The sequence below is a fragment of the Intestinibacter sp. genome, from assembly GCF_034113885.1.
Taxonomy (GTDB): domain Bacteria; phylum Bacillota; class Clostridia; order Peptostreptococcales; family Peptostreptococcaceae; genus Intestinibacter.
In genome coordinates, this window is sequence record NZ_JAXEWM010000024.1 from 1 (window position 1) to 57671 (window position 57671).

The 57671-nt window shown below is 32.2% G+C and carries 68 protein-coding genes, 1 rRNA gene, 1 pseudogene and 1 riboswitch (1 of these 71 running past the window's edge); of the genes and pseudogenes, 2 read left to right on the forward strand and 68 right to left on the reverse strand.

Translation table 11 applies throughout. The annotated features are described in order from the left end of the window. From SPD90_RS01255 to SPD90_RS01310, 12 genes are all read right to left on the reverse strand, one after another. A 16S ribosomal RNA gene (locus tag SPD90_RS01255) occupies nucleotides 1-143 on the reverse strand; the annotation flags it as partial. Nucleotides 144-607: 464 nt separating this feature from the next. Then, nucleotides 608-1315: an N-acetylmuramoyl-L-alanine amidase CwlD gene (gene cwlD / locus SPD90_RS01260; RefSeq protein WP_320924078.1), complete on the reverse strand. Its 708-nt coding sequence runs from the start codon at nucleotides 1313-1315 to the stop codon at nucleotides 608-610. Nucleotides 1316-1440: 125 nt separating this feature from the next. After that, complete coding sequence (locus SPD90_RS01265; RefSeq protein WP_320924079.1) at nucleotides 1441-2229, reverse strand: ABC transporter permease subunit; 789 nt, start codon at nucleotides 2227-2229, stop codon at nucleotides 1441-1443. Nucleotide 2230: 1 nt separating this feature from the next. Beyond that, nucleotides 2231-3106, reverse strand: coding sequence for an ABC transporter ATP-binding protein (locus SPD90_RS01270; RefSeq protein WP_320625736.1), 876 nt, complete (start codon nucleotides 3104-3106; stop codon nucleotides 2231-2233). Further along, nucleotides 3106-3729 (reverse strand): TetR/AcrR family transcriptional regulator, encoded by a 624-nt coding sequence (locus SPD90_RS01275; protein WP_320924080.1) that lies wholly within the window; start codon nucleotides 3727-3729, stop codon nucleotides 3106-3108. Before SPD90_RS01275 ends, SPD90_RS01270 begins: the two co-directional genes overlap by 1 nt. A gap of 210 nt (nucleotides 3730-3939) precedes the next feature. Continuing rightward, a complete protein-coding gene (locus SPD90_RS01280) occupies nucleotides 3940-4902 on the reverse strand; it encodes a carbohydrate kinase family protein (RefSeq protein WP_320625738.1) in 963 nt (320 codons plus the stop codon). 90 nt (nucleotides 4903-4992) lie between these two features. Next, complete coding sequence (locus SPD90_RS01285) at nucleotides 4993-6429, reverse strand: glycoside hydrolase family 32 protein (RefSeq protein ID WP_320924081.1); 1437 nt, start codon at nucleotides 6427-6429, stop codon at nucleotides 4993-4995. Nucleotides 6430-6445: 16 nt separating this feature from the next. Then, on the reverse strand, nucleotides 6446-8347 hold the full coding sequence (locus tag SPD90_RS01290; RefSeq protein WP_320924082.1) for a PTS beta-glucoside transporter subunit IIBCA: 1902 nt from the start codon (nucleotides 8345-8347) through the stop codon (nucleotides 6446-6448). A gap of 163 nt (nucleotides 8348-8510) precedes the next feature. Next, nucleotides 8511-9503: a LacI family DNA-binding transcriptional regulator gene (locus SPD90_RS01295; protein ID WP_320924083.1), complete on the reverse strand. Its 993-nt coding sequence runs from the start codon at nucleotides 9501-9503 to the stop codon at nucleotides 8511-8513. Between the two features lie 140 nt (nucleotides 9504-9643). Further along, nucleotides 9644-9928, reverse strand: coding sequence for a hypothetical protein (locus tag SPD90_RS01300; protein WP_320626696.1), 285 nt, complete (start codon nucleotides 9926-9928; stop codon nucleotides 9644-9646). A 23-nt stretch (nucleotides 9929-9951) separates the two neighbouring features. Then, a complete protein-coding gene (locus tag SPD90_RS01305; protein ID WP_320924084.1) occupies nucleotides 9952-10458 on the reverse strand; it encodes a DUF2812 domain-containing protein in 507 nt (168 codons plus the stop codon). Nucleotides 10459-10460: 2 nt separating this feature from the next. Next, nucleotides 10461-10772, reverse strand: a complete 312-nt coding sequence (locus tag SPD90_RS01310) for a PadR family transcriptional regulator (RefSeq protein ID WP_320626698.1) — start codon at nucleotides 10770-10772, stop codon at nucleotides 10461-10463. 226 nt (nucleotides 10773-10998) lie between these two features. Here SPD90_RS01310 and SPD90_RS01315 point away from each other — a divergent pair, with 226 nt between their 5' ends. Then, nucleotides 10999-11895, forward strand: a complete 897-nt coding sequence (locus tag SPD90_RS01315) for a LysR family transcriptional regulator (protein ID WP_320924085.1) — start codon at nucleotides 10999-11001, stop codon at nucleotides 11893-11895. Between the two features lie 118 nt (nucleotides 11896-12013). On the opposite strand, the gene SPD90_RS01320 is transcribed toward SPD90_RS01315, so the two are convergent. The 13 genes and pseudogenes from SPD90_RS01320 to SPD90_RS01380 form a co-directional block, all read right to left on the reverse strand. Further along, nucleotides 12014-13192, reverse strand: a complete 1179-nt coding sequence (locus SPD90_RS01320) for a phosphoribosylaminoimidazolecarboxamide formyltransferase (RefSeq protein WP_320924086.1) — start codon at nucleotides 13190-13192, stop codon at nucleotides 12014-12016. Between the two features lie 44 nt (nucleotides 13193-13236). After that, nucleotides 13237-13950, reverse strand: a complete 714-nt coding sequence (locus tag SPD90_RS01325; RefSeq protein ID WP_320627015.1) for an IMP cyclohydrolase — start codon at nucleotides 13948-13950, stop codon at nucleotides 13237-13239. Nucleotides 13951-14020: 70 nt separating this feature from the next. Next, nucleotides 14021-14124, reverse strand: a riboswitch (ZMP/ZTP riboswitch). Between the two features lie 70 nt (nucleotides 14125-14194). Continuing rightward, nucleotides 14195-14548, reverse strand: coding sequence for a MarR family winged helix-turn-helix transcriptional regulator (locus SPD90_RS01330; protein WP_320924087.1), 354 nt, complete (start codon nucleotides 14546-14548; stop codon nucleotides 14195-14197). A gap of 161 nt (nucleotides 14549-14709) precedes the next feature. Then, on the reverse strand, nucleotides 14710-14871 hold the full coding sequence (locus SPD90_RS01335; protein ID WP_320924088.1) for a hypothetical protein: 162 nt from the start codon (nucleotides 14869-14871) through the stop codon (nucleotides 14710-14712). Nucleotides 14872-15096: 225 nt separating this feature from the next. Further along, a complete protein-coding gene (locus SPD90_RS01340) occupies nucleotides 15097-15702 on the reverse strand; it encodes a hypothetical protein (protein ID WP_320626903.1) in 606 nt (201 codons plus the stop codon). 232 nt (nucleotides 15703-15934) lie between these two features. Then, nucleotides 15935-16114 (reverse strand): annotated as a pseudogene (locus tag SPD90_RS01345) (Rid family hydrolase); the annotation flags it as partial. Between the two features lie 128 nt (nucleotides 16115-16242). Next, nucleotides 16243-17655, reverse strand: a complete 1413-nt coding sequence (locus SPD90_RS01350) for an SLC13 family permease (protein ID WP_320924089.1) — start codon at nucleotides 17653-17655, stop codon at nucleotides 16243-16245. 192 nt (nucleotides 17656-17847) lie between these two features. After that, complete coding sequence (locus SPD90_RS01355; protein WP_320626905.1) at nucleotides 17848-19173, reverse strand: SLC13 family permease; 1326 nt, start codon at nucleotides 19171-19173, stop codon at nucleotides 17848-17850. A gap of 91 nt (nucleotides 19174-19264) precedes the next feature. Next, on the reverse strand, nucleotides 19265-20254 hold the full coding sequence (locus tag SPD90_RS01360) for a hydroxyacid dehydrogenase (RefSeq protein WP_320626906.1): 990 nt from the start codon (nucleotides 20252-20254) through the stop codon (nucleotides 19265-19267). Between the two features lie 27 nt (nucleotides 20255-20281). Beyond that, nucleotides 20282-21190: a 4-hydroxy-tetrahydrodipicolinate synthase gene (gene dapA, locus SPD90_RS01365; protein WP_320626907.1), complete on the reverse strand. Its 909-nt coding sequence runs from the start codon at nucleotides 21188-21190 to the stop codon at nucleotides 20282-20284. Between the two features lie 32 nt (nucleotides 21191-21222). Then, nucleotides 21223-22473 carry a four-carbon acid sugar kinase family protein gene (locus SPD90_RS01370; protein WP_320626908.1) on the reverse strand — a complete coding sequence of 417 codons (1251 nt, stop codon included), beginning with the start codon at nucleotides 22471-22473 and terminating at the stop codon, nucleotides 21223-21225. A gap of 13 nt (nucleotides 22474-22486) precedes the next feature. After that, a complete protein-coding gene (gene pdxA, locus SPD90_RS01375; protein WP_320626909.1) occupies nucleotides 22487-23527 on the reverse strand; it encodes a 4-hydroxythreonine-4-phosphate dehydrogenase PdxA in 1041 nt (346 codons plus the stop codon). Between the two features lie 27 nt (nucleotides 23528-23554). Next, nucleotides 23555-24709, reverse strand: coding sequence for an iron-containing alcohol dehydrogenase (locus SPD90_RS01380; RefSeq protein ID WP_320626910.1), 1155 nt, complete (start codon nucleotides 24707-24709; stop codon nucleotides 23555-23557). A 333-nt stretch (nucleotides 24710-25042) separates the two neighbouring features. Here SPD90_RS01380 and SPD90_RS01385 point away from each other — a divergent pair, with 333 nt between their 5' ends. Next, on the forward strand, nucleotides 25043-26821 hold the full coding sequence (locus tag SPD90_RS01385) for a PrpR N-terminal domain-containing protein (protein ID WP_320626911.1): 1779 nt from the start codon (nucleotides 25043-25045) through the stop codon (nucleotides 26819-26821). A 237-nt stretch (nucleotides 26822-27058) separates the two neighbouring features. Here SPD90_RS01385 and rpsI read toward each other — a convergent pair whose 3' ends face one another. The 43 genes from rpsI to rpoB all read right to left on the reverse strand — a co-directional run. Then, complete coding sequence (gene rpsI, locus SPD90_RS01390; protein WP_320626912.1) at nucleotides 27059-27451, reverse strand: 30S ribosomal protein S9; 393 nt, start codon at nucleotides 27449-27451, stop codon at nucleotides 27059-27061. Between the two features lie 26 nt (nucleotides 27452-27477). After that, nucleotides 27478-27906: a 50S ribosomal protein L13 gene (gene rplM / locus SPD90_RS01395; protein WP_290690677.1), complete on the reverse strand. Its 429-nt coding sequence runs from the start codon at nucleotides 27904-27906 to the stop codon at nucleotides 27478-27480. 122 nt (nucleotides 27907-28028) lie between these two features. Then, complete coding sequence (truA, locus tag SPD90_RS01400) at nucleotides 28029-28760, reverse strand: tRNA pseudouridine(38-40) synthase TruA (protein WP_320924090.1); 732 nt, start codon at nucleotides 28758-28760, stop codon at nucleotides 28029-28031. A gap of 20 nt (nucleotides 28761-28780) precedes the next feature. After that, the gene (locus tag SPD90_RS01405; protein WP_320924091.1) at nucleotides 28781-29608 is read right to left on the reverse strand and encodes an energy-coupling factor transporter transmembrane component T family protein; all 828 of its coding nucleotides are present in this window, start codon (nucleotides 29606-29608) and stop codon (nucleotides 28781-28783) included. Further along, nucleotides 29602-30468 (reverse strand): energy-coupling factor transporter ATPase, encoded by an 867-nt coding sequence (locus SPD90_RS01410; RefSeq protein ID WP_320924092.1) that lies wholly within the window; start codon nucleotides 30466-30468, stop codon nucleotides 29602-29604. The genes SPD90_RS01405 and SPD90_RS01410 overlap by 7 nt, the downstream gene beginning before the upstream one ends. After that, nucleotides 30456-31289 carry an energy-coupling factor transporter ATPase gene (locus SPD90_RS01415; RefSeq protein WP_320924093.1) on the reverse strand — a complete coding sequence of 278 codons (834 nt, stop codon included), beginning with the start codon at nucleotides 31287-31289 and terminating at the stop codon, nucleotides 30456-30458. Before SPD90_RS01415 ends, SPD90_RS01410 begins: the two co-directional genes overlap by 13 nt. A 215-nt stretch (nucleotides 31290-31504) precedes the next feature. Then, the gene (gene rplQ / locus SPD90_RS01420; protein WP_320924094.1) at nucleotides 31505-31846 is read right to left on the reverse strand and encodes a 50S ribosomal protein L17; all 342 of its coding nucleotides are present in this window, start codon (nucleotides 31844-31846) and stop codon (nucleotides 31505-31507) included. Nucleotides 31847-31867: 21 nt separating this feature from the next. Next, nucleotides 31868-32815, reverse strand: coding sequence for a DNA-directed RNA polymerase subunit alpha (locus SPD90_RS01425; RefSeq protein WP_320924095.1), 948 nt, complete (start codon nucleotides 32813-32815; stop codon nucleotides 31868-31870). Between the two features lie 74 nt (nucleotides 32816-32889). Continuing rightward, a complete protein-coding gene (gene rpsD / locus SPD90_RS01430; protein WP_007285312.1) occupies nucleotides 32890-33510 on the reverse strand; it encodes a 30S ribosomal protein S4 in 621 nt (206 codons plus the stop codon). 18 nt (nucleotides 33511-33528) lie between these two features. Continuing rightward, nucleotides 33529-33927, reverse strand: a complete 399-nt coding sequence (gene rpsK / locus SPD90_RS01435; protein WP_290690697.1) for a 30S ribosomal protein S11 — start codon at nucleotides 33925-33927, stop codon at nucleotides 33529-33531. Between the two features lie 27 nt (nucleotides 33928-33954). Next, on the reverse strand, nucleotides 33955-34326 hold the full coding sequence (gene rpsM, locus SPD90_RS01440) for a 30S ribosomal protein S13 (protein WP_007285310.1): 372 nt from the start codon (nucleotides 34324-34326) through the stop codon (nucleotides 33955-33957). Nucleotides 34327-34476: 150 nt separating this feature from the next. Next, nucleotides 34477-34590 (reverse strand): 50S ribosomal protein L36, encoded by a 114-nt coding sequence (gene rpmJ / locus SPD90_RS01445; protein ID WP_018590391.1) that lies wholly within the window; start codon nucleotides 34588-34590, stop codon nucleotides 34477-34479. Between the two features lie 29 nt (nucleotides 34591-34619). Next, the gene (gene infA / locus SPD90_RS01450; RefSeq protein WP_007285309.1) at nucleotides 34620-34838 is read right to left on the reverse strand and encodes a translation initiation factor IF-1; all 219 of its coding nucleotides are present in this window, start codon (nucleotides 34836-34838) and stop codon (nucleotides 34620-34622) included. A 189-nt stretch (nucleotides 34839-35027) separates the two neighbouring features. Further along, entirely contained in the window at nucleotides 35028-35774 is a 747-nt protein-coding gene (gene map / locus SPD90_RS01455) for a type I methionyl aminopeptidase (protein WP_290690719.1), read from the reverse strand. Then, nucleotides 35774-36421: an adenylate kinase gene (locus SPD90_RS01460; protein ID WP_290690722.1), complete on the reverse strand. Its 648-nt coding sequence runs from the start codon at nucleotides 36419-36421 to the stop codon at nucleotides 35774-35776. The genes map and SPD90_RS01460 overlap by 1 nt, the downstream gene beginning before the upstream one ends. A gap of 15 nt (nucleotides 36422-36436) precedes the next feature. Further along, nucleotides 36437-37705, reverse strand: a complete 1269-nt coding sequence (secY, locus tag SPD90_RS01465; RefSeq protein ID WP_290690723.1) for a preprotein translocase subunit SecY — start codon at nucleotides 37703-37705, stop codon at nucleotides 36437-36439. A 36-nt stretch (nucleotides 37706-37741) separates the two neighbouring features. Next, nucleotides 37742-38185, reverse strand: a complete 444-nt coding sequence (gene rplO, locus SPD90_RS01470) for a 50S ribosomal protein L15 (protein WP_290690726.1) — start codon at nucleotides 38183-38185, stop codon at nucleotides 37742-37744. A 34-nt stretch (nucleotides 38186-38219) separates the two neighbouring features. Next, on the reverse strand, nucleotides 38220-38405 hold the full coding sequence (rpmD, locus tag SPD90_RS01475) for a 50S ribosomal protein L30 (RefSeq protein WP_290690728.1): 186 nt from the start codon (nucleotides 38403-38405) through the stop codon (nucleotides 38220-38222). A 14-nt stretch (nucleotides 38406-38419) separates the two neighbouring features. Further along, the gene (gene rpsE, locus SPD90_RS01480; RefSeq protein WP_320627279.1) at nucleotides 38420-38926 is read right to left on the reverse strand and encodes a 30S ribosomal protein S5; all 507 of its coding nucleotides are present in this window, start codon (nucleotides 38924-38926) and stop codon (nucleotides 38420-38422) included. Nucleotides 38927-38947: 21 nt separating this feature from the next. After that, entirely contained in the window at nucleotides 38948-39316 is a 369-nt protein-coding gene (gene rplR, locus SPD90_RS01485; RefSeq protein ID WP_320627280.1) for a 50S ribosomal protein L18, read from the reverse strand. 47 nt (nucleotides 39317-39363) lie between these two features. Further along, nucleotides 39364-39906, reverse strand: a complete 543-nt coding sequence (gene rplF, locus SPD90_RS01490; RefSeq protein WP_320627281.1) for a 50S ribosomal protein L6 — start codon at nucleotides 39904-39906, stop codon at nucleotides 39364-39366. 30 nt (nucleotides 39907-39936) lie between these two features. Beyond that, the gene (rpsH, locus tag SPD90_RS01495) at nucleotides 39937-40335 is read right to left on the reverse strand and encodes a 30S ribosomal protein S8 (protein WP_320627282.1); all 399 of its coding nucleotides are present in this window, start codon (nucleotides 40333-40335) and stop codon (nucleotides 39937-39939) included. Between the two features lie 32 nt (nucleotides 40336-40367). Then, nucleotides 40368-40553 (reverse strand): type Z 30S ribosomal protein S14, encoded by a 186-nt coding sequence (locus SPD90_RS01500; protein ID WP_320627283.1) that lies wholly within the window; start codon nucleotides 40551-40553, stop codon nucleotides 40368-40370. A 19-nt stretch (nucleotides 40554-40572) separates the two neighbouring features. After that, on the reverse strand, nucleotides 40573-41115 hold the full coding sequence (gene rplE / locus SPD90_RS01505) for a 50S ribosomal protein L5 (RefSeq protein ID WP_320627284.1): 543 nt from the start codon (nucleotides 41113-41115) through the stop codon (nucleotides 40573-40575). A gap of 30 nt (nucleotides 41116-41145) precedes the next feature. Beyond that, on the reverse strand, nucleotides 41146-41451 hold the full coding sequence (rplX, locus tag SPD90_RS01510) for a 50S ribosomal protein L24 (protein WP_320627291.1): 306 nt from the start codon (nucleotides 41449-41451) through the stop codon (nucleotides 41146-41148). Between the two features lie 24 nt (nucleotides 41452-41475). After that, on the reverse strand, nucleotides 41476-41844 hold the full coding sequence (gene rplN, locus SPD90_RS01515) for a 50S ribosomal protein L14 (protein WP_320627285.1): 369 nt from the start codon (nucleotides 41842-41844) through the stop codon (nucleotides 41476-41478). A gap of 26 nt (nucleotides 41845-41870) precedes the next feature. After that, entirely contained in the window at nucleotides 41871-42125 is a 255-nt protein-coding gene (gene rpsQ, locus SPD90_RS01520; RefSeq protein WP_290690747.1) for a 30S ribosomal protein S17, read from the reverse strand. Nucleotides 42126-42147: 22 nt separating this feature from the next. Further along, the gene (rpmC, locus tag SPD90_RS01525; protein ID WP_320627286.1) at nucleotides 42148-42351 is read right to left on the reverse strand and encodes a 50S ribosomal protein L29; all 204 of its coding nucleotides are present in this window, start codon (nucleotides 42349-42351) and stop codon (nucleotides 42148-42150) included. A 1-nt stretch (nucleotide 42352) separates the two neighbouring features. Next, nucleotides 42353-42784, reverse strand: coding sequence for a 50S ribosomal protein L16 (gene rplP, locus SPD90_RS01530; RefSeq protein ID WP_290690752.1), 432 nt, complete (start codon nucleotides 42782-42784; stop codon nucleotides 42353-42355). A gap of 34 nt (nucleotides 42785-42818) precedes the next feature. Beyond that, nucleotides 42819-43625 (reverse strand): 30S ribosomal protein S3, encoded by an 807-nt coding sequence (gene rpsC, locus SPD90_RS01535; protein ID WP_320627287.1) that lies wholly within the window; start codon nucleotides 43623-43625, stop codon nucleotides 42819-42821. A 17-nt stretch (nucleotides 43626-43642) separates the two neighbouring features. Continuing rightward, nucleotides 43643-43978, reverse strand: a complete 336-nt coding sequence (rplV, locus tag SPD90_RS01540) for a 50S ribosomal protein L22 (RefSeq protein WP_007285291.1) — start codon at nucleotides 43976-43978, stop codon at nucleotides 43643-43645. A gap of 31 nt (nucleotides 43979-44009) precedes the next feature. Further along, nucleotides 44010-44291: a 30S ribosomal protein S19 gene (rpsS, locus tag SPD90_RS01545; protein WP_320627288.1), complete on the reverse strand. Its 282-nt coding sequence runs from the start codon at nucleotides 44289-44291 to the stop codon at nucleotides 44010-44012. 46 nt (nucleotides 44292-44337) lie between these two features. Continuing rightward, nucleotides 44338-45168, reverse strand: a complete 831-nt coding sequence (rplB, locus tag SPD90_RS01550; RefSeq protein WP_320627289.1) for a 50S ribosomal protein L2 — start codon at nucleotides 45166-45168, stop codon at nucleotides 44338-44340. A 29-nt stretch (nucleotides 45169-45197) separates the two neighbouring features. After that, the gene (rplW, locus tag SPD90_RS01555) at nucleotides 45198-45488 is read right to left on the reverse strand and encodes a 50S ribosomal protein L23 (protein WP_320627290.1); all 291 of its coding nucleotides are present in this window, start codon (nucleotides 45486-45488) and stop codon (nucleotides 45198-45200) included. A 1-nt stretch (nucleotide 45489) separates the two neighbouring features. Continuing rightward, the gene (rplD, locus tag SPD90_RS01560) at nucleotides 45490-46113 is read right to left on the reverse strand and encodes a 50S ribosomal protein L4 (RefSeq protein ID WP_290690767.1); all 624 of its coding nucleotides are present in this window, start codon (nucleotides 46111-46113) and stop codon (nucleotides 45490-45492) included. Between the two features lie 28 nt (nucleotides 46114-46141). Then, a complete protein-coding gene (rplC, locus tag SPD90_RS01565) occupies nucleotides 46142-46771 on the reverse strand; it encodes a 50S ribosomal protein L3 (protein WP_290690769.1) in 630 nt (209 codons plus the stop codon). 95 nt (nucleotides 46772-46866) lie between these two features. Beyond that, the gene (gene rpsJ, locus SPD90_RS01570) at nucleotides 46867-47178 is read right to left on the reverse strand and encodes a 30S ribosomal protein S10 (RefSeq protein WP_007285285.1); all 312 of its coding nucleotides are present in this window, start codon (nucleotides 47176-47178) and stop codon (nucleotides 46867-46869) included. Between the two features lie 373 nt (nucleotides 47179-47551). Next, nucleotides 47552-48745 carry an elongation factor Tu gene (gene tuf / locus SPD90_RS01575; protein ID WP_320924096.1) on the reverse strand — a complete coding sequence of 398 codons (1194 nt, stop codon included), beginning with the start codon at nucleotides 48743-48745 and terminating at the stop codon, nucleotides 47552-47554. Nucleotides 48746-48843: 98 nt separating this feature from the next. Continuing rightward, nucleotides 48844-50910, reverse strand: coding sequence for an elongation factor G (fusA, locus tag SPD90_RS01580; RefSeq protein WP_320924097.1), 2067 nt, complete (start codon nucleotides 50908-50910; stop codon nucleotides 48844-48846). A 67-nt stretch (nucleotides 50911-50977) separates the two neighbouring features. Continuing rightward, nucleotides 50978-51448 (reverse strand): 30S ribosomal protein S7, encoded by a 471-nt coding sequence (rpsG, locus tag SPD90_RS01585; RefSeq protein WP_320626769.1) that lies wholly within the window; start codon nucleotides 51446-51448, stop codon nucleotides 50978-50980. Between the two features lie 129 nt (nucleotides 51449-51577). Continuing rightward, nucleotides 51578-52000, reverse strand: a complete 423-nt coding sequence (gene rpsL, locus SPD90_RS01590) for a 30S ribosomal protein S12 (RefSeq protein WP_290691228.1) — start codon at nucleotides 51998-52000, stop codon at nucleotides 51578-51580. Nucleotides 52001-52256: 256 nt separating this feature from the next. Continuing rightward, nucleotides 52257-55751 (reverse strand): DNA-directed RNA polymerase subunit beta', encoded by a 3495-nt coding sequence (gene rpoC / locus SPD90_RS01595; protein ID WP_320626768.1) that lies wholly within the window; start codon nucleotides 55749-55751, stop codon nucleotides 52257-52259. A 42-nt stretch (nucleotides 55752-55793) separates the two neighbouring features. Next, nucleotides 55794-57671 carry the 3' portion of a DNA-directed RNA polymerase subunit beta gene (gene rpoB / locus SPD90_RS01600; protein WP_320626767.1) on the reverse strand. 1848 nt of this gene lie beyond the right edge of the window, so only the last 1878 of its 3726 coding nucleotides appear in the window; its start codon lies beyond the right edge, outside the window; the stop codon is at nucleotides 55794-55796.

Consider the following 57671-nt stretch of genomic DNA (forward strand, 5'->3'; position numbering starts at 1 on the left):
GGTATGTTATCCGTGTGTACAGGGTAGGTTACCCACGCGTTACTCACCCGTCCGCCGCTCTCTTCCGAAGAAGATCGCTCAACTTGCATGTGTTAGGCACGCCGCCAGCGTTCATCCTGAGCCAGGATCAAACTCTCAAAATAAAGCTTCATCTTGCTCAGACTAATCATTATCGAATATCTGGCTTGGTTTGTTGGTTTTAATTCGTGTGAATTAAAGTTTATTATTTAACCTACTGTTTAATTTTCAAAGTTCTTAAATCAACTTCTTCATTATATCAAAGCTGTTTTTCTTTGTCAACAACTTTTTTTAAGAAGTTTAATTTTGCATCTTAGCTGTTCAGCTATCGACTGCATATCTTTTTCTTAAAGACAAGTAATACTTTATCATCATTATTTTAATTGGTCAATACTTTTTTTGAATTTTTTTTAAGTTTTTTTATTCTTGCAACCAATAATTCTTTATTAAATAATTTCATTCGATATATAACGAATAAAATCTCTTATATCTTATTTTTCAATCACATACCCGATTTTTCTAAACTTTGATTAAGAACCTTTAATATTTATTAAATACAACTATTTTTTCAATTTATATACTAATTTTTTTACTCATATTCAATAAAATATTTTTGTATTCCGACATATATAGCCCAAGCTATTTTATCCTGATATTCTTCTTCAGCTAAAAGCTCAGCTTCCTTCTGATTAGATAAAAAACCACATTCAATCAAAACCGATGGCATTTTATTATCTTTTAAAAGATACAAATCTTCTCTAGGTTTAATTTTTCTATTATTAGTATTATCAACTACTCGTTTTAATTCAGCTTGAATCATTTCAGCTAAAAACTTACTATCCTCCTTACCAGCTGGATAAAATGTCTGTGCTCCATAATACTTAGAATCTTCAAATGAATTTAAATGAATAGATACAAACATATCGGCTTGTGAGTTTTCAACTATTTTCTTTCTATTTTTCAAATTTTCGTTGTACTTTTGTCTTGTAGTTTTATTTGCCCCTTCTTCATACAAGCTAATATCAGAGTCTCTAGTCAAAACAACATTTCCTCCACTAGCTTCAATCAACTCTTTTATTTTCATAGTTATTTGCAAATTAATGTCCTTTTCTAAAACCGTCTTGTCCTTATTCATAGCACCTGGATCTATCCCCCCATGACCAGCATCTAAGACTATAGTTTTATCCGTAACCGGCATATATTGCATGACATCCTCTGAAGTATTTTTAATTTTAACTATAAACAATATAGTTATCATCACGGCTACGGCAATTATTATGTACTTTAAGTTTTTCATATTTATCACCCTTTATATTTATATTTTTGCTATAAATAATATATTCCTCAAAAATCACACTCAATAAATAAAAAAGTGTGGTCGATTTTCATTTTCGAATCATCAACCACACTGTTTATAACTACCTATGCTGAAATATCTTTTCTTCCATAATATAAAAACGCTAAAATTACACCAACTAAAGCATATATTCCCCCTACCAAAACAAGCTTCTGATCTATAGAGCAAGAAGATATAACATCAGCTGCATCTGCATATTTAAAAGGAGTTATATATTTAAAAAATTCTGCCTTATCACTTATATTTCCTACAATATTTAAAAAATACAACAAAGCCGCAACGCCTATACCAATTCCCATAGCACTATGCTTTAGAAACGCTGATATACCAAAGCAAATAAAAGCCACCTCCAATTGCATAAGTAATTGTGCTACATGAAACAGTTTAAATTCATCCCAAAGAATTTCCTCTCCTATTATATTAAACGATATTATAGCCAATACTACGCAAACCAAATTAAGCACTACTATTTGAATAATAACAGCTAAAAGCTTTTCAAATACTACTTTCTGTCTACTAATTGGATGAGTTAATAAAAATTCAGCAGTATGAGAGTGCTCCTCCTTTGACAATATATTAGCGCCTAACATAGCAGCGAAAAATGAACAACCTATCGCCATAACACTACCACATTCTATCCCGTAAAATCCCATCGGTGTTCCCATACTGATTTTATCCATACCAAAGGCAGCCGTAAATCCTCCCATGTTAGAATAAACATCCTCTACCTGACTTATTTGATCTCCCATTTCTGGATAAAGCAATAAACATAGCACTATCATAAATCCTATACATAATGTCCATATAGCTAATATTTTTCTACCAGTTTTTAATTCATGTGCCAATACAATCATCCTATTCACCATCCTTTTCATAATAATGCATAAACATCTCTTCTAAGTCAGGCTCTGTAATCGTCATATCTGTAATATTCAAATTATTTATATAAGAAACTAAATTCTTAATGTCCCCTTGATATAAGAAACTAACTGAATCCCCATGATTAACTACATCTCTAACGCCTTCAAGTCCGCAAATCTCATTTACTCCATGTAGGTTAACTCTTCTTGCAGAAGTTTTCGAAAGAGCTGAAACAGAATCAGACACAATCATCTTACCACCCCTTATTATACCTGCATTTTTACAGTGTCTCTGTACCTCTGACAATACATGAGATGATAAAAATATAGTCGCGCCCTCTTGATTTCTTTCTTTTAATATACTCCAAAACTCTTTTTGCATAAGTGGATCCAATCCACTAGTCGGTTCATCTAATATGTAAAGCTTCGGCTTATGCTGCATTGCACACACTATACCTACTTTTTTTCTATTACCTAGAGATAAATCTTCTATTTTCTTTTTAACATCTAATTCCAATCTATCACAAAGTATCTTAGCTTCTTCTGAACAATCCTTCTTTTGCAATTTTGCTGATAATTTAATTAATTCCCCAACCTTCATATTTTGATAAAACCACATTTCAGATGGCATATATCCTATGTCCTTCAGAATCTCCTTATTTCCTCTTGAGCATTCCCTTCCAAATATTTTTGCACTTCCAGAGGTAGGTGTTATAAGCCCTAGCAAAGTACGAATAGTCGTACTCTTGCCAGCCCCATTTGGGCCTATAAATCCAAATACATCTCCTTCTTCTACTTTTAAATTAATTCCTTCTATACCCCTTGCCTTTCCATAATTCTTAGTAAGATTATTTGTTTCAATAATATTCATTATAAATACTCCTCCTTATAAAAAGCCTTTCTCAAAATTTTTAGATATTTTACATATTCATCATTCAATTTTAATAAATCCACAGTCTTATTTGCTTCTAATCTTTTATCCTTCATAAACCCTTCTGCCATCCAAAATACTATATTTAACACCTCCTTAGGTGAAATATCATCTTTAAATTTAGTCAAATCAACATCCTTGAAGAAATCAGTTTTAGCTTCAACAGCTGAATTTTTAAATGCTTCCTTTACGACTCCTTTTACCTCTTCATTTTCTTCAAAATAAACTTTAGTCAAAAACATCATTATATCTGGATGCTCTAATAAAATTTTAACCTTACAATTTTGTGCATCTATTATTTTATTAAAAAAATCATTATCCTTTTTATTTTTCAATTCTTTCTTTTGCTCATATGATTTTTGAATAGCATAATCATATAAAAATAGATACAATTCTTTTTTGTTTCCAAAGTAATGGAACAAAAGAGCCTTAGAAACTCCAGCTTCTTTGGCTATTTCCTCTGTCGTCGCCTTTTTATATTCGTATTTAGCAAAAACATGCATAGCTCCATTTATTATTGCATTTTGCTTTTCTTTAGGTAAATCAAAAAACTTTTCATTCATATTAATACTTCCTCTTCATTACGTAATTTATATCGAATCAATATATCCGTTGACCAATTTGGTTAATTAAAGTATAGTTCTATTGACCAATTTAGTCAACAATTTTTCATAAAAAAATCCCTATAGATTACTATAATAAAAATCTATAGGTACAAAAATCATTTTGGGTTATATTTTTACTTTAAATATATGAAATTGTATTAAATTTAGTTATCTTATTTTACAAAACTCTTCAAAAGTAGGGTAAGATGCTATAGCGCCTTTTTTAGTTACACTGATAGCACAGTAATTATTAGAAAAATCTAAATATCTCTCTAAGTCATCTGCCTGTAATGAATCTAATTTATCTTCAGTTACATCATCTCTATATAATTGATATAAGAAAGAACCTATAAATCCATCTCCTGCTCCAGTTGTATCCTCTACTTGAGCCTTTATACCTGATATAGATGCTTTTGTTTGTTTAGTGTAAACCTCTGCACCATCTCCACCTTTTGTGAATACTATCATTTTTACATTTCCAACGAATAATTTATCTAATTCTTCTTCTATATTTGTTCCACCTGTGACAAATTCTAATTCTTCATCAGAAATTTTTAAAATATGAGCCTTTGGCATCATTTCGAATATAGCTTCTCTCAATTTATCTGGACTATTCCATAAAGGAAGTCTAACATTTAAATCAAAGCTCACTATTCCACCGTTTTTTATTGTGTATTCAATCGCCTTATCATGAGCTTGTTTCATAGGGAAATCCCCTATTGAAACAGAGCAAAAATGAAGTGCAAATACATCTTGGAACCATTCTTCCTTTATTTTGTCAGCTGAAAGTAGCATATCAGCTCCTGGTTTTCTATAGAAAGAAAACTCCCTGTTTTTATTTTCATCTAATGCTACAAATGCTAAGCTCGTATTTGCTTCTGTAGTTCTAGAAATATAATCACATCCTATATTATGCATTTTAAACTCATCTATTATTTTATCTCCAAAAGGATCTTGTCCTAATTGAGTTATCATTTGTGACTTACCACCAAGCTTAGTAAATGCCCCACATACATTAGCAGGAGCTCCACCTACCGCTGGTTTAAACCCTTCTACTTCTTTAATTTTTTTACCTGACTCTGTAGGTATAAAATCGATTAATGCTTCTCCTATTGCTATTAATTTTTTCATTAAAAATTCACCCCTTTTATCAATTATATAATTATGTATAAAAAGTTAAAAGAGATTGACACAATATTATTCTGTGACAATCTCTTTTGATTAATCATTTTTAATAATTGTATATCCTTTTAATGGATAGAAGGCTACCACACCTTTATTTTTTGTCAAGAATTCTATATTTTGATTAGATAAATTTCCGTAAACGCGAGTTGTAAATACTTCTTGTCCATCATTAATAAATATTTCTAAGCTTGATGTATCACTATAAACAGTTAAGCTATTAACTTCTTTTAATTCAACTGATCTACTTGAACGTCCATATCCACTTTCTTTTAGATTTAATGAAAGAACTTGATTTTGATATGATAACTTAACATCATCTCTAATTTGTAAAATAAAATCTTGTGAACCATCAAAATCAACCTGCATTTCATAGACTACTGTATCTTTTTGTTTGATATTTTTACAATCAGATACTATTTCTTCTAGTCTTAAATTTTTCATTTCTTCTAGTGGTTGTTGATATATCTGATTATTTTTATAAAATAGAACTCTTGGCATTGTCAAAGCATGTTGCCAGTCATAATCAACAGTTGGCTGATTATTGTACTCAGCATCAGGAATTCCCATCCATGCGTATTGTATTCGTCTATTTTTTTCATCTAAAAAACTTTGTGGCGCATAAATATCAAAACCTCTATCTAGTTCTTTGAATTCACTTAATTCATAAGTATTATTGTCAAAGTCATAATCAACTCTAAAGTATCCAGTTTGATAAACATTTGCATAATCATAACCTTGTTGAGGTATTCCTTGAGGACATGTAACTAAAAATAATTGTCCATCTAATTCGAATAAGTCTGGGCATTCCCACATATATCCAAAATCAGGAGCTATTATACGATTATAATACTCAAAGTGATTTAAATCTTCACTTCGATATAACAACACACAACCATGATTATCTGATGTTCTACCACCTAAAACCATATAGTAATAGTTGTCCTTTTTAAATATCTTTGGATCTCTAACATGCTTAGACATATCTCTAGGATAGTCATCATTAGAAAGAACCAATTGTTTCTCGCTAATTTCATATCCGTCCTTACTTGTCATATGAATTGTATTTTGTTCACGTCCAGAATTAATATAATCATAATCATCTCTATCAGTCAACTTTACATTTCCAGTATAAAAGTAGTGAATTGTTCCATCTTCAACAAACGCAGAACCACTATAAACACCATTTCTATCAATAAATCTATCTGGATATAAAAATGGTTCCTCTTGATTAAAATTCACCATGTCCTTGCTAGTATAATGTCCCCAAAGCTTAGTTCCCCATCCGGCTGTAAAAGGTGTATATTGAAAATAAATATGATAAACACCATCTTTTTGGAATAAACCATTAGGGTCATTTAAAAAACCTGTAGGAGGCATTAAATGGTATTGTAATCGATAGTTATCTTTTTTAACATTATCACGCATACTTTGATAATCATCATATTCCTTTAAATAATCCTCTTTTGTCATCATTAGAGATAACCACCTCCTATTTAACTACTGCAATAATATCTTTTCCTTGAGTTTCACCAGTATATTGCATTTGTAAAGTACGTCCTTCACCTAATTCAAATGACATCATTGTTTCTGTAGAATATCCTTTTTCTTTTACTAAATCTATATCAAATTTTAATAGTAAATCACCTTTTTTAACTTCTTGATCAACATCGACAAATGTTTCAAATCCTTCACCATTCATATTAACAGTATCAATACCACAGTGAATAAGTACACTAGAACCATCCTTTAACTTCATTCCTATAGCATGCTTGCTCGGAAATACAAGTGTTATTTTTCCATCGCATGGTGCAACAACTTCTCCATCATTTACTTCTACAGCTATTCCATCTCCCATAGCTTTTGATGCAAATGTTGCATCAGATGATTCACCTATATTTTTAACCATGCCTTTCACAGGAGAAACAACTTCAATATCTCCTACTTCTTCTGAAACAGCTTCTTTAGTATCTTCTACTTCAGTGTTTTTTTGACCTTTAACTTTACCAAATATTATGCAGAATATAAGACCTGCAACTAAAGCAATTAGATGAGCTATAATATAATTTAAATAACCATTGTTAGTAGGATCTGTAATAGCAATACCAGGTAAAGCAGTTGTACCAAAACCTAATGCTGCTAAATCAGCAAAATAAACATATGCACCTGCAATAGCTCCACCTAAACATCCAGCAACTATTGGGAATTTATAACGTAAGTTAACCCCAAATATAGCAGGTTCACTTATTCCGAATAAAGTTGATGCAAATGAAGGAATACATAATTCTCTAGCTTTTACATCCTTCCAGTTTAATACTAAATATCCTAAAACTGCTCCACCTTGACCCATTAAAGCAACTGACATCAAAGGATTTAAGAAGTTTCTTCCTGTATCAGCTATTAATTGTGCTTCAACAGCTCCTATAATATGATGTAAACCTGTAATAACTATTATTTGTTGAAGACCTGCGAAAATCATATAACCTAAAGCACCTAAGTTTTCAGTCATCCAAATTAAACTTCCTGTGATTAAATTACCTAATTCTCTACCTGCTGGTCCAACGATTGTAAATAATAATACTGTAGAAATAAATACAGTACATAATGGTGATAATAATAATTTGATAAAATCAGGTACCTTCTTATCAAAGAAAATATCTAATTTAGCAACTACAAATCCCATCATTAATGCAATGATGATTCCACCTTGGAAACCAACTAATTCAATTGGTAGACCAAAAATTCTAATAACTTCTGGAACAACACTTCCTGATCCAACAGAATATGCATTTGCCAAAGAAGAATCAAGCATTATCGCCCCAACAATCATACCTAAGATTGGTTTTCCGCCATATCTCTTAGTTGCACTGTAGCAAACAGCCATTGGTAAAATACTAAATATTCCATTAGCAGCTATACTTGCTAATTTATTAATCGCATATAATGTTTCATTATTTGTTACAACATCCCATTTTCCTAAAACACCAGTAATACCCATAAGCAATGCTGCTGCTAATATACCAGGCATAATACCAATAAAAACATCTGATAAAGATTTAATAACTGTTTGTATTGGATTTTGTTTTTGAGCACTTTGAGCTTTAATATCTCCAAGTGACATATTTTCTGTATGTGTATAACGGCTGAATACTTCATAAACTTCATTAACTAATCCTGCACCAAATATTAATTGTAATTGGTTTCCGGCTATAAATACACCTTTTACTAAATCAACATTTTCTAATTTTTCCATATCTGCTAAATCGTTATCTGTTAGCACAATACGTAATCTTGTCGCACAATGTGCTACCCCTTGAATATTATCTTGTCCACCTACATAATCCACTATCTCTTTAGAAATACGTAAATATTTTTCTTGTTTATTCTCTGCCATCTTTTTTATCTCCCTTATTTTTATGAAACCGGTTCTATATTCAATTATAAGTTCATAACTAATTTATGTCAATATTTTTCATAAATTTATGTAATTTTTATGAGATTGATACCACATTAATAAAAAAGCACCTACTCTCTCAGAATAAGTGCCTATTTAATATTTAATTCGTCGACTCTTGAGCAATTATTTCATATCCCATTTTCACATCTCTTATAATCTTATCTTGGTTTTCAATCATATTCACAATGATATTTGCAGCTTCTATCCCTGATGTTTTGTAATGAAAGTGTACTGTAGTTAATTTAGGATCCACTAATTTAGATATATTTGTATGTCCGAACCCAACTATAGATATATCCTCTGGAATTTTTTTACCACATTCCTTTAGATATTGCATCGCTCCGATAGCAATGTTATCTGTTGCACAAAATAGTGAGTCTATATCAGGATTTTTCTCAATAAGCTCTTTTGCTTTTAAATATCCATCATCTAAGCTAAATTTTGCTATTTTCATCAATTCTTCATCTGCCTCAATTGAATTTTCCTTTAATGCATCTATATATCCTTGATATCTAGCTTTTCCTGCTGCTTCATCATTTGGATTAACACCTATATAGCCTGTTTTTTTTCTGTCTTTTCCTATCAAAACTTTAGTTATATCCTTAGCTGCATTATAATCATCGTTGTATATACATGAATATCCTTTTAAATATTGTCCAACTATTACTACTGGAATATTTAATTTTTTCAATAGCTTTTTATGTTGGTTTGTAAATACTGTCGCGATCAAAATAATTCCGTCTACTTGATTATTTTGAAAAACTTTAAGATATTCTAACTCTTTATGCTCATCATTAAATGTATCTGCAAGGATAATTTGATATCCTGATTTTGATAGAGTTTCATTTATACCTAGCACCTCTCTACTAACAGCCTGTGAATCTATTTTCGGTATTATTACGCCTATTAATTTAGTTTTTTTAGTGCGTAATACTCTCGCTTGTGCAGAAGGTGTATATCCAGTTTCCTCTATAACCTTTGCGATTATTTGTCTTTTTTCTTCACTTACGTATCCGTCATTTAAATATCTAGATACAGTAGCACGAGAAACTCCAGCTAATTTTGCAATTTCATTAATATTAATTTTTATCACGCTCCTTATCCTTATATAAATATGCACAAAAAAATATTTCTGCATCGAACTTTTTAATTACTATTAACATAGTACCAATACAAAAATATTTTTTCAATAAATCTATTTTATTAATCGTATATTTTTACGATTAAATATATTTAATTTTGTTTTTTTATAGTTGATCCTATTGCCATGCCAATTAGCATACCAAAGCTAGTGCCATATGAAGTAGAGATAATTCCAGTTGTACTCAACGCACATCCAATACACATACCTAGACACATTCCTATAAGCATATAATTATCCTCTTCTTTTTCTGAATCTTTTGTATCAGCATCAGCTTTAGTCTTATTATTTGCTTTGCTTGAAACAGTAACCATAAATATAGCAAGTGAAACACCTATACAAATCCAAGGTAAAGCTGCCATTATAAAATCCTTCATTTCAAATCTCCCCTTTTAATACACTATATATCCTTATCAATTGAATCTATTCTCTTTTCAAATGATTTTATAGTAGTAAGGAAACCTAAAAATAATATTATCAATAATATAAATGAAAAAATATTTAAATATGATCCTCCACATATACCTGGTACTTGTAGCAATGCTGCTATTAATTCAAGGTACATGAATGGTTTAAAAAATTTTACAATGCTTTCATAATGTAGTTTTAAAGATTCATTATCTGAATATAATTCAAATGGTCCTTCTGATGCTTTCTTACATAAATACACCCAGTAAAACCATCTATCCACTATCTCAACTCCTGTTTCCTCCATAAACTCGAAATATTCTTGTTTACTTTTTCCTTCAGGTAAAAGATCTATTTGGTAAATATATTCACCTGGTTCACATTTTTCAAATTTATAAAATCCTAAAAAGAATGATTTTAATGCCCATCCTTTTTTACTCATCTCATTTAACCAATCTTGCTCCTTTTGGCTATCCACATACCAACGAAACTTAATCATAACTATTCCCCCATTTTTTCACTATTTTTCACTAATTCCTTTAATCTTATAACCTCACTATTAAATGCTTCTCTTCCCTTAGATGTTATGATGTAAGATTTTTTCTTTCTTGATTGCTTTTCTTCGCTATATAATTCTATCCACTCTTTATCTAGTAGCGAATTTATTGCCCCATATAGAGTTCCTGGTCCTAAGTTTACCCTACTATCGGTCATTTCTTGTACCTCTTGTATGATTCCATAACCGTGATTAGGTTCTCTAACTGCTAATAATATGTAATAAACCGCCTCTGTTAATGGTGCTTCCTTTCCCATATATATCACCTCTCAATATATCGTTATCTGATATATTTATATATATCAGATAACGATATATCTGTCAACGAGTTATTTATTTTTTTTATTATTTTTATGAAGTTTAAGTTTAGAAAACGATTTCCTATTTTCAATAAAAGTGTTAAAATATACTTTAATACAAAAGAATAAAGATATACGATGCTTCACATATAAATTTTAAAATATAAAGGAGAGACAATCGAACATGCTGCAAGAATTAAAAACATTTATATCTGTAGTTGAGTTAAATAATTTAATTAAATGTAGTAATCACTTAAAATTACCTCAAAAATTAATTATTGAGCATATAAAGGTATTAGAGCTTTTCTTTGGAGTTACTTTATTAGATAGACCTATTACCTATGATAATAATGTATCTATAACAGAAAATGGAATGAATTTATATATAAAATCTAAAAAAATGTTTAATATAGTTGAAGAAGGTAATTATGACGATCTTAAGCAGATTAATACTTTAAAAAGCAATATAAAGATAGGAGTTTGTGCCCAATTTGAGAAATACATTTTACCAAAATTTTTATCTTATTTTTCAAAAAAATGCCCAAACATAAAAATAGATGTATTCATAAAAGGCAATGATTGCATATACAATGATTTAAAGCAAAATAAGTTAAATATAGGAATAATTGAAGAGGCTACACAAAATCCTGATTTTATACAAAAGAGATTTTTTAGTGATAAAATGATTTTAATGATACCATATGCAGAAACAATAAAGGATATCTCTACATATGTAAATGAGTTTAAGGATAAAACATGGTTTATAAGCAGAGAAGATTTAAGCACAAAATATTTTACAGATAAATTTTTAAATAACAGCCATATAACAGTTAAAGAAAAATTATTAGATAATAACAATGCTGTAAAGGAATCTGTAAAAAATAATTTAGGAATAAGTATAATGCCTAAATCTGCGGTTATATCAGCTTATAAAAGCAAAGAAATATTAATATTTCCACTAGAAGAATCCTTCGCAAAGCATTACTCTTATGTTATTCCTAGTAAGGTAAAGCTCTCTGAATGTGTCAATATTTTTTTAAACGAGCTTAGAAATTACTATAAAAATATTTATTATTATTAAAATATAAAAACTCTCAGTTTAGTTATAGCTGAGAGTTTTTTAATGCGACTGAGCTTTTACCGTATAACTCAGCCTATTATATATTAAAATTAGTAATAATTAATTTTTATCCAAAATTTTAGTGATGGAATAATCTTATTCCAGTGAATGCCATTGCTATTCCGTATTTATCACAGCATTCAATTACAGCGTCATCTCTTACAGATCCACCTGGTTGAGCTATATATTTAACTCCACTCTTATATGCTCTTTCTATATTGTCAGGGAATGGGAAGAATGCATCTGAACCAACTATTACGTCAGTCATACCGTCAAGCCAAGCTCTCTTAGCTTCTCTTGTGAATACTTCTGGTTTAACCTTGAATATTTTTTGCCATTCACCTTCAGCTAAAACGTCCATATATTCATCTCCTATATAAACGTCTATTGCATTATCTCTTTCAGCACGACCTATTTCGTCCTTGAATTGTAATCCCATAACTTGTGGAGATTGACGAAGATACCAGTTGTCAGCTTTTTGTCCAGCAAGACGAGTACAGTGGATTCTTGATTGTTGTCCTGCACCTATACCTATAGCTTGTCCATCTTTAACGTAGCATACTGAGTTTGATTGAGTGTATTTTAATGTTATAAGAGCTATCTTCATATCTATTAATGCAGATTCTGGTATTTCTTTGTTTTTAGTTACTATATTTGATAAAAGATCTCCATTTACATCTAATTCGTTTCTTCCTTGTTCAAAAGTTATTCCGTAAACTTGTTTTCTTTCAAGCTCAGCTGGAACGTAATCAGGGTCGATTTGAATTAAGTTGTAGTTACCTTTTTTCTTAGTTTTTAATATTTCAAAAGCTTCATCAGTAAATCCTGGAGCTATAACACCGTCAGAAACTTCTCTTTTTATTAAGTTAGCAGTGTCAGCATCACAAACATCTGATAATGCTATGAAATCACCAAATGATGACATTCTATCAGCACCTCTAGCTCTTGCATATGCACATGCTAGTGGAGATAATTTACCTAGATCGTCTACCCAATAAATTTTAGCTAATGTGTCGTCTAATTCTTTACCTACTGCAGCACCTGCAGGTGAAACGTGTTTGAATGATGTAGCAGCTGGAAGTCCTGTAGCTTCTTTTAATTCTTTAACTAATTGCCATCCATTGAAGGCATCTAAGAAATTTATATATCCTGGTCTACCATTTAGAACTTTAACTGGAAGGTCTGATCCATCTTCCATAAAGATTCTTGATGGTTTTTGATTTGGGTTACATCCATATTTTAATTGAATTTCGTTCATTTTAAATACTCCTTTTTATTAATGTATTTTATATCGATTAATTCCTATTTGTTTTTGTTTACTATTCTTGTTTCGTATTCGCCAGTAGCGATGTCTATAAATCTAACAAATAATGATACTTTGTTGTCTTCATTTAAGTTTGTCCAAACCATATTAGTGAATTCATCTATGTCTCCGCTTATTCCTACTAATTTAGGTTCACCTTCGAAGCTTGGAAGTGGATTTCCATCGTGCATATATGTATGTATAAAATGCCCTTCTCCTGCTACTGGATTTTCGTATGCAAATGTGTATCTGTTACAAGCATCTGGATTTCCGTTGTTGCTCTTTAATATTGACATTGCATAATTGTATGTACCATTTTCAACATGCATAACACCTGAAATTCTAGGAGTGTAGTTAGGTGCATCTGGTTCAAATTCACGGCTTCTTAATGATTGTTCAAAAGTAAGTTGTTTGTCCATTCCTTCATATATAGTATCTGTTTGGTCTCCGTTAGTTACTATAGTTTTGTTTCCTAAAACTCTAACTGGAGCATAGATTATTAGTGATGGATCTTCAAGCTTTGATGGGTCAAATGCTTGTGTACGAATTCCTTGTCCTTCTTCAACAAATACTCTATTTCTACTGTTGCTACTTCTTCCCATTATAAAATATGCTGTTACTGCTTTTTTTCCGTCTTCAGTTTTTCCGATTACTATACCTCTCCCTGGATATGTGTTACTGTTTAATTCATTTGCTAATGATAGCATGTTCATATTGATTTCCTCCATTAAAATAATTTATTATAAACAAAAAACCGCCAACACGCAAAATGTTATAAAACATCATACGTGCCCAGGCGGTCGGCATTTCTAAATATATAATCAAGCTCCCTGTGGGTTAATTCCCACGACATCTATTGATGCTTTCCACCAGTCGCTTGACCGTTCTTTGTTGTACAAACATATTATACACGAATATAATTTTATATTCAACTAAAAATATCCGTATTTTTATTAATTATTTTATTTCATTGTAAATACTACTTATTAATTTTTTTTGAATTCTAATATATGCCAAGGCATCTTCAGGTCCTAAGCATTCTAACATCTTGACTACTTTTTGTAACATTTCATCACGCTGCTTTTGAATATACTTATCTCCCTTTTCAGTTAATTTAACAATAATTTGACGATTGTCCTTCGGATCTGTTGTTCTCGTAATAAAATCATCTTTTTCTAAATGATTTAAAATTGTCGCAATTCTAGCTGTGCTAACTACCATACTTTTGCTCAAATCCTTTGGATAAGCTGTTTTTTGGTGATCTACGAGATAATTTAAAACAAATAATCCTCCCTGGTTCAGCTTAGACATGGTTCTATCAAACTGAATATGTTTAATACCAGACTTTAAACTCATCAGTTCTCTCGCTAAAACATAATAGTCCATTTATCTATTCTCCTTCTAATTATCTAACTTTATTAGTTAATTTTATGCACAAACGCCAATATTGTCAATATCCAGGTTATCTATATTTAAATATTTACAGGTGCAATACTTATCATTAAGAATAATGATATCATAACACCAAATATAATTTGTGTAGCCTTTTCCTCTATTGAAGGCTTAAATTTGCTGATAACCTCACAAAGTATAGCTGAAAATGCTGCTATAATAATAAAATATACTAATTCCATTGTAACATCCCCTTTTTCTATAATTGCTAATATTATTAGCAATTATTTTAAATATAATGCTACAGATATATTACTGTAGCTGATTTGATTTATTTATATTTTTATCTAACTTTGTTAGAGCAATTATACCCTTAAATTTATATTATGTCAACAAGTTTATAAAATATTTTTTATACATATAAAAATGGCATCAAAAATGCCACTTTATAATAAATAAAACCACTATTATTCTACTTTCTCTTCTATTTTTACAATTCCATTATGTGTTTCATCATGGAAAGTTATTATATAATATTTATCAAGATCCAAGTCTTTTTCTAACATATATGTTATTTTTAAATTTTGTCCATTATGTTTTACTGCACAACTATCTCTAATTTCATTATATACTTCGTAATCTCTATCTATTATAAATAACACTCCATCTACACTAAATTCTATAACTCTTATTCCTCCAGTATCGTTTCCCACATCATAAACTTTATAATTTTCAACTTGACCTTCTACAGTATAGCAATTTCCATTTTTATACTCATTATAAAGGTAGTTATACGATATGAAAGTATCTCTACGCATAGATATAATAATAGCCATTACGATCGGAGTTACTAAAATAACAATTATTGTTACTAGCCTAATTTCTTTATATTCATCATCATTTTTTACTTGGTTCAAATCGATTTTTTCAGCTTGTAGTGTCTTTTTTAGTTTTAAATAATTTCTAATAATACTAAATAATATAAATAACCATAATCCAGTAACTATTATTCCTGCTCCTACACTTTTTAAATAGCACTCCGTCATCGTAAATTCATACAAAGTTTCATACATGCTATTATCCTCCATATACCCTTGTTTTAATATTTTTTATTTAAATATTATTCCCAAAACTACGCTGTCGACAGTAAACTTAACTGTCATTATAAAATTAGACGGCATCATAATTAATATAATTATATCAAAAAATAGAGTGCAAAATCAGTCTTTTAGCAACTCTCTTTTAGTTTAAGCATAAATAAAAAAGAGACTATCTGCAAATATCTTGCAATAGCCTCATATTTATTTATAATACTGCTATTAATTCTATTTCAACTTTTACATCCTCTGGAAGCCTAGCAATTTCTACACAAACTCTAACAGGTTTGTTATATCCAAAGCATTCAGCGTATACTTCATTTATTTGAGCAAATTCATTCATATCTTTTATGAATACTGTAGTTTTAACTACATTTGAGAAATCAGCTTTTAATGGCAGCTTAGCCACACTTTTTTTCTAGTGTCCTTGACAAAGGATCCACTTTAATTTTTTATCTATTTTCCAACACTCTATTTCATTTATGTGAATTAATGTCAATTTTTTAGATTTTATCTTTAAATATACTTAATAAAAATGTAGATCATAGATATCAATATTACTATTACCGTAGCTGGCACAGAATACATACAATACCCTTTCCAGCTAATTGAATATCCTTCTTTTTCAGCAACTGAAATACCTACAACGTTTGCCGATGCCCCAATAGGTGTCGCACTCCCACCTATATCAGTTCCCATAGTTAATGTCCATGCAAGTGTAGATAATGGAACACCTTGTGATATAGCTAAACTTTGAATTATTGGAATCATAGTAGCAGCAAATGGAATATTATCTACAAATGCACTTGCTATAGCAGATATCCAAATTATAATTGCAATCATAATTTTTGTATTTCCTCCACTAACTTCGCCAATTAAAGCTGCCACAATTTCTAGTATTCCAGTTTGCTCTAATCCTCCTACTACTATAAAAAGGCCTATAAAAAACAAGATTGTCTTGTAATCAACTCTTTTTATTAAGTCTATAGCATCATTTTTTGAAGTAACTAAAGTAATAGCTGCGACAAACACTCCAATAGATGCTACTGTAAGCCCTGTCTGAGCATGTGTTATTAAAAGTAAAATAGCTATAAAAAATATAATAAAGCTAATTAAAAATCTTTTTTTATCTAATATGGCATCTTTTGGATCTACATAATTTGTAGTATATTCTCCTTCATAACTAAAATCTGATCCACTAACAGCCATTAAACATTCTGAATCTCGATTTATAAGTTCAACATGACTATTTATAAGCTGTTTTTTGAAACATATATAAAAGTAAAAAATAATAAATACCATAGATATTAAAGCTATAACACCTGTATTTGTAATAAAATCGCCAAAACTATATCCTAATGATGTCCCGATTATAATATTAGGAGGATCTCCACACATAGTAGCAGAGCCTCCTAAATTAGCACAAAATATTTCAGAAATTATAATTGGCACAGGATTAAACTTTAGTAAATTTCCGAGTTCAATTGTAACTGCGACTAAAAATAGAATTACTGTTATACTATCTATAAACATCGCTAGAAAACCGGACATAATCATAAAAGTAATTAAAATTGGAATGATTTTATAATCAACCATTTTAGCAATTTTTAAACAAAGCCATCTAAAAAATCCTGCTTTTCCCATTCCTTCTACCATTATCATCATTCCAGCGATAAATATTATAGTAGACCAATTTATACCTATACTAGATTCTTTTATAGATCCACTGGAATACCAAAACTCAATATCAAAAATACTTTTTATATTTAAAGTTTGAAAAACTGCATTTAAATCGTTCATAGAAAGGCAAAATACAAGTACTATGACTAAAAAACCACATACCATTGTAACTATATGCCTCTCTATTTTGTCCAATACAATTAAAACAAACATACATATAAAAATTAAAATAGCTAATATTTGTGCCATTATCTTTATATCCTCCTACCAAAATACTTATAAACCCTAAAATAGAAATGCTCTCTTTATACCTAACTTATATTAACGTTTTCATAACTTATATTGTTATAAACACCAATTTCCCAGCACTATTAATTGCACTTTAATTCTTAGCTAATTAAGAGATAATATATGTATTACGAAATGTTTTTTAATTCTTGTTTAGAATAAAAATACTACACTGCTGATTGAAATGACTGCAATTAAAATTACTAACAATGGTCCTCCAATTTTTACAAAATCTAAAAATTCGTAACCAGCAGGAATAATCTGCATATTTACAGCTGTTCCGAAAGATGTTGCAATTGCTAAATTAGAACATGCCCCGATTAGAATAACCCAAGGTAATGGACTAATACCTAGAGAAATTGCCATTGCTATACAAATAGGAGTTAACATAGCTGCTGTTGCATTATTAGACATAATATTTGTTAATACACTAGTCAATATAGCAATTACAACAGTTAATACTATAACTGAAGCACTTTGTCCACCAAAAGCATTCAGTACAAAGTTAGCAATTAATGCGCCACCACCAGATACATCTAATCCAGTTCCTATACCAGAAATAGTACCTATACATACTAATACGTCCCAAGGTAGTTCTGCATACGCTTTCTTTACAGATATACATCCAGTTGCAAGTACAATTGATGCACCAAAAAGACCAATCATACCAATATTAATGTATTGTTTAAATGGTTGGAAGCCACTTAATACGAATAATATAATACATAAAATCATAGTTGCAAGTGCTATTTTACCTTTTGAATCAGATACCTGAGTATTTTGTTCTAGTTTGTGTATTTCTGAAGCTGCATACATATTATTTTTATCAAAATCAGGATTTTCTGGTTTTAATACTTTGTTTAGAAGTTTATATCCAATAGTTCCCCAGAAAATAACTTGAACAATTGCTACTGGAAGCATAATCCTAGTCATATCAAACATACCTAGACCTTCCTCGAATCCTGCATATCCTTGAAGTACTGAATTTGCCGCCAACTGAGATGTAGATCCTATTAAAGTACAAGCTCCACCAATAACCGCTGCTGTTCCTGCAGGAAAAATTACCATTTTAGAGCGAATACGTCCGCATGAATTTGCTGCTACTATTGCAATGATAGGCATCCAAATTGCAACAGTTCCGTTATTACTCATAAATCCTGACATTAAAGTACAAACCGCACTAACAGTTACTATAAATCTACGTTCTGTTTTTGCAAGAAAAGAGTTTCCGATTTTTTCACCAATTTGTCTTGCAATACCAGTTTCAAAAAGTGCTGCACTGACAATGCACATACCAACAACCATTGGCCAACCAGTTGAACTAAATCCACTATATACTGCTGAAAGTTCCATCTCTGGAATAAATAATGCCATTGACAGTGAAGCCAAAATTGAAACTACACTGATTGGAAGTTTGTTCCATACAAATAATCCCATCGTAATTAATACGATTATAATAGAAATAATACTTGAATCCATAATCAATTCTTCCCCTTTATGTTATATTTTTATCTAGTGTTCCATAGAGCTATTCATAATCCGAATAGCTCTCTATTTTATATTACCTATTTTATACTTCTGCCCATTCAGCATCTTTCCATTTTTCATGATCATAGACAGACTTATCTGCTACATAAGGCCATTTTTTTCCTTCTACAACTGCTATACAACCTTTTACACACATCTGTGCCATCTTAATTACAGCTTCTCTTGTTTGTGCTGCTGAGTGAGGACTAACAATAAGATTTGGACAGTTTAGTAGTGGATCATCCATTTTGGGAGGTTCATTACAAAATACATCTGTACCAGCACCTGCAATAACACCTTCTTTTAATGCTTCTACTAAATCTTCTTCATTAACAATGCCACCACGACTACAGTTAATAATAAGTGCTGTTGATTTCATTACTTTAAACTGTTCTTTGCTAATCATATCTTTTGTCTCTTCTGTAAATGGAACATGTATCGATACTACATCACTTACTTTTAACAATTCTACATAATCTGCATAGTAATCTGCACCCTGTTCCTCTATTTGTTCTTTAGACATAAATGGATCGTATGCAACAATCTTCATTCCGCATCCACGGCAAATCTTTGCCGTTTCTCTTCCAATTGCACCAAGACCTAATATTCCAACTATTTTACCTTCTAACTCAAATGCTTTTTTAGCTCCACGTATTTCCCAATTACCGCCGCACATTTCATTTTGTGCCTCAACTAAATTTTTAGATAATGCAAACATCATAGCTACTGCATGTTCTGCTACACTACGATTGTTAGCACCTGGTGTGATAACTACTGGAATTCCGTTTTCTGTAGCTGTCTTCACATCTACAGAGTCGTATCCTACACCAGTACGACCTATAACTTTTAGATTTGGACTATTTTCAATTGCATTTCCATCGCATTTTGCAATTCTTACAATCAAAGCATCTGTATCTTTCATTTCATCTAAATAATTATTTGGATCTTGGTTATCTGCTACATAAATATTTGCAATACCATCTAACATCTGCATTCCTTCTGGGCAAACAGCTTGCGTCATAACAAATTTCATTTTTTTCTTCTCCTTTATCTGTAACTCTTATTTCATACCTTTATCAGCGTTTTCTTTTAATACTTTTGCTAATTCTTCTACACCTTCATCGCATAAATAATTAAATGGTCTTCTACAATCCCCAACTGGATAACCTAACATAGATACAGCCTTTTTAACAACAGTATTTGGATTACCATATTTAAATACCGCACGGAAGCTTGCTATTGAATCTTGTGCAAGTTGTGCTTCTTCTAAATTACCTTCTTTAAATAGATTGTAAATAGATGATAATACATGAGGATATACATTAGAACATCCAGCTATTCCACCTGTACCACCTTCTTTTAATGCAGGAAGTATTAATGAATCGTTTCCAGATAATACATAGAATTTTTTATCTAATTCACGAGTTTCTGTAATATATGCCTTTAAGTTATCCCAATCTCCACTAGAATCTTTTGCTCCTATAATAAGATCTACATCTTTTGCAAGTTTTGCTACAGTCTCTGGTAATAATTTATTACCTGTACGAGCTGGTATATTATATAAAACAATTGGAGTATCTACATGTTTTGCTACTTCTACATAATGATCATATAATTCCTTTTGAGATGCTACTGCAAAACTAGGTGTAATAATTGATAATACATCTGCTCCTAATTTTTCAGCTTCTTTACTCATACGAATAGTATCTGCTGTAGATATGCATCCAGAACCTGCATACACTGGAACACGTCCAGCTACATGATCAATTGTTGCTTCTAGTATTTCACATTTTTCTTTTTCACTTAATATATAACCTTCTCCATTTGTTCCGAATGGGAATATTCCATGAACTCCACCATCAATAAGACGATCAATTTGTGTAAGTAGTTCTGTAGTATTTATACTTTCATCTGTATTCATAGGTGTTAAAATTGGTGTAATAATTCCTTTTAATTCTACATTTTTCATAAGTTTTATCTCCTTTTTCTATAATTTATATATTATCTAATTATTTTTTCTGCTATCTTTTCAAATACATCTAGTGTTCCAAAGCCTCCGGATTTTGATATAACCTGCTGCTGAAATCCATTATTGTCAAGAATTGAAAGTACTACACCTTGTTCGATTTCACACACAGGTTTTAGTTGAATGCTTCCAATCAGTTTCATATACCCCATCAGCGTGTCACCACCAGTCATAAGAATCGTTGTATCTACTTTTTCCTGTGCTAGACAATTCACGATTTTTCCATGAGCATATGGTATTGTATTTCTGACTTCTGCCTTTGATATTCCATACTCTGAAAGATAATCATTTATATCCTCCTGTTGGTCAAAAGAATCAATCATCACTTTTTGTTCTGTCTTGCAAAGTAACACCATTTCTTTTAAAAACTTTTCTCCAGCATCTGTATTATAATACTCGGTATTAAATTTTTGTTCAATAGTAAAATGTCTGCGGATAAAACCGCACTTTTCAGCATAATCAAGCTGTTTTGCAGTAATTTCATTCAAACTTCCGCAAGATATTAGAAGTCCATTTGTCTTTTTATAATTCATACAATTTTCTTTATGAAAATCCATAATATTAGCAAGACTCTCTGCTATAGCTGCACACCCAGCTAAAAGGCGTAGTTGTTTCTTTTGTTTTAATTCCATAAGACGATTTCTAATATCATCTTTTTTTTGCACATCACAGACTACAATTTTCTTATCCATTAAATCCACTGTTTCAATTTTTTGTTGCTGACTCAAGCATTCCACCTGTACTGAACTTTGCTCCTTGATAATATTTGGAATATAAGACTGTTTTACTGGTTCAAACGGATCTTTTCCAAATACACTATCCTCCAATAAACTTCCTGAGATATAATGTGTCCCTTCAACTGTCACACGATCAATTTCTGGATATCCAGGCAAAAAGTAAATCGTATTTTCTTTGTCAAAATCTAGAACTGCCTGTAATTCACTTCCTATATTGCCACGAAGAGCTGAATCTGTTTTCTTTAGAATGATTTCCACGTCAAGTTCTTCTGCCCATTTCATGATATCCGTTACAGCTTCATAGGAATTTCTTGCAGACATATGTCTTGACTCAGAGTCAATAACAAGTACTTCTGTAGATGGTTCAATACTCTCACTTTTTTGTGGTATTTCTGTAAATACTTGCGTCTGAATTCCACATTTTGTAAATTGAATTCCTGTATCCAATGCCCCAGTAAAATCATCTGCAATAATAATCAATTTAACCATTTTACTCCTCCTGCTACTTTTTATTTACAGCAAGTTTAATGGCATAATCAATGGAATTTACTAAACTCAATTCATTTGACTTACCTTTTCCTGCAAGATCAAAACCTGTTCCATGATCTACAGATACACGGATGACTGGAATTCCAAGTGTTACATTAACACCAGCAACTGCATCCCATTTTTTTAGTTCTTTATTATATACAAAACCTTTCACTTTTAATGGAATATGACCTTGATCATGATACATAGCTACTACAATATCATACCATCCTCCAATCGCTTTAGAAAAGATACTATCTGGAGGAGTAGGTTTTTTATCTGGAATACAAATGCCTTCCTTCATCGCCTCATTAATTGCTGGTTGAATTTCTTCAATTTCTTCCGTACCAAATAATCCATTTTCTCCACAATGTGGATTTAACCCTGCAACACCAATTTTGGGATTTTCGATACCAATTGCCTTACAAGCTTCATTGGCAATTCTTATTACTTCTAAAACTCTTTCTTTTTTTACTCTGTCACAAGCCTCTCTTAATGAAACATGTGTAGATACATGCACAACTCTTAAATCTTCATGTGCAAGCATCATAGTATATTTATCTGTATGGGTAAATGCTGCATAAATTTCTGTATGACCAGAATAATGATGTCCAGCCATATTGATGGCTTCTTTGTTTAGTGCATTGGTAACGGTTGCATCAATGTCGCCATTTTGTGCTAGTTCAATAACTTTTACTACATATTGATATGCTGCTTCACCACACATTTTAGATACTTTTCCGAATACATGTTTATCCATATCTACAAGTCCCATGTCATAGACATCTATAATTCCATATTCAAATTTTGCATCTTTTACATCTTTGATTGCGTGAATCTTAATTATATCTTCCATACCTACAATCTTTACTGCTTCTTTCATACAAGCTGCATCTCCGATAATCACTGGTTTACAATTTTCATACATCTTAGGATTTGAAAGTGCTTTTACTGTGATTTCAGATCCATTTCCAGCAGGATCACCCATAGTGATTCCAATAATGGGTTTCTTCATAATCGATCTTCTCCTTTTTTACTCTGTCTATTTTAAAACTTTTAAATAGATACTTCTTATATCATCTAAACTTAATTCTTTCATATTATTTACTAATAATCTTTGTTGTTGACTTCCTGCACTTACTAGAAAATCTAAATCTTTCATTTTTACACCAAATTCTTTTAAATCAGTTGGTATATTTGTCACTTTTACTATGTCTGCAATTTGGTCTATTATATATTGTGCTTTTTCTTCCATAGATTTTGCTGACATTTCTGGATATACAGCATCACATAATTTTGCTAATCTATCTTCACAAGCATCTTTATTAAAATCCATTACATGTGCAAATAATATAGCATTAGATACACCATGTGCAATATGGTATTTACCACCTAATGGATATGATAATGCATGAACTGCTGTTGTTCCACTTCCTGTGATAGCTACACCTCCATAGAATGCACCAAGCATCATACTATTTTTTGCTTCCATATTTTCTGGATTATTATAAGCTTCTCTAATATTATGAAAAATTAATTTTGCAGAAGCTACAGCATATGTATCTGAAAATGGTGTTGCTTTTTTTGAAGTATAGCATTCCACAGCATGTGCTAATGCATCTACACCAGTAGCAGCTACTATAGCTTTTGGTAATTTTGCTATCATTTGAGAATCTAATACTACATAATCAGGAATCATTGCATCGTTAACTATTCCTTTTTTTGATTGTTCTTCTGGTATAGCTACTATAGCATTACAAGTTGCTTCAGAACCAGTTCCACAAGTAGTAGGTATCATTACTGTTTTAATTTGTTTTTTAGCCTGTGTTGGATCATTTAATAAATCTTTTACTGTATATTCTGCATTTTTTAATACACAACAAAGTTTTGCTGCATCCATGACACTTCCTCCACCGATGGCTGCAATAAAATCACCATCATAAGATTCTACTTGTTCCATAAGTTTTTCTACATCTTGATAAGATGGTTCTGAAGCCAAATTATCAAATACCTTATATTTTATATTAATTTCGTCTAATAAATTTGTTAAAAGGTTTAGCAAACCAGTATCACGAATTCCTTTATCTGTAAATACGATTATTTTTTTTGCATTTTCTTTTTCTATTATATGTTTAACATTTTCAATACTTCCTTCTCCACCAAAAATACAAGATGGAATTTTAATTTGATATTTCATAATCAATCTCCTCTTTCTATATTTGTTTCTTTTTGAAACGATATTTATCTTAAATTAATAATATCTAATTTTTCATATAGTTTCAACGATATAAAACTTTTTTTTGTATTATTTTGAAACATTACTGTAAAATAACCGTTGCATTTTGAAACATTTAATCGTACAATATAGTTATCTACTATGTTAAATGTGTTAAAATATCACCCTTAACTTCATGTAGACTCTAGTATCATAGACTATCTACAAAACTAATGAGTATAAGGGAAACGGTTGCTCTTCACAAAAGTGGATTTTTGCAACCTAAGTTAATTATTAATTTTTAAGGAGTATTCTATGCAAAAAACAAAGATTCTAGCTGTCGCCCCATACGAGGGAATGGCTAATATTATAACAAACCTAGCACAAAAACGAGATGATGTATCTCTTACAGTTCGAACAGGAGATTTCTATACAGGACAGGAAATTGCCATACAATTGGCTCATAAGAATTATGATGTTATTCTCTCTAGAGGTGGAACTGCCGAACTAATTCGATCATCAGTAGAGATTCCAGTAATCGATATTTCTATTTCTGTATATGACATACTCCGTAGCATTAAGTTGGCTGAAAGCTATGCAGGCAAATTTGTAATTGCTGGTTTTCCAGGTATTACTAATTGTGCCCATTTACTCTGTGACCTACTTCAGTACAATATTGATATCTTCACATTTTCTAATAAAGAAGATGCTCTGCCATATCTACGTAAGGCAAAAGATCAGGGTTGTACTTTTGTGTTATGCGATATGACCGGTGCAAATGCAGCCAAAGAACTTGGTATGAATCCTCTACTGATTTCTTCTGGTGTAGAAAGCATTGAACGTGCTATAGATGAAGCAGTAAAACTAGTACGCTCATCTAAATATGTGCATAAACAAAAAGATTTATTTCAAGCAATTTTAACAGACAATGATCAAGAAGTTTTAATCTATTCCCCTGCTGGAACATTATGGTTTTCTAGCATTGCCATAGATGAAATGAATACCTCACTAATGAATTTGGTACAAGTACATCTAAAAAGCTTTCTCAAAGTTCCAAACCAGACTTTTGTAGAACAGATTAGAAATGATCTATATACATTATCTAATCGCCATCTTTTATATGAAAATCAGAAATATACAGCAATTTCGATTCATAGACAAGAAGCATTTACACGTGAAAACGATCCAAGTATAGTCATTTCCAATCATACCAGCATCACTACTGATGATTTTGTCCCATTTTACAGAACAAATCAAGGCAGTGATTTACCCCGAATAATAGAACATTATAGCAAAAGTCGCCTTCCTGTTCTTATTATCGGCGAATCTGGTACAGGAAAAAGTAAAGTAGCCAATCTATTATATAAAAATAGTCACTATGGAAATTCGCCTTTAGTAACTATTGATTGTTCTCTTATGGGAGAGCGCAAATGGAATTCATTGATTAAAAATGAAAATTCTCCACTAAATAGCCTCAACTGTACTGTTCATCTGAAAAATCCGGCAGCACTTTCCAAACAACAGTTAGACCAGCTATTTAACTATATTGATTGTACTAATCTATGCAAACGAATGCGTTTAATTGTCTCTCTAGTTGATGATGAAGTGTATGCTAAAGGTATAAAAACTGTTCGTTATTTCTGTGAGAACCACTTATCTTGTCTTACATTAAAGTTGCCACCACTTCGAGAGCGTATTGATGAATTTTCCAACATCATTCCGTTGTATATTCACCGTTTAAATACTGCTTTGGGTAAACAAATTATCGGATTAGATACGGAAGCTATGGAAATGATGACCTCTTATTTTTGGCCTCAAAATTTAGATCAGCTACAACATGTACTAAAAGAACTAATATTAATCACTGATACTCCATATATTTCTAAACGTGACGTGAAGCAAATATTAAGCCAAGAACCAAAACCTAAAGTAACCATTTCTGATGATTTTTTATTAAATGGCACACTAGATGAGATAAATTATAAAATAATTCAAAGAGTTTTACTAGAAGAGAATAATAACAAAGAGAAGACATCTGCGCGTTTAGGCATTAGTCGTAGCACATTATGGAGAATATTAAAAAACCAAAAATAAAAATCATAACCACCCGTAATGTGGTGAACCCACAAAGCGGGTGGTTTATTATTGAGCATGTATGCATACTTAACAGACTAAAGTCTATAATAAAAATATAGATATTTTTGATTTCCTCTTTATTTATAACTAAATTCTAAACTCATATATTTTCTCTAATTAATTATTTTTATATATAGCAAAAAAGCCTTGAAGTTAATAACTTCAAGACTTTCATAAATACCATATAAGGTAATACTATCTTTTTGAGAATTGAGGTGCTCTTCTGGCAGCCTTTAATCCATATTTCTTTCTTTCTTTCATTCTAGCATCTCTAGTTAAGAATCCAGCTTTTTTAAGTTCTGGTCTTAAGTCAGCATCAGCTTTTAATAAAGCTCTAGCTATACCATGTCTTATAGCACCAGCTTGTCCAGTGAATCCTCCACCTTCAACTTTTACTATAACATCGTATTTATTTTCATTGCTAGTTAAAACTAATGGTTGTTTAACGTCTCTTATTAATGTATCGTAATCGAAATATTCGTCTAATGCTCTTCCGTTTACTGTTATATTTCCTTCACCTGCAACTAATCTTACTCTAGCTACAGAGCTTTTTCTTCTTCCTGTTCCGTAGAATTGTACTTTTTCCATGATAACTCCTCCTTTCACCTAGTTAATTAGAAGTTTAATACTTCTGGTTTTTGAGCTGCATGAGTATGTTCTGCTCCTGCGAATACTCTTAATCTAGTCATCATTTTTGCTCTTAATTTATTTTTTGGTAACATTCCGCTAACTGCGTGAGCTATTACTTCTTCTGGTTTCTTTTCCATCATTTCTCTGTAAGAGATTTCTTTTAATCCACCTACATAACCAGTGTGGTATCTATAATATTTTTGATCTAATTTCTTTCCTGTTAAAACTACTTTTGATGCATTTACAACAACAACGAAGTCTCCACCGTCTACATGTGGTGTAAATGTTGGTTTATGTTTTCCTCTTAATATAGTTGCTATTTCTGTAGCAAGACGACCTAATGTTTTTCCTTCAGCGTCAACTAAGTACCATTTTCTTTGTACTTCAGCTGGTTTAGCTATATAACTTTTCATGGTTGTCCCTCCTTCTTATTTTTTCAAAATTTTATTTTACCGTTTATATAAAGTCCGGGGCGTTGTGGACTTATTAACACATTCCTATATATTCTAATATATATAGGAAAAAGTGTCAAGGTTTAATACTGAACTTTTTTGAGAAATAAACCGTGTGCAGGTGCTGTGTGACCACACATTGACCTACTTTTAGAATTTATTATTTCTTCCATATTATGTTTAATTCTACCTCGACCTATATCTACGAGAGTGCCTACGATTATTCTTACCATATTGTATAAAAATCCGTTTCCACTTATCTCAATAGATGTTATTCCTTCATGCTCTTCTATCTGTATATCGTAAATAGTCCTTACTGTATCCTTTACTGATGAACCTGAGCTCATAAATCCAACAAAATCATGCGTACCAATCAAATATTTGGCTTCTAAGCGAATTTTATCCCAATCCAGGTCATATTTCACATGATACGCTAAATTCTTGTATAAAGGGCTTCTATAAGGTTTATTATATATTAAATATCTATATGTCTTACCACATGCGTTATATCTAGCGTGAAAGTCCATATCGACCTCCTCGCAGGATATTACAGATATATCCTTTGGGAGTTTTGCATTTAATGCATCTGGTATTCTAGAAGCAGGTATATTTGTTTCAGTTTTGAAATTTGCAACCTGTCCTAGAGCATGAACTCCAGCATCAGTTCTTCCTGATGCAGTTACCTTTACCTTTTCCTTTGTTATTTCATAGATGGCGTTTTCTACTGTACCTTGAATCCCAGGTGAATTAGGCTGTCTCTGCCAACCGCAGTAGTTTTCACCATTATATTGTAAAGTAATTTTTAAATTTCTCATCAATTACCTCTTTTTTTTAATTACATTAAAATGTGTATGAATCTACTTGCTATACTTCCAGCTAAGAATAAAATCATCAATACAAATGCGATTCTATCTGCACTAGTTATAACAGCTTCTCTCATCTTAGTTCTGTTGTATCCACCTCTATAGCATCTAGCCTCCATAGCCATAGCTAATTCATCTGCTCTTCTGAATGCACTTACAAATAGTGGTACTAATAATGGCACTAAGTTTTTCGCTCTATTTATAAGGTTACTACTTTCGAAGTCTGCACCTCTTGACATTTGAGCCTTCATTATTTTGTCTGTTTCATCTAATAATGTAGGTATAAAACGCAATGCTATTGTCATCATCATAGCTAATTCATGTACTGGTAATCCTACCTTGTTAAATGGTGATAGAAGTCTTTCTATACCATCTGTCAATTGTATAGGTGATGTTGTAAGTGTCAATAAAGATGTACCTACAACTAAGTAGATTAATCTAATAGACATGAATATCGCCTGTCTTAAACCTGCATCAGTAATTTTCAAAAATCCTAATTGAAGCTTAAAGCCTCCAATAGCAAGTACGTTTCCTGGTAAACAGAACATATTAATTACAAAAGTAAATAATAAAATCCATCTTAAAGGCTTCAGACCTTTAAGCATATACGACATAGGAATTTGAGATGCTTTAATTATAGCTGCTACTATTCCTAATATAATTACATATGGCCAAAATTGATTTACAACAAATAATGCAATCATAAATACAATCGTAGCTATAAGCTTAGTCCTTGGATCTAATCTATGGATTTTAGAATTCGCTGGATAATATTGACCTATAGTTATATCTTTTAACATTTCTTTCTTCCTCTCATAACTTTTAGTATTTCTTCTTTGATTTCCTCAACTGTAAGGACATCTGTTCTTATATCGAATCCCTTATCTCTTAGCTTATTAGCTAATTCTAAAACCTGAGGCACATCTAAACCTATCTCTCTCAATCTATCTGCATGAGAATTAAATACTTCTCTAGGCGTTCCCATAAATTCTATTTTTCCATGATTCATAACGATTATTGTCTTGGCTAATTTTGCCATATCATCCATACTATGTGATGAAAGTATTATAGTTATATTATTGTCTTCATGTAGTTTTTTAATCAATCTAAATATCTCATCTCTACCACCTGGATCTAATCCAGCTGTTGGTTCATCTAGTATAAGAACTTCTGGATTCATTGCTATTACTCCAGCTATAGCTACCCTACGTTTTTGACCTCCTGATAAATCAAAAGGAGATTTATCTTTATATTGTTCGTAATCAAGCCCTACTGCTTCCATAGATTTTTTTACTCTATCAGCGATTTCATCTTCTTCTAATCCTAAATTTCCAGGACCAAAAGCAATATCTTTTTCTACAGTTTCTTCAAATAATTGATATTCAGGATATTGAAAAACTATCCCTACTCTTTTTCTTACTTCAGTTAGATTTAAATCTTTATCTGTTATATTAAAACCATTTATAAAAATTTCTCCTGAAGATGGTTTTAGTAATCCATTTAAGTGTTGTATTAATGTTGATTTTCCTGATCCTGTGTGTCCTATAAGTCCTACAAAATCATTGTCCTTTATTTCAAAAGAAATATTATCAAGAGCCTTACTTGCAAAAGGCATTCCTTCATCATATATATATGTTAAATTCTTTACTATAACTGACATAATTTATCCACCATTTCATCCACTGTTAATATGTCATCGTCTAAATCTAGTCCTTCTTCTCTCAAAAGACCAGCTAACTCTGTCATACAAGGTACATCTAGACCTATCTCTTTAAGTAAATCTACATTTTTAAATACCTCTTTTGGAGTCCCTTCTAATAGTTTTTTACCTTTGTCTACAACAACTACTCTATCAGCTTGAACAGCTTCTTCCATATAGTGAGTTATATGTAAAGTCGTAATATTTTCTTCTTTATTTAATTTTTTTATTACATTCATAACTTCTTTTCTACCTGATGGGTCTAACATTGCTGTAGCTTCATCAAATATAATACATTTTTGTCTCATAGCTATAATACCTGCTATGGCTACCCTTTGCTTTTGACCACCCGATAATAAATGGGGTTGTCTATCCTTTAATTCATAAATTCCAACACTTTTTAGTGATTCTTCTACCCTTTGTCTAATTACCTTAGGCTCTACTCCTAAATTTTCTGGTCCAAAGGCAACGTCCTCTTCTACTATTGTAGCTACGATTTGGTTGTCTGGATTTTGAAATACCATTCCAGCCGTTTGTCTTATATTCCAAAGATTTGATTCGTCCTTTGTGTTCATACCGTCGATGTAAATATCACCTTCACTTGGCACTAAAATTGCATTTAAATTTTTAGACAAAGTAGATTTTCCTGATCCATTGTGACCTATGATTGCAACAAATTCCCCTGGCTTAACATCTAAGCTTAAATCGTCAATTGCCTTAAATTTAGAATCTATAGTTACATATTCAAAGGTCATATCCTTTACACTTATTATATTCTCCATTTCATATACTCCTTTATAAAGCAGTAGCTTAAAAACTTATACAATTTATTATTATAACATAGTTTATCCATAAAAATTTAAAAATATTAATTTCAAACAAAACTAATACCACATTTTTCTTTTTTTATGGATACAATTTTATTTATTTAATTTTTTATATAAAAACAAACCCCATACTCAACAGTATGGGGCTATCTATATAAAACTATTATTTACTAAACTAATTCTATAAATGCCATTTCAGCAGCGTCGCCTCTTCTTGGCCCTTTTTTGATTATTCTAGTATATCCACCGTTTCTTTCAGCGTATTTTGGAGCTAAATCAGTGAATAAGTTATTTACAACAGTTTCATCCATAACATAAGCTAAAACTTGTCTTCTAGCATGTAAATCTCCTCTTTTAGCAAGAGTTATCATTTTTTCAGCCATTCTACGAGTTTCTTTTGCTCTAGTTACAGTAGTTTCTATTCTACCATTTTTTAGTAAGTCAGTTACTAAGTTTCTTAACATAAGGTTTCTGTGTGAAGTCACACGACCTAACTTACGGTAATTAGCCATGCCAATCCCTCCTTTGCTCGATTATTCTTCGCTTGGTTTAAGACCTAATCCAAGTTCTTCTAGTTTTTGAATTACTTCTTCTAATGATTTTTTACCAAGGTTTCTAACCTTCATCATATCATCTTCAGACTTATTAGCTAATTCTTCAACTGTATTTATTCCGGCTCTCTTTAAACAGTTGTAAGATCTAACAGATAAATCTAATTCTTCTATAGTCATTTCTAAAACTTTTTCTTTTTGATCTTCTTCTTTTTCTACCATTATTTCTACATTGCTAACATGTTCAGTTAAATCTATAAATAGATTTAGATGTTCAACAAGTACTTTTGCAGCAAGAGATATTCCTTCTTGAGGATTTATACTTCCATTAGTCAAAATTTCTAGAGTTAACTTATCATAATCAGATTTTTGACCAACTCTTGTGTTTTCTACATGGTAGCTAACTTTTTCAATTGGAGTATATATTGAATCAACAGGTAATACACCTATAGGCATATTTTCTGTTTTATTTTCTTCTGCTGGTACATATCCTCTACCTTTATCAACATATATTTCCATATTAAGCTTAGCATTATCATCTAAAGTAGCGATGTGTAAATCTTTACTTAATATTTCAACGTCTGGAGGACATATTATGTCAGATCCTTTGATAGAGCATGGACCTTGAGCTTCTATTTTAAGTGTTCTACTACCTTCACCATCTATAGTAGCTGAAAGTTCTTTTAATGATAATATTATTTCAGTAACATCTTCCTTTACTCCTGGTATAGTTGAAAACTCATGTAGAACTCCATCTATTTTTATAGAGTGCACAGCTACACCTGGTAAAGAAGATAATAATATTCTTCTAAGAGCATTACCTATAGTTATTCCGTATCCTCTTTCTAGAGGTTCAACTACGAATTTACCATATCTATAGTCTTCGCTAAGCTCTATTATATCTACCTTTGGTTTTTCTATTTCTATCATGGACTAAACCCTCCTTAAAATTTGTTAATCCACTGAGGGTAAACAATTTTAAAATTATTTTTAAAAACTGCCTATTATTTTGAATAAAGTTCTATGATTAAGTGTTCTGCTATTTCGATATCTATATCTTCTCTAGTTGGTAAAGCAACTACTTTAGCAGACATTTCTTCTAAGTTTACATCTAACCAGTTTGGAGCAACTTTGTTTGCTTCAACTAATGCTTTAAATTTAGCTGATGATTTAGAAGTTTCTTTAACAGCTATAACATCTCCAACTTTAACAGTTAATGATGGTATATCTACTTTTTTACCATTTAAAGTAAAGTGTGCATGAGTAACTAATTGTCTAGCTTCTTTTCTAGAGTTAGCTAATCCCATTCTGAAAACTACGTTGTCTAATCTTTCTTCTAATAGACATAATAAGTTTTCCCCAGTTTTACCTGACATTTTTTCTGCACGTTCATATAAGTTTCTAAATTGAGTTTCTAAAACTCCGTAAATTCTCTTAACTTTTTGTTTTTCTCTTAATTGTAATCCATAGTTAGAAAGTTTCTTTCTCCCTTGTCCGTGTTGTCCTGGAGCATAGTTTCTTTTAACTATAGCGCATTTATCTGTATAACATCTATCACCTTTAAGGAATAATTTCATTCCTTCTCTACGGCATTGTCTGCATGATGCACCAGTATATCTTGCCATTATCTACACCTCCTATGATTATACTCTTCTTCTTTTTGGTGGTCTACATCCGTTATGTGGTATTGGAGTGACATCTTTTATCATTGTTACTTCAAGTCCAGTTGCTTGTAAAGCTCTTATAGCAGCTTCTCTACCAGAACCTGGTCCTTTAACAAATACTTCTACGCTCTTTAAACCATGTTCCATTGCAGCTTTAGCAGCAGTTTCTGCAGCCATTTGAGAAGCAAATGGAGTTGATTTTCTTGATCCTTTGAATCCTAATTGTCCTGAAGATGCCCATGATATAGCATTACCATGAACGTCTGTTAATGTAACTATTGTATTATTAAAAGTTGATTGTATATGTGCATGTCCACGATCTATATTTTTACGTTCTCTTCTTCTGATACGTGTTACTTTCTTTTTTTGTTTAGCCATTTTTCGAATTTCCCTCCTATCTACTTATTATTTTTTCTTTTTACGAGATACAGTCTTTCTAGGACCTTTTCTAGTTCTAGCGTTAGTCTTAGTTTTTTGACCTCTTAGAGGTAATCCTTTAGCATGTCTTATACCTCTGTAACATTTAATGTCTCTTAATCTTTTTATGTTTAATGCAATTTCTCTTCTTAAGTCACCTTCAACCAAGAAATCATTATCTATTATTCTTCTTAGTGTATTAACTTCTTCTTCTGATAAATCCTTTATTCTAGTATCAGGATTGATCTCAGCTTTAGCTAATATTTCATTAGCAGTTGCTCTACCTATACCATATATATAAGTTAAGCCTATTTCCGCTCTTTTTTCATTAGGTAAATCTACCCCAGCGATTCTTGCCATTGTTGCACCTCCTACATTAGTTTTCTACAAAAAACCGAGTTTCTTATATAAATTCGTATCTATTTTTTTCGTTATTTTTTAACATTTTTTGTTAACATCACAGTTTTTTATTATATCACAAAATTACTGTAAATGCTATTCTTTTTTATATTATCCTTGTTTTTGTTTGTGCTTTGGATTTTCGCAGATAACCATTACTTTACCTTTTCTTTTTATTATCTTGCATTTTTCGCACATTGGTTTTACTGATGGTCTTACCTTCATTATTAATCCCTCCTTAGACTGTAAGTAGTCTACTTCTTACGCCAAGTGATTCTTCCTCTTGTAAGATCATAAGGTGAAAGTTCTATTTTAACCTTATCTCCTTCAAGAATTCTTATGAAGTTCATTCTTAGCTTACCAGATAAATGGCATAATACTTCATGTCCATTTTCTAATTTAACTTTAAACATAGCATTAGGCAAGTTTTCTACAACTGTACCTTCAAATTCTATTACATCTTTTTTGGCCATTAAACAACCAGCCCTCCATTCAATAAGTCAAGATGTTGACTTAATTAAGTTAGCTCTTAAAAAGTATCTTTAACAAATTTATACTATTTTATTACTTTTTTCAAAGTATTTTATACTCTTATGCTTAACTTTATAACTGCACGCTAATAAAAGCCCGCATTAATTATAATAACACTTATTGGACCAAATTTAAAGACTTGTGAGCAAAATTGGTTCATTTTCTGTAATTACTATCGTATGTTCATAGTGTGCCGAGTTTTTCCCATCGATTGTAACTATTGTCCATCCATCTGATAGACATTTAACATTAAATTTTCCCATGTTCACCATTGGCTCTATCGCTAAAACCATTCCAGCTTTAAGTTTAGGTCCTTTTCCTGGTTTTCCATAGTTAGGTACATTAGGTGGTTCATGGAGATGTGTGCCAACTCCATGACCAACTAAATCCCTGACTACCGAAAATCCACTTTTTTCAACATGTGTTTGTATTGCGTGTGAGATGTCCGAAAGTCTGTATCCAATTTTTGCAAACTTTATTCCTTCATAGAAGCTTTGTCGTGTCACTTCTATTAATTTCCTGTTCTCTTCAGATATCACACCAACTGCATGTGTCTTTGCGGAGTCGCCATGATATCCTTTATAACAGGCTCCAATATCAATACTTATAATGTCTCCCTCTTTTACTATTTTATTTCCAGGAATACCATGTACGACTTCATTATTTATAGACGCACAAATACTTCCTTTAAATCCTCCATAGCCTTTAAAAGATGGTACTGCATTATATTTTCTTATATTCTCTTCAGCTATTGTATCTAACTCTAGAGTAGATACCCCCGGAATTATAGCTGACTTTAATAATTCATGAGTGTCGGCGACAATTTTGCCAGCCTCTCTCATGATTTGTATTTCTTCTTTTGATTTTAATTTGATCATTATTTGCCTTCTAAAGCAGAAACTATATCGTTGAATACTTTGTCTATAGCTTGTTGACCATCTATATCAGCGATTATACCTGATTTTGAGTAGTAATCAGCTAATGGTTTAGTTTCATCTAAATAAACTTGTATTCTCTTAGAAACTGTTTCTTCATTATCATCGGCTCTTTGATAAAGTTCTCCTTTACATATATCACAAACGCCTTCTTCTTTAGATGGGTTAAATTGTATATGATAAGTAGCTCCACAAGCTTTGCAGATTCTTCTACCTACAGCTCTTTCAACTAATTTTTCTTTATCAACTTCTATGTTTATTACTTTATCTAAAGCAATACCATTATTTTTTAAGAATGCATCTAATTGTACTGCTTGAGATACATTTCTTGGAAATCCGTCTAGCATGAATCCATTTCCACAATCTGGTTGTGATATTCTATCAGTTACTAGACCAACTGTTAATTCATCTGGAACTAATAAACCTTGATCCATATATTCTTTAGCTTTCTTTCCAAGCTCTGTTCCCTCTTTTATATTTTGTCTGAATATATCTCCTGTTGATATGTGAGGTATTTTGTATTTTTCAACGATCCCTGCTGCTTGAGTTCCTTTTCCAGCACCAGGAGGTCCTAATAATATTAGTCTCATTTAATCATCTCCAATTTATTTTAAAAATCCTTGATAACTTCTCATAACTAGGTGTGACTCTAACTGTCTCTTAAGTTCAAGTGCTACCCCTACAACGATTAGTATTGATGTACCTGCTAAACTCATGTTTACTTGCATAAAATGAACTGTAAATGCTGGTATCATTGCAACTATTGCTAAGAATATAGCCCCAGCAAGAGTTATTCTTGATAATATCTTGTTTAAATAATCTATTGTAGGTCTACCAGGTCTGATTCCTGGTATGAATCCACCATTATTTTTCATATTTTCAGCGATATCATCTACGTTAAATGATATTGTAGTATAAAAATAAGAGAAAAATACTATCAATAGAACTTCTAGTGATCTATAAATCCAAAAACCTATATCACCAGATGTGCTTAAGTAAGTGGAAACAAAATTTTGAGCATTTTCGCCCATAAATAATGCTATTGTTTGTGGAAAAGCTAAAAGTGAACTAGCAAAGATTATTGGCATAACCCCTGATTGATTTACTTTCATTGGTATATGAGAGTTTTGACCTCCATATAATTTTCTTCCTACAACTTTTTTAGCATATTGTACTGGTATCTTTCTAACTGCTTCATTTATAAATGTAACAGCAGCTATAGTTACTAGCATTATCACAGCTAATAATATTCCCAACCATATTTTTAGTGTTCCTTGTTGTACTGATGATACAACACCTATAATGTCTGAAGGTATTCTTGAGATAATACCCACAAAGATAATGACAGAACTTCCATTTCCTAGTCCTTTTTCTGTAATTCTGTCACCCATCCACATTAAGATCATACTTGCTGATATTAATGTAATTATAACTGTTGCTATGAAGAAAACACTATCAGATGTCAATGCACTTCTTACAACTCCTAGAGTTATACCTACAGCTTGTATTATAGCTAATACTAATGCTGTATATCTAGTGTACATATTCATCTTCTTTCTACCTTCTTCACCAGATTTTTGTAGCTCTTTTAAGCTTTCAAATCCAACTGTAAGAAGTTGTATTATGATTGAAGCTGTGATATATGGTCCTATACCTAGAGCAAATAGTGTAAAGTTACTAAATGCTCCTCCTGTAAACATGTTATATAGTGCAAGTAAGTTATTTCCACTTACCATACTACTTATAATCGCTGTATTTACTCCAGGAACTGGTATTGTGGTACCTATTCTAAATATTAGAATCATCATTAGGGTATATAAAATTCTTTTTCTTACATCTTTAACTTTCCAAGATTGTTTGATCTTTGATAGCACGTAATATCACCCACCTGTAACTTTCGAAAGAACAGATTATACTAATTCTGCTTTTCCTCCAGCTTTTTCGATTTTTTCTTGAGCTGATGCAGTGAACTTAGCAGCTTTAACTGTTACAGCTTTTTCAAGATTTCCTTGACCTAATATTTTTATTCCATCTTTTTCTATTTTACTTATAGCACCTGTAGATTTTAATAATTCTGCAGTTACTTCTGTACCATTTTCGAATCTATTTAAAAGTTCAACGTTAACTTCTGTATATTCTTTTGTGAATGGATTTTTGAAACCTCTCTTAGGAAGTCTTCTTGCTAGTGGCATTTGTCCACCTTCGAATCCAACTCTTACTCCACCGCCTGAACGAGATTTTTGACCTTTTTGTCCACGTCCTGCAGTTTTACCTTGACCTGTAGCAGTACCTCTACCTAATCTTTTTCTAGATTTTACTGCACCCTCAGCAGGTTTTAACTCATGTAGTTTCATGGATTGCACCTCCTTCTTAATTCCTTATCTATAATTATTCAGCTATTTCAGTTACTTCAACTAAGTGAGCAACTTTTGCGATCATACCTCTCATTTGGGCATTATCTTCTTTAACAACTACTTGTTCTCTTTTTCTTAATCCTAAAGCTTCAACATTCTTTTTTTGTTTAGGAGTAGTTCCTATTGTACTTCTAACTAATTTTATTTGTAATTTAGCCATTTCACACTACCTCCTTATCCTAAAAGATCTTCTACTTTTTTACCTCTAAGTCTAGCTACATCTTCAGCTGTTTTTAAAGAACTTAATCCTTCTATAGCAGCATTAACCATATTTCTTGGATTTCTAGATCCTAAACATTTAGCTCTAACATCTTTTAATCCTGATAATTCTAATACAGTTCTTGCAGCCCCACCAGCTATGATTCCTGTACCTTCTTGAGCAGGCATTATTATTATTTTTCCAGCACCGAAGTGTCCGATTACTTCGTGAGGAATAGTTGTACCAACTATTGGCACATTTATAAGGTTCTTTTTAGCATCTTCTGCTGCTTTCTTTATAGCATCTGGAACCTCCATTGCTTTCCCAGTACCTATACCAACGTGTCCGTTTTCATCTCCGACTACTACTAAAGCTGCGAATCTAAAGTTTCTACCACCTTTAACAACCTTAGTAACACGTCTTACTTCAACAACTCTTTCTTGTAAATCTAGTTGTCTAGCATCTATAAGTTTACGACGCATGTGATCTTCCCTCCTCTTTTATTAGAATTTAAGTCCAGCTTCTCTTGCACCTTCAGCTAACTCTTTTATTCTTCCATGATATATATATCCGCCTCTGTCGAATACTACTTCAGTGATTCCTTTTTCAACAGCTTTTTTAGCTACTAATTCGCCAACTTTTTTAGCTGCGTCTTTGTTTCCTGTATGATTAACAGCACTCTTAACAGCTTCTTCTAATGAAGATGCAGCTACAAGAGTTACTCTATTTGTGTCATCTATTATTTGAGCATATATATTGTTTGAACTTCTAAATACACATAATCTTGGTCTTTGAGGTGTTCCGAATACTTTTCTACGAACTCTCTTATGTCTTTGAAGTCTTTTAGCATTTTTATCAGCTTTCTTTAACACTGAGCTCACTCCTTTCACCCTTTATTTGGTTAAACTTTTAATTTGGCCTATTTCTTACCAGTTTTACCTTCTTTACGTCTTATATATTCACCAGCGTATTTAATACCTTTACCTTTGTATGGTTCTGGTTTTCTCCAATCTCTTATTTTAGCAGCGTAGTTTCCTACTAATTGTTTATCTATACCTTTTACTACTAATTCAGTTTGATTTGGAACTTCTACAGTTATTCCTTCTGGATCTTCCATTTCTACTGGATGAGAGAATCCTAAGTTCATAACTAATTTATTTCCTTGTTTTTGTGCTCTATATCCAACACCAACTAATTCTAATTTCTTTTCGAAACCAGTGCTAACACCAGTTATCATGTTGTTTATTAATGTTCTAGTTAATCCGTGTAATGATCTATGTTGTTTGTTGTTTGTTGGTCTTTCTACTGTTATAACATTACCTTCTTGTTTTATTGTTAAAGCAGCATCGAATTTGTTTTCTAAAGTTCCTTTTGGTCCTTTTACAGTTACATGGTTACCTTCAGCTATAGTAACTTCTATACCTGCTGGCACTGTTATTGGTTTTAAACCTATTCTTGACATAGTTACACCTCCTTGCTCTCTTTAATATTATTACCAAACGTAGCAGATAACTTCTCCACCTACATTTTCTTTTCTTGCTTGTTTGTCAGTTAATATACCTTTTGAAGTAGATATTATTGCTATACCTAATCCGTTTAATACTTTAGGTATTTCATGAGCGTTTGTATAAACTCTCATACCAGGTTTAGAGATTCTTTTTATACCTTGTATAACTTTCTCTCCTGCTTGTCCGTACTTTAATTGTATTCTTATTATTCCTTGTTTTTCATCTTCTATAACATCATAACCTCTAACAAAACCTTCTTCTAATAAGATTCTTACTATTTCTTTCTTTATGTTAGAAGCTGGAACGTCAACAGTTTCATGCTTAACAGTGTTCGCATTTCTTATACGAGTAAGCATATCTGCAATTGGATCTGTCATTGTCATATTGAAAACCTCCTTTCATATTTGGGCAAATTCTACCAACTTGCTTTTCTAACACCAGGTATTTGTCCTTTGTAAGCTAATTCTCTAAAGCATATACGGCATATACCAAAGTTTCTTAAAACTGAATGTGGTCTACCACATATAGAACATCTAGTGTATTCTCTAGTTTTATATTTTTGTTTCTTTTGTTGTTTTACAACCATTGCTTTTCTAGCCACTGGAATCCCTCCTTATCTATTATTTTGAAAATGGCATTCCTAATAATTTTAGTAATTCTCTAGCTTCCTCATCTGATTTAGCTGTAGTAACGAATATTATATCCATTCCTCTTACTTTGTCTACTTTATCGTATTCTATTTCTGGGAATATTAATTGTTCTTTTATTCCTAAAGCGTAGTTTCCTCTACCATCGAAAGCGTTAGGATTTATACCTCTGAAGTCTCTAACTCTTGGTAAAGTAACTGATACTAATTTATCCATAAAATAGTACATTTTATCTTGTCTTAAAGTAACTTTTGCACCTATTGGCATACCTTCTCTTAATTTGAAGTTAGCTACTGATTTTTTAGCTCTTGTTATAACTGGTTTTTGACCTGCTATAAGTTCCATTTCTTCAACAGCTTTTTCTAATCCTTTTGGATTTTCTTTAGCGTCTCCTATACCCATGTTTATAACTATTTTGTCTATTTTAGGTATTTCCATTACGTTTTTATAATTAAATTTCTCCATTAATGCAGGAGCAACTTCTTTCATGTATTTTTCTTGTAATCTAGAAGCCATTTGTGGTCCCTCCTTTCAAGTTGTATTGTATTATATTTCTTTTCCGCTCTTTACTGCTACTCTTACTTTTTTTCCATCCTTAACTTCGTATCTAACTCTTGTTCCTTTTCCAGTTTCTGGATCAACCGGCATTACGTTAGATATATGGATTGGAGCTTCTTTATTTATTATTCCACCTTGTGGATTTATTGCATTTGGTTTTTGGTGTTTAGTTATTATGTTAACACCTTCAACTACTACTTTGTCTTGTTTTGGTAAAACAGCAACAACTTTACCTTTTTTACCTTTATCTTTACCAGCTATAACTACAACTGTATCATCTTTCTTAACGCGCATCATGTCTCCTATTGCACCTCCTTATTATAGTACTTCTGGAGCAAGAGAAACTATTTTCATAAATTCATGATCTCTTAACTCTCTTGCAACAGGCCCGAATATACGAGTTCCCACTGGAGTTTTGTCGTCTCTTATTATAACTGCAGCATTTTCATCGAATGATATATAACTTCCGTCATTACGTTTAATGCCTTTTTTGCTTCTTACTATAACAGCTTTAACTACTTTTCCTTTTTTTACAACTCCACCAGGTGTTGCACTTTTAACTGTAGCAACTATAACGTCACCTACGTTACCATATTTTCTTTTACTTCCACCTAGTACACGTATACATAGTAATTCTTTTGCACCAGAATTGTCAGCAACTTTTAAGCGTGTCTCTTGTTGTATCATTCGTAATCCCTCCTTTTCCAAAAAAACTACTTAACTTTTTCAACAACTTCAACTAGTCTGAATCTCTTGTCTTTTGATAAAGGTCTAGTTTCCATTATTTTTACTCTATCTCCGATTCTACATTCGTTATTTTCGTCGTGTGCCTTAAACGTTTTAGTTCTTTTAACAGGTTTGTTGTATAATTCATGACGTACGAAGTCTTCAACAGCAACAACTATTGTTTTGTCCATTTTATTACTTACAACACGGCCTATTCTTACTTTTCTTCTTCCTCTTTCCATGTTTAAAAGCCTCCTTTCCAAATTAAGCTCTAGTTTCGTTTAACTTTCTTTCAGCAAGGATAGTTTTAACTCTTGCGATATCTCTTTTAACCATTTTTATTCTTGCTGTATTTTCTAATTGACCAGTAGCTAATTGGAATCTTAAGCTAAATAATTCACTTTTGAAGTCATTTAATTTTACTATTAGCTCTTCGCTGTTTAAATCTCTTAACTCTTTAGCTTTCATCCTATTCACCACCCTTTACTTCTAAATCTTCTTTTTTCACAAATTTACATTTTATAGGAAGTTTGTGAGCTGCTAGTCTCATTGCTTCTCTAGCTTTATCTTCAGGAACACCTGCTAATTCAAACATTACTCTTCCTGGTTTAACTACGGCTACCCAATATTCTGGAGAACCTTTCCCAGCACCCATACGAGTTTCAGCTGGTTTTCTTGTTACTGGTTTATGAGGGAATATTTTTATCCAAACCTTCCCGCCTCTTTTTATATATCTTGTCATCGCGATTCTGGCAGCTTCTATTTGATTAGAAGTTATCCAAGATGGTTCTAAAGCAACTAGTCCGTATTCTCCGTAAGTAACTGTGTTACCTTTTTGAGCCTTTCCAGTCATTCTACCTCTATGAACTCTACGACGTTTTACTCTCTTTGGCATTAACATGAGATTTCTCCTCCTTCCTTGAAGCTAACTTTAATTAATTATTTTTTTCAGCTCTTTGAGGTCTTTGTCCTTGTGGTCTTTGTCCTCTAGCTCTGTCATTTCCTCTAGAATTTCTTCTATTGTTATCTCTTCTATTATCTCTTCTCTTGTTATCTCTTCTATCTCTTCTGTTATCTTTTCTTTCTTCTCTTGGGTTTACACCATTTCTAGTTGGTAAAACTTCACCATTGCATATCCAAACTTTTATACCTATTTTTCCATAAGTAGTATCAGCTTCAGCGAAACCGTAATCTATATCTGATCTTAAAGTTTGAAGTGGTACATTTCCTTCGCTATAACCTTCAGTTCTAGCCATTTCAGCTCCACCTAATCTACCAGATGCAGCAACTTTTATACCTTTTGCACCAGATTTTAAAGCTCTTTGTACAGCTTGTTTCATAGCTCTTCTGAAAGCTACCCTTCTTTCGATAGCTAATGCTATGTTTTCAGCTACTAATTGAGCATTTCTATCTATTCCTTTAACTTCTATTATATTAACTATAACAGTTTTCTTAGTCATTTTTTCTAATTCAGCTTTTAAAGCTTCTATTTTAGCTCCAGCTGCACCTATAACAACACCTGGTTTAGCAACATGAAGATCTATTCTTATTTTGTTTGCTGATCTTTCTATTTCTATTTTGGCAACACCAGCAACATATAATTTTTCTTTTAGGAATGTTCTTATTTGGTGGTCTTCTAATAATAAACTTCCGAACTCTTTTTTATCAGTAGTAAACCATCTTGAATCCCAATCTTTTATAACACCGACTCTTAGTCCGTGTGGGTTAACCTTTTGTCCCATTTATTTCCCTCCTAACTCTATTGTCTTTCTTTTAAAACAACCTCTATGTGAGAAGTTCTTTTTCTTATCATAGTTGCACGACCTTGTGCTCTAGGCATAAATCTTTTTATAGTTGGTCCTTGATTAGCAACTATTGATGCTATATATAATTTATCTGCATCCATTTCATGGTTATTTTCAGCATTAGCTTTTGCTGATTTTACTACTTTAGCTATTATATCAGCTGCTCCTCTAGGAGTGAATTTTAATATTGCTAAAGCTTCATCAACGTTTTTACCTCTTACAAGAGAGCATACTTGACCTGCTTTTCTTGGAGATACACGTACATATTTTGCGATTGATCTTGCTTCCATCGTTCTTCCTCCTTTCCTAGTCAGGATTTAATTATTTTCTCTTATTACTTTTTTCGTCATCTTTGTGACCTTTGAAAGTTCTTGTTGCAACGAACTCTCCTAATTTGTGTCCTACCATATCTTCTGTTATATATACAGGAATATGTCTTCTTCCGTCATGTACAGCTATAGTGTGCTCTACCATTTGAGGGAATATAGTTGAACTTCTTGACCAAGTTTTTATAACTTCTTTATTTCCGCTTTCGTTCATAGCTTCTATTTTTTTAAGAAGTCTAGGGTGAACAAAAGGTCCTTTTTTAGTTGATCTTGACATTTAATTTCCTCCTTCCCGAGTAAAATAAATTTCTATTTAAAATCTATTATTTAGTTCTTCTTGAAACTATTAATTTATTAGACGCTTTATTTTTCTTTCTAGTTTTGTATCCAAGAGCTGGTTTACCCCATGGAGTTACTGGAGATGGTCTACCTATTGGAGATCTACCTTCCCCACCACCGTGTGGATGGTCATTAGGGTTCATAACAGAACCTCTTACTGTAGGTCTTATACCCATATGTCTTTTTCTACCTGCTTTACCGATAGTTTCGTTAGCATGTTCTACGTTACCAACTTGTCCTATAGTAGCTTTACAGTCTATAGCAACATATCTCATTTCACCTGATGGTAATCTTAATAAAGCTTTGTTTCCTTCTTTAGCCATTAATTGAGCAGAAACTCCTGCAGATCTAACTAATTGAGCACCTTTACCTGCTTTTAATTCTATGTTATGAACTACAGTACCTACTGGCATGTTTCTTAATGCTAATGCATTACCTGGTTTGATATCTGCTTCTGGTCCTGATAATAAAGTATCTCCAACTTTTATTCCAACTGGAGCTAAGATATATCTTTTTTCACCATCTGCATAGTTTAATAATGCTATATTAGCAGTTCTATTTGGATCGTATTCTATAGTAGCAACCTTTGCTGGTATACCATCTTTATTTCTTTTAAAATCTATTACTCTATATTTTCTTCTGTTTCCTCCACCTCTGTGACGAACAGTTATTCTTCCGTGAACGTTTCTTCCAGAATTCTTCTTTAAAGGTACTAAAAGAGATTTTTCTGGTTGGTTAGTTGTAACTTCATCAGATATAAAAACTGTCATTTCTCTTAAGGCAGGAGAAGTTGGTTTAAATTTTTTAATAGCCATCTTATTTTCCCTCCTTTATTTCTTAAGTATTACATACCTTGGAAAAATTCTATTTCTTTGCTATCAGCAGTTAATTTAACTACTGCTTTTTTGTAGCTAGCAGTTTTTCCTATGCTTCTACCCATTCTCTTAGTTTTTCCATCGTAGTTTAATGTATTTACTTTTTCTACATCTACTCCGAATATTTTTTCTACTGCTTTTTTTATTTCAGTTTTGTTAGCTCCTTTTTGAACTACAAAAGTGTATTTTCTTTCAGCCATATCAGCCATACTTTGTTCAGTAACTATTGGTCTTATAACTATATCATGTGGATTAGTCATTTTATGCGTACACCTCCTCCACTTTCTTAACAGCATCAGTAGTTATTATGAATGAATCATATTTTAATATGTCATATACATTTATAGTGTTAACTAATGCAGTTTCAACATTTGGTATATTTGCAGCTGATTTTATTACGTTTTCGTTCTTTTCAGCCATTACTACTAAAGCTTTTTTAGCAGCATTTATATTTTTTAATATGTTAGCAAATTCTTTAGTTTTAGGAGCTTCCATTGTTAAAGCATCTAATACTATCATTTCATTTGCTTGAACTTTAGAAGTTAAAGCACTCTTCATAGCTAATCTTCTAACTTTCTTTGGTAATGTATATCTGTAACTTCTTGGTTTTGGTGCAAAAGCAACTCCTCCACCGATCCATTGTACAGCTCTTATAGAACCTTGTCTAGCTCTACCTGTTCCTTTTTGTCTCCAAGGTTTTCTTCCGCCACCTCTTACTTCTGCTCTAGTTTTAGCAGATTGAGTACCTTGTCTTTTATTCGCAAGTTGGTTTTTTACAACTTCATATAATACATGCTCATTCACTTCAACACCGAATACAGCATCTGATAATTCTATTTCACCAACATTTTGTCCTTGTATGTTTAATACGTTCATTTTTGGCATTGTGATTCCTCCTTTCTTAGGTTAGTCATTATTTAGAAGCTTTTGCTGCTTCTTTTATTGTTACCACTGAACCCTTAGCTCCTGGTATAGCACCTTTAACTAAGATAAAGTTTTTGTCAGCATCAACTCTTACTACTTCTAAGTTTTGAACTGTAACTTTAACGCTACCCATGTGTCCAGCTAATTTTTTGTTTTTGAAAACTCTACCTGGGTAAGAACAAGCTCCCATTGAACCTGGTCTTCTGTGGTATCTAGAACCGTGAGTTTCAGGTCCTCTAGATTGTCCATGTCTTTTTATTGGACCTTGGAATCCCTTACCTTTACTTATTCCAGTAACATCTATTAATTCACCTGCAGCGAATAAATCAGCTTTTATTTCTTGTCCTACTGTATATCCATCTACAGAATCTACTCTAAATTCTTTTAAGTGTTTTTTTAATGTATTAGCAGCAGCTAAATGTCCTTTTTGTGGTTTGTTTAAAGCTTTTTCTTTAGCATCTTCGAAACCAACTTGTATTGCAGTATATCCATCTTTTTCAGTTGTTTTTATTTGAGTTACAACTACTGGTCCTGCTTCAACTACTGTTACAGGTATTACTTCACCTTGTTCAGTGAATATTTGAGTCATACCTACTTTTTTTCCTAATAATCCTTTCATATTAGCACCTCCTATAATTCTTACAGCGGATTACCTGTTTGGCAATCATTCTAAGATAACAACCTTATAGGACCGTATCTTAGGTGTCGTTTTTCTTATAATTTGATTTCTATGTCTACACCAGCTGGTAAATCTAATCTCATTAATGAGTCTACAGTTTTAGGTGTTGGACTAGTTATGTCTATTAATCTCTTATGAGTTCTTATTTCGAACTGTTCTCTAGAATCTTTATATTTATGAACAGCTCTTAATATTGTCACAACTTGTTTTTCAGTTGGTAGTGGCACAGGTCCTGAAACTTGTGATCCAGCTTTTTTAGCAGTTTCAACTATTTTACCAGCTGAAAAATCTAATAATTTGTGATCATATGACTTTAATCTTATTCTTATTTTTTCATTTTTAGCCATTTTTGTTTCCCTCCTTTTTTTACTTTTAAATTTAATCATTATACCGATACACAGTTCCGGGTGTTCTGTAAACTTTAACTTATTTTTTATTCCTATATAATGATTAAATTTGGATTTTTTTCGTATCTCTCAAGCACACTATTATATTTTATATTATTCTTCCTACTTTTTCAAGACTTTTTTATAATTTTATTTAGTTTATTTTTGCCAAGTCTTAGATTCAGAAGAAAATTATCTTTAATTCAAAAGCCTTATTCAGTATACAATCTTTAAATTACATTGTCAACATTTTATAATTACTTCCTTAAAATAAAAAGGGGAAAACCTTCGTCCTCCCCTAAATTCTTTATTTTATTATGTGTTATCCGAAAAATTATTCTATTATAGTTGCTACAACACCAGATGCTACTGTTCTACCACCTTCTCTTATAGCGAATCTTAATCCTTCTTCTACACATATTTTGTTTATTAAGTCAACTTCTATTGTTATGTTGTCTCCTGGCATTACCATTTCTGTTCCTTCTGGTAATTTACAAGCACCAGTTACGTCTGTTGTTCTGAAGTAGAATTGTGGTCTATATCCATCGAAGAATGGAGTATGTCTTCCACCTTCTTCTTTCTTTAATACGTATATTTCTGCTGTGAATTTTGTATGAGCGTTAACAGTTCCTGGTTTTGCTAAAACTTGTCCTCTTTCGATTTCGTTTCTTTGCACACCTCTTAATAATGCTCCTATATTATCTCCAGCTTCTGCGCTGTCTAATAATTTTCTGAACATTTCTATTCCTGTTACTACTACTTTTCTTGATTCTTCTTTTAATCCTACTATTTCTACTTCGTCTTGGATTTTTAATTGTCCTCTTTCTACTCTACCTGTTGCAACAGTTCCTCTACCTGTTATAGAGAATACGTCTTCTACTGGCATTAAGAATGGTTTGTCTATATCTCTTTCTGGAGCTGGTATATATTCATCTATTGCTTCGAATAATTCTACTATTTTGTCTCCCCATTCGCTTGATGGATCTTCTAATGCTTTTAATGCTGATCCTCTTATTATTGGAGTGTCATCTCCTGGGAATTCATATTCGTCTAATAATTCTCTTATTTCCATTTCTACTAATTCTAATAATTCTTCGTCGTCTACCATATCACATTTGTTTAAGAATACTACTATGTATGGTACACCAACTTGTCTTGATAATAGTATATGTTCTCTTGTTTGTGGCATTGGTCCATCAGTTGCTGATACAACTAATATTGCACCGTCCATTTGAGCTGCTCCTGTTATCATGTTTTTAACGTAGTCAGCATGTCCTGGGCAGTCAACGTGTGCGTAGTGTCTATTTGGAGTTTCGTATTCAACGTGAGCTGTTGATATTGTGATTCCTCTTTCTCTTTCTTCTGGAGCTTTATCTATGTTAGCGAAATCTACAGCTTCTCCTAATTGATATCTGTCAAATAATGTTTTTGTTATTGCAGCTGTTAATGTAGTTTTACCGTGGTCAACGTGGCCGATTGTTCCTATATTAACATGTGGTTTAGTTCTTTCGTATTTAGCCTTAGCCATTTTGAATTACCTCCTAATGTTTTTATTATAAAATTTATATATTTTCTATAAGACGAGGACGAATCCTCGCCTCTTATTTTTTTAATTTAAATTATTTATTATCTACCTTCTGATATTTTTTTAGCTACGTTAGCTGGAACTTGTTCGTAGTGGTCAAATATCATAGTGTAAGTAGCTCTACCTTGAGTAGTAGATCTTAATTCAGTTGAGTAACCGAACATTTCTGAAAGTGGAACGAATGCATTTATAACTTGTGCACCGCTTCTAGCTTCCATACCTTGGATTAAACCTCTCTTAGAGTTTATTCCACCCATAACGTCACCCATGTATTCTTCTGGAGTAACAACTTCAACTTTGAAGTAAGGTTCAAGTAATACTGAATCACCTTTCTTTAAAGCTTCTTTCATAGCCATTGAACCAGCCATTTTGAATGCCATTTCTGATGAATCGACTTCATGGTAAGAACCATCGTATAATTCAACAGCAACGTCAACTACAGGATATCCTGCAACAACACCGGCTTGCATAGCACCTTGTATACCCATATCAGTTGGACCAACATATTCTTTTGGAACAGATCCACCAACAGTTTTGTTTTCGAATGAGTATCCAGCACCTGGTTCTTGTGGGTTAACTCTAATTTTAACGTGACCGTATTGTCCTCTACCACCTGATTGTTTAGAATATTTGTATTCTACATCAACTGGTTTAGTTATAGTTTCTCTGTAAGCAACTTGTGGAGCACCAACATTTGCTTCAACTTTGAATTCTCTTAATAATCTGTCTACTATGATCTCTAAGTGTAATTCACCCATACCACCGATTATAGTTTGACCAGTTTCTTCATCAGTTCTAACTCTGAAAGTAGGGTCTTCTTCAGCTAATTTTTGAAGAGCTATACCCATTTTTTCTTGAGCAGCTTTTGATTTTGGTTCGATAGCTACGTCGATAACTGGTTCAGGGAATTCCATAGATTCAAGTATGATTGGACTATCTGGAGCACATAAAGTATCTCCTGTTGTAGTATCTTTTAAACCTACTGCAGCAGCTATATCTCCTGCATAAACTTCAGTTATTTCTTTTCTTGTATTTGCATGCATTTGTAGGATACGTCCTATTCTTTCTCTCTTGTTCTTAGTTGCATTTAATACATAAGAACCAGATTCTAAAGTACCAGAGTAAACTCTGAAGAACGCTAATTTACCTACGAATGGGTCAGTCATTATTTTGAATGCTAATGCTGAGAATGGTTCTTCATCAGAAGAATGTCTTTCAGCTTCAGTTCCATCTGGTAATACACCTTTTATAGCAGCTATATCAGTTGGAGCTGGTAAGTAATCTATAACAGCATCTATAACAGGTTGAACACCTTTATTTCTGTAAGCAGTACCACAGAATACTGGGTTCATTTCACAAGCTATAGTAGCTTTTCTTATAGCACCTTTTATTTCTTCTTCAGTTAATTCTTCACCTTCAAGATATTTCATCATTAAGTCTTCATCAGTTTCAGCAACTGCTTCAACTAATTTTTCTCTCCATTCAGCAGCTAATTCTTTCATATCTTCTGGTATATCTGTTTCGTCCATAACAGTACCTAGGTCATCTTCATAGATTATAGCATCCATTTTTATTAAGTCTACAACACCTTTGAATGTATCTTCTTTACCTATTGGTAATTGAACAGGAACTGCATTAGAACCTAATCTTTCTTTCATCATTTCTACAACATTGTAGAAGTCTGCACCAAGTATATCCATTTTGTTAACGAATGCTATTCTTGGTACTCCGTAAGTTTCAGCTTGTCTCCATACATTTTCAGATTGAGGTTCAACCCCACCTTTAGCACAGAAAACAGCTACTGAACCATCTAGAACTCTAAGAGATCTTTCAACTTCAACTGTGAAGTCTACGTGCCCTGGTGTATCTATTATGTTTATTCTGTGATCTTTCCAAGTTGTAGTTGTTGCAGCAGAAGTTATTGTTATACCTCTTTCTTTTTCTTGTTCCATCCAGTCCATTTGAGAAGCTCCTTCATGAGTTTCTCCTATTTTATGTGTACGCCCAGTATAGAACAGGATTCTTTCTGTAGTAGTTGTTTTACCTGCATCTATATGAGCCATGATTCCTATATTTCTAGTTCTTTCCAAAGGAAAATTTCTAGCCATGGTTATCCTCCTTAGATATCCTCTAATATTTCTTAATTCCTAATTGAATTCCGATATTAGAATCAAATTAGAATCTGTAATGAGCAAATGCTTTATTTGCTTCAGCCATTTTATGAGTATCTTCTCTCTTCTTAACTGATGCTCCTGTATTGTTTGCAGCATCCATTATTTCTCTCGCAAGTTTTTCTACCATTCCTTTTTCTCCACGAGCTCTTGTGTATCTTACTAACCATCTTAAACCTAAAGTTTGTCTTCTGTCAGGTCTAACTTCTATTGGAACTTGGTAGTTAGCCCCACCAACTCTTCTAGCTTTTACTTCTAAAACTGGCATTATGTTATCCATTGCTTTGTTGAATACTTCTAAAGCATCTTCTCCAGTTTTTTCAGCTATTATGTCAAAAGCATCATATACTATTTTTTGTGCTTTTCCTTTTTTTCCGTCTATCATTAAATTATTTATTAATTTTGTAACTACCTTACTTCCGTATACTGGATCTGGTAATACATCTCTCTTTGGAACATTACCTTTTCTTGGCATTTTGCTTCCCTCCTTAATTATTTTTATCTTAAATCATCGGTACTCGACATATTATCACAATGCCGTATGCCATAAATATATATATATTTAAAGCACCGCACTATAATATTTCAATTTCGATTTAGTGTTTTATTTTTTAGCAGCTTTTGGTCTCTTAGCACCATATTTAGATCTTGCTTGCATTCTTTTATCAACACCAGCAGTATCTAATGTACCTCTTAATATATGGTATCTAACCCCTGGAAGGTCTTTAACTCTTCCTCCTCTTATAAGAACAACACTATGTTCTTGTAAGTTATGTCCTTCACCTGGTATATAAGCAGAAACTTCTATTCCGTTTGTTAATTTAACTCTGGCAACTTTTCTTAAAGCTGAGTTTGGTTTTTTAGGAGTAACTGTTTTTACTGATGTACAAACTCCTCTTTTTTGTGGTGAACTTGCATCAGTTGTTTTTTTGTTTAAAGAATTGTAACTCTTTTGTAATGCTGGAGCAGTAGATTTTTTAACTGAATCTTTTCTACTCTTACGAACTAATTGGTTAATTGTTGGCATCATCTGCACCTCCTTCTTCTAAAATTTCGATCTTAAAAATGATCGCCAACTAAATCGGATATTCCTACCGATTTCCGTAGTTAAATGTTCGTCTCATACACAAACATTTAATAGCTTGGTACTTAATAGTTCTTTAATTATATTAAAGCTTATTTAAAAGTTTACCCTGAACAGTATCCAAAGTAAACTTTTAAATTCGCACTTTTATATTTTAACATCACATACGGACTATGTCAAGAATGTTTATATAACAATCTTATAAAGATTCTTGATCTATTTTTTGAACCGCTATGTTTCTATATTTTTTCATTCCTGTTCCTGCTGGAATTAATTTACCTAATATAACATTTTCTTTAAGTCCTATTAGGTGGTCTTCTTTTCCTTTTATAGCAGCTTCTGTTAAAACTCTAGTTGTTTCTTGGAATGATGCTGCTGATAAGAATGAATCTGTAGCAAGAGATGCTTTTGTTATACCAAGTAAAACTCTCTTAGCAACTGCTGGTCTTAATCCATTTGCTTCAGCTTCTTGATTGCATTCTTCAAATGTTAATACATCTTCATAACCTCCTGGTAATAAATCTGTATCTCCTGGATCTTCAACTTTAACCTTAGATAGCATTTGTCTTACAATTACTTCTATATGTTTATCGTTGATATCAACCCCTTGAAGTCTATAAACTCTTTGAACTTCTTTTACAATGTATTCTTGAACTCCACCTATACCTTTGACTCTAACTATATCGTGTGGATTTATAGAACCTTGAGTAAGTGGGTCCCCAGCTTCAACAAGTTGACCTTGTTTCACTCTTAATCTTGATCCATATGGTATTTGGTAAACTTCTCTTTCACCTTCATCTGGTATTACTACAACTTCTTTTCTCTTTCCTGTTTCGTCTATTTCAACTCTACCTGAAATTTCTGTGATTGTAGCTAAACCTTTTGGTTTTCTAGCTTCAAATAGCTCTTCAACCCTTGGAAGCCCTTGAGTTATATCTCCACCGGCAACCCCACCTGTATGGAATGTACGCATTGTAAGCTGTGTACCTGGTTCACCGATTGATTGAGCTGCGATTATACCTACAGCTTCACCGATATTAACTTCTTTACCAGTAGCTAAGTTTCTACCATAACATTTAGAACATACACCATGATGAGTTTTACAGTTAAGAACTGTTCTTATATTAACTTTTTCGATACCAGCTGCTACTATAGCTTCTGCATCATCTTCTTGTATCATAGTGTCTGCTTCTACTAATACTTCTCCAGTTTGTGGATGTACTATAGGATCTATAGTATATCTACCAACTATTCTATCGTATAAATCTTCTATTGATTCATTTCCATCTGTTATTGCAAATATTTCTGTTGTTTCTGTTGTTCCACAGTCATAATCTCTAACTATTACGTCTTGGCTGACGTCAACAAGTCTTCTTGTTAAGTAACCTGAATCGGCTGTACGAAGAGCTGTATCGGCTAACCCTTTTCTAGCACCATGTGAAGATGTGAAGTATTCCATAACTGATAACCCTTCACGGAAGTTAGATTTAACTGGGATTTCAACTGTTTTACCAGATGCATTGGCCATAAGTCCACGCATTCCTGCTAACTGTCTTATTTGGTTCTTAGAACCTCTGGCTCCTGAATGGGCCATTATATAGATGTTATTTAATCTTTCAAGTCCATTCATTAAGGCATCTGTAACTTCTTCAGTTGTCTTAGTCCAAGTTTCTATAACTTTTTCATATCTTTCTTCATCAGAGATTAAACCTCTTCTGAATACTTTTTCGTATTTTTCAACTTGTTGTTCTGCAGCTTTTATTAAATCTTTTTTAGCTGGTGGTATTTTCATATCTGCAACTGCAACTGTTATACCACCTATAGTAGAATATTTAAATCCTAATGATTTTATGTGGTCTAAAACTTCAGCAGTTATAGTGTTTCCATGTCTTCTGAAACATTTATCTATAATTTTACCTAAAGCTTTTTTATCAACTAAATAATTTATTTCTAATCCAAATGGATCTTCGTCTCTATTAACAAATCCTAAATCTTGAGGTATATTTTCGTTGAATATAAATCTACCTACTGTACTTTCTGTAATACCAACTCTACCATCAGCTAATTTAACTCTCATTTTTACTGTTGCATGTAATTCTACTGCTTTAGTTTGATAAGCCATCATTAACTCGTTAAAGTCTTTGAATACTGTTCCTGTTCCCTTTTCTCCTCCTTGAGATTCTATAGTTAAGTAATAACATCCTAGAACCATATCTTGAGATGGAGTAGTTATTGGAGAACCATCTTTTGGAGCAAGTATATTATTTACAGAAAGCATTAAGAATCTAGCTTCTGCTTGTGCTTCTACTGATAAAGGTACATGGACAGCCATTTGGTCACCGTCGAAGTCAGCATTGTATGCTGTACAAGCTAGTGGATGTAGTCTTATAGCTTTACCTTCAACTAAAACTGGTTCAAATGCTTGTATACCTAATCTATGAAGAGTAGGGGCACGGTTAAGTAGTACTGGATGGCTCTTAATTACTTCTTCAAGAACATCCCATACTTCTGGTTTTACTTTTTCTACTAATGATTTAGCACTTTTTATATTATGTGCATATCCTTCTTTAACTAATTTATCCATTACGAATGGTTTGAATAATTCAAGAGCCATTTTTCTTGGAAGACCACATTGATAGAATTTAAGATCTGGTCCAACAACTATAACTGAACGTCCTGAGTAGTCAACACGTTTACCAAGTAAGTTTTGACGGAAACGACCTTGTTTACCTTTAAGCATATCTGATAAAGATTTTAATGGTCTATTTCCTGGACCTGTAACTGGTCTACCTCTTCTACCATTGTCTATTAAAGCATCTACAGCTTCTTGAAGCATTCTCTTTTCGTTTCTAACTATGATGTCTGGAGCTCCAAGTTCTAATAATCTTTTTAATCTGTTATTTCTGTTTATAACTCTTCTATATAAGTCATTTAAGTCAGAAGTAGCAAATCTACCACCGTCTAATTGAACCATAGGTCTTAAATCTGGTGGAATTACTGGAATAGCTTCTAGTATCATCCATTCAGGTTTGTTTCCTGATTTTCTGAATGCTTCAACTACTTCTAATCTTCTTATTGTTCTAACTCTTTTTTGACCTGTACTGTCTTTTAAGTCATCTCTTAATGCTTTACTTTCTTGTTCTAGGTCAATTTTCATTAATAATTTTTTAACTGCTTCAGCACCCATACCAACTTCAAAAGTATTTCCATATTTTTCATAATTACTTCTAAATTCTTTTTCTGTTAGTAATTGTTTTTCGTTTAATCCAGTTTCACCTGGATCTATAACAACATATGAAGCAAAGTATAGTATTTTTTCTAGAGATCTTGGTGACATATCAAGTAAAAGACCCATTCTACTTGGGATACCTTTGAAGTACCAGATGTGAGACATAGGAGCTGCAAGCTCTATATGTCCCATTCTTTCTCTTCTTACTTTAGATTTAGTTACTTCTACACCACATCTATCACAAACTACACCTTTATATCTAACTCTTCTATACTTACCACAATGACATTCCCAGTCCTTTTGTGGTCCAAATATTCTTTCACAGAATAAACCGTCTTTTTCTGGTTTTAAAGTACGGTAATTAATTGTTTCTGGTTTTTTAACTTCTCCTCTAGACCATTCTCTTATACGTTCTGGAGATGCTAAACCTATTTTTATCGACTCGAAATTGTTTAATTCAAACAAGGAGTTCTCTCCCTTCTATTTGATATTTATTTTATTATAAAACTATATTTCAAAATCACTGTTGTCTTCATCTTCAAAGCCACTGAAATCAAAATTCAAACTATCATCTACTTCTTCAACATCATAATCTATGTCTGCTTCTATTAAATCATCATCTTCATCTTCTATATCTTCAATAACATGAGATTCTTCTACTTCTCTTTCATCACTGATAAGATTTAATTCGAAGTTTCCATCAACTTCATCATCTATGTCTGTAGATTCTTTTACTTCTAATTCTTCATCTTCTTCACTTAAAACTTTAACATCTAGACATAAACTTTGAAGTTCTTTTATAAGAACTTTGAATGATTCAGGTATTCCTGGTTCAGGAATATTTTCACCTTTTACTATTGCTTCGTAAGTTCTTACACGACCTACAACGTCGTCTGATTTAACTGTAAGTATTTCTTGAAGTATGTGTGCAGCTCCGTATGCTTCAAGAGCCCAAACTTCCATTTCACCAAATCTTTGTCCACCGAATTGAGCTTTACCTCCAAGTGGTTGTTGAGTTACTAGTGAATATGGTCCTGTACTTCTTGCATGTAACTTATCATCAACTAAGTGATGTAGTTTTAAGTAATACATGTAACCTACTGTTATCTTATTATCAAATGTTTCACCTGTTCTACCATCATATAATGTTAATTTACCATCTCTTGGATATCCTGCTTGTTCAAGAGCATCCATTATATCACTTTCTTTAGCTCCATCAAATACTGATGTAGCAACATACCATCCTAATTTCTTAGCAGCAAGTCCTAAGTGAACTTCAAGCACCTGACCGATGTTCATACGAGATGGTATACCTTGTGGATTAAGTACTATATCCATAGGTGTTCCGTCTTCCATAAATGGCATATCTTCTTCTGGTAATACTCTTGAGATAACCCCTTTATTACCATGACGTCCGGCCATTTTATCTCCGACTTTTATTTTTCTCTTCTTAGCTATATAACATCTAACTAATTCATTTACACCTGGTGATAAATCGTCACCATTTTCTCTTGTAAAGACTTTTACGTCAACTATTATACCTGATTCACCATGAGGTACCTTTAGAGATGTATCTCTAACTTCTCTAGCTTTTTCACCGAAGATTGCACGAAGTAATCTTTCTTCAGCAGTAAGTTCAGTTTCTCCTTTTGGAGTTACCTTACCAACTAATATATCTCCTGAATCAACTTCAGCACCTATTCTGATTATACCTCTGTCGTCTAAGTTCTTGATTGCACTTTCACCTACATTTGGTATATCTTTAGTTATTTCTTCTGGTCCTAGTTTAGTATCTCTAGCTTCACATTCATATTCTTCTATATGAATAGTTGATAATCTATCTTCTTTTACAAGTCTTTCATTGATTAAAACGGCATCTTCGTAGTTATAACCTTCCCAAGTCATAAATGCGATTAAGCAGTTTCTACCTAATGCTATTTCACCTAAATCTGTAGCTGGTCCATCGGCGATTACATCACCTGCTTGTATTTGGTCACCTTTGTTTACAATAGGTGTTTGATTTACACAAGTACCATGGTTTGAACGCTTAAATTTAAGTAATTTGTATCTATCTTTATTTCCATCTTCTCTTTTTATTACGATTTCGTCTGCTGTTACTCTTTCTGCTATACCAGAATGTTTAGCAACAACAACTGCTCCAGAGTCTTTTGCAGCTCTGTATTCAACTCCTGTACCTATGATAGGTGCTTCTCTTCTCATTAGAGGCACTGCTTGACGTTGCATGTTTGATCCCATTAGGGCACGGTTGGCATCGTCATTTTCAAGGAAAGGTATCATAGCTGTTGCTATAGATACAACTTGTTTAGGAGATATATCCATAAAGTCAACTCTTTCAGCAGGAACAAGTTCCACTGTACCATTTAT

Bases quoted from the DNA above. Each gene is read 5' to 3' on its own strand.
- cwlD (WP_320924078.1), bottom strand. From the start codon at position 1,315: ATGAAAAACTTAAAGTACATAATAATTGCCGTAGCCGTGATGATAACT.
- SPD90_RS01265 (WP_320924079.1), bottom strand. From the start codon at position 2,229: ATGATTGTATTGGCACATGAATTAAAAACTGGTAGAAAAATATTAGCT.
- SPD90_RS01270 (WP_320625736.1), bottom strand. From the start codon at position 3,106: ATGAATATTATTGAAACAAATAATCTTACTAAGAATTATGGAAAGGCA.
- SPD90_RS01275 (WP_320924080.1), bottom strand. From the start codon at position 3,729: ATGAATGAAAAGTTTTTTGATTTACCTAAAGAAAAGCAAAATGCAATA.
- SPD90_RS01280 (WP_320625738.1), bottom strand. From the start codon at position 4,902: ATGAAAAAATTAATAGCAATAGGAGAAGCATTAATCGATTTTATACCT.
- SPD90_RS01285 (WP_320924081.1), bottom strand. From the start codon at position 6,429: ATGATGACAAAAGAGGATTATTTAAAGGAATATGATGATTATCAAAGT.
- SPD90_RS01290 (WP_320924082.1), bottom strand. From the start codon at position 8,347: ATGGCAGAGAATAAACAAGAAAAATATTTACGTATTTCTAAAGAGATA.
- SPD90_RS01300 (WP_320626696.1), bottom strand. From the start codon at position 9,928: ATGAAGGATTTTATAATGGCAGCTTTACCTTGGATTTGTATAGGTGTT.
- SPD90_RS01305 (WP_320924084.1), bottom strand. From the start codon at position 10,458: ATGATTAAGTTTCGTTGGTATGTGGATAGCCAAAAGGAGCAAGATTGG.
- SPD90_RS01310 (WP_320626698.1), bottom strand. From the start codon at position 10,772: ATGGGAAAGGAAGCACCATTAACAGAGGCGGTTTATTACATATTATTA.
- SPD90_RS01315 (WP_320924085.1), top strand. From the start codon at position 10,999: ATGCTGCAAGAATTAAAAACATTTATATCTGTAGTTGAGTTAAATAAT.
- SPD90_RS01320 (WP_320924086.1), bottom strand. From the start codon at position 13,192: ATGAACGAAATTCAATTAAAATATGGATGTAACCCAAATCAAAAACCA.
- SPD90_RS01325 (WP_320627015.1), bottom strand. From the start codon at position 13,950: ATGAACATGCTATCATTAGCAAATGAATTAAACAGTAACACATATCCA.
- SPD90_RS01330 (WP_320924087.1), bottom strand. From the start codon at position 14,548: ATGTCTAAGCTGAACCAGGGAGGATTATTTGTTTTAAATTATCTCGTA.
- SPD90_RS01335 (WP_320924088.1), bottom strand. From the start codon at position 14,871: ATGGAATTAGTATATTTTATTATTATAGCAGCATTTTCAGCTATACTT.
- SPD90_RS01340 (WP_320626903.1), bottom strand. From the start codon at position 15,702: ATGTATGAAACTTTGTATGAATTTACGATGACGGAGTGCTATTTAAAA.
- SPD90_RS01350 (WP_320924089.1), bottom strand. From the start codon at position 17,655: ATGGCACAAATATTAGCTATTTTAATTTTTATATGTATGTTTGTTTTA.
- SPD90_RS01355 (WP_320626905.1), bottom strand. From the start codon at position 19,173: ATGGATTCAAGTATTATTTCTATTATAATCGTATTAATTACGATGGGA.
- SPD90_RS01360 (WP_320626906.1), bottom strand. From the start codon at position 20,254: ATGAAATTTGTTATGACGCAAGCTGTTTGCCCAGAAGGAATGCAGATG.
- dapA (WP_320626907.1), bottom strand. From the start codon at position 21,190: ATGAAAAATGTAGAATTAAAAGGAATTATTACACCAATTTTAACACCT.
- SPD90_RS01370 (WP_320626908.1), bottom strand. From the start codon at position 22,473: ATGGTTAAATTGATTATTATTGCAGATGATTTTACTGGGGCATTGGAT.
- pdxA (WP_320626909.1), bottom strand. From the start codon at position 23,527: ATGAAGAAACCCATTATTGGAATCACTATGGGTGATCCTGCTGGAAAT.
- SPD90_RS01380 (WP_320626910.1), bottom strand. From the start codon at position 24,709: ATGAAATATCAAATTAAAATTCCATCTTGTATTTTTGGTGGAGAAGGA.
- SPD90_RS01385 (WP_320626911.1), top strand. From the start codon at position 25,043: ATGCAAAAAACAAAGATTCTAGCTGTCGCCCCATACGAGGGAATGGCT.
- rpsI (WP_320626912.1), bottom strand. From the start codon at position 27,451: ATGGAAAAAGTACAATTCTACGGAACAGGAAGAAGAAAAAGCTCTGTA.
- rplM (WP_290690677.1), bottom strand. From the start codon at position 27,906: ATGAAAAGTTATATAGCTAAACCAGCTGAAGTACAAAGAAAATGGTAC.
- truA (WP_320924090.1), bottom strand. From the start codon at position 28,760: ATGAGAAATTTAAAAATTACTTTACAATATAATGGTGAAAACTACTGC.
- SPD90_RS01405 (WP_320924091.1), bottom strand. From the start codon at position 29,608: ATGTTAAAAGATATAACTATAGGTCAATATTATCCAGCGAATTCTAAA.
- SPD90_RS01410 (WP_320924092.1), bottom strand. From the start codon at position 30,468: ATGTCAGTTATAGTAAAGAATTTAACATATATATATGATGAAGGAATG.
- SPD90_RS01415 (WP_320924093.1), bottom strand. From the start codon at position 31,289: ATGGAGAATATAATAAGTGTAAAGGATATGACCTTTGAATATGTAACT.
- rplQ (WP_320924094.1), bottom strand. From the start codon at position 31,846: ATGGCTAATTACCGTAAGTTAGGTCGTGTGACTTCACACAGAAACCTT.
- SPD90_RS01425 (WP_320924095.1), bottom strand. From the start codon at position 32,815: ATGATAGAAATAGAAAAACCAAAGGTAGATATAATAGAGCTTAGCGAA.
- rpsD (WP_007285312.1), bottom strand. From the start codon at position 33,510: ATGGCAAGATATACTGGTGCATCATGCAGACAATGCCGTAGAGAAGGA.
- rpsK (WP_290690697.1), bottom strand. From the start codon at position 33,927: ATGGCTAAACAAAAAAAGAAAGTAACACGTATCAGAAGAAGAGAACGT.
- rpsM (WP_007285310.1), bottom strand. From the start codon at position 34,326: ATGGCAAGAATCGCTGGGGTAGATTTACCTAATGAAAAAAGAGCGGAA.
- rpmJ (WP_018590391.1), bottom strand. From the start codon at position 34,590: ATGAAGGTAAGACCATCAGTAAAACCAATGTGCGAAAAATGCAAGATA.
- infA (WP_007285309.1), bottom strand. From the start codon at position 34,838: ATGGCCAAAAAAGATGTAATAGAATTTGAAGGTACAGTTGTAGAAAAC.
- map (WP_290690719.1), bottom strand. From the start codon at position 35,774: ATGATCAAATTAAAATCAAAAGAAGAAATACAAATCATGAGAGAGGCT.
- SPD90_RS01460 (WP_290690722.1), bottom strand. From the start codon at position 36,421: ATGAGACTAATATTATTAGGACCTCCTGGTGCTGGAAAAGGAACTCAA.
- rplO (WP_290690726.1), bottom strand. From the start codon at position 38,185: ATGAAACTACATGAGTTAAAACCTGCTGAGGGTGCAGTAAAATCTAGA.
- rpmD (WP_290690728.1), bottom strand. From the start codon at position 38,405: ATGGCTAAATTACAAATAAAATTAGTTAGAAGTACAATAGGAACTACT.
- rpsE (WP_320627279.1), bottom strand. From the start codon at position 38,926: ATGCGTCGTAAACTTATAGATGCTAGACAACTAGATTTACAAGAAAGA.
- rplF (WP_320627281.1), bottom strand. From the start codon at position 39,906: ATGTCAAGAATAGGTTTAAAACCAATAACAGTGCCAGCAGGTATAGAA.
- rpsH (WP_320627282.1), bottom strand. From the start codon at position 40,335: ATGACAATGACAGATCCAATTGCAGATATGCTTACTCGTATAAGAAAT.
- rplE (WP_320627284.1), bottom strand. From the start codon at position 41,115: ATGGCTTCTAGATTACAAGAAAAATACATGAAAGAAGTTGCTCCTGCA.
- rplX (WP_320627291.1), bottom strand. From the start codon at position 41,451: ATGCGCGTTAAGAAAGATGATACAGTTGTAGTTATAGCTGGTAAAGAT.
- rplN (WP_320627285.1), bottom strand. From the start codon at position 41,844: ATGATACAACAAGAGACACGCTTAAAAGTTGCTGACAATTCTGGTGCA.
- rpsQ (WP_290690747.1), bottom strand. From the start codon at position 42,125: ATGGAAAGAGGAAGAAGAAAAGTAAGAATAGGCCGTGTTGTAAGTAAT.
- rpmC (WP_320627286.1), bottom strand. From the start codon at position 42,351: ATGAAAGCTAAAGAGTTAAGAGATTTAAACAGCGAAGAGCTAATAGTA.
- rplP (WP_290690752.1), bottom strand. From the start codon at position 42,784: ATGTTAATGCCAAAGAGAGTAAAACGTCGTAGAGTTCATAGAGGTAGA.
- rpsC (WP_320627287.1), bottom strand. From the start codon at position 43,625: ATGGGACAAAAGGTTAACCCACACGGACTAAGAGTCGGTGTTATAAAA.
- rplV (WP_007285291.1), bottom strand. From the start codon at position 43,978: ATGGAAGCAAGATCAATCGCAAAATATGTACGTGTATCTCCAAGAAAA.
- rpsS (WP_320627288.1), bottom strand. From the start codon at position 44,291: ATGTCAAGATCAACTAAAAAAGGACCTTTTGTTCACCCTAGACTTCTT.
- rplB (WP_320627289.1), bottom strand. From the start codon at position 45,168: ATGGCTATTAAAAAATTTAAACCAACTTCTCCTGCCTTAAGAGAAATG.
- rplW (WP_320627290.1), bottom strand. From the start codon at position 45,488: ATGACTAATCCACATGATATAGTTATAAGACCAATAGTTACTGAACAA.
- rplD (WP_290690767.1), bottom strand. From the start codon at position 46,113: ATGCCAAAAATGAACGTATTAAACATACAAGGACAAAATGTTGGTGAA.
- rplC (WP_290690769.1), bottom strand. From the start codon at position 46,771: ATGAAAGGATTATTAGGAAAAAAAGTAGGTATGACTCAAATATTCACT.
- rpsJ (WP_007285285.1), bottom strand. From the start codon at position 47,178: ATGGCTAAAAATGAAAAAATAAGAATAAGATTAAAGTCATATGATCAC.
- tuf (WP_320924096.1), bottom strand. From the start codon at position 48,745: ATGGCTAAGGCTAAATACGAAAGAACTAAACCACATGTTAATATAGGA.
- fusA (WP_320924097.1), bottom strand. From the start codon at position 50,910: ATGGCTAGAAATTTTCCTTTGGAAAGAACTAGAAATATAGGAATCATG.
- rpsG (WP_320626769.1), bottom strand. From the start codon at position 51,448: ATGCCAAGAAAAGGTAATGTTCCAAAGAGAGATGTATTACCAGATCCA.
- rpsL (WP_290691228.1), bottom strand. From the start codon at position 52,000: ATGCCAACAATTAACCAATTAGTTCGTAAGAGTAGAAAAGATTCAGTT.